Origin of the sequence: Mesorhizobium salmacidum (SeqCode) (genome assembly GCF_037179605.1) — a bacterium.
Lineage (GTDB): Bacteria > Pseudomonadota > Alphaproteobacteria > Rhizobiales > Rhizobiaceae > Mesorhizobium > Mesorhizobium salmacidum.
In genome coordinates this window covers 334,467-389,181 of the sequence record NZ_JAPYKS010000001.1, presented here as the reverse complement: position 1 = coordinate 389,181, position 54,715 = coordinate 334,467, and the positions used below count along the sequence as shown (strand labels likewise).

The window sequence follows — 54,715 nt, the reverse complement described above, 5'->3', positions numbered from 1 at the left end:
GAGAATGACGGCATCGTCTTCCTCGACGAAATCGACAAGATCGCCGCCCGGTCGGATATTTCCGGCGGGCCTTCGCGAGAAGGCGTGCAGCGCGACCTGCTGCCGCTGGTCGAAGGCACGACGGTGGCGACCAAATACGGTCCGGTGAAGACGGACCACATCCTGTTCATCGCTTCCGGCGCCTTCCATGTCTCCAAGCCGTCCGACCTGCTGCCGGAACTGCAGGGTCGCCTGCCGATCCGCGTCGAACTGCGTGCGCTGGAGAAGGAGGACTTCGTCCGCATCCTGACCGAGACCGAGGCGAGCCTGATCAAGCAGTATATCGCGCTGATGAAGACCGAAGGCGTTGAGCTCACCTTCACCGACGACGCCATCGATTCGCTCGCCGGCGTCGCCGTCGATCTCAACGCCAGCATCGAGAACATCGGCGCGAGGCGGCTGCAGACTGTGATGGAGCGGGTGCTGGACGACATCTCCTATGATGCGCCGGACCGCAACGGCACGGCGGTCACCATCGACGCCGCCTATGTCCAGAAGCATGTCGGCGACCTCTCCAGAAACACGGATTTGTCGCGGTTCATCCTTTGAACGAGGGCGCCGGAGCAGCCCGGCGCGGTCATGCAACAACGTCCGGCTGGAGCCATGTGTGGCCAGATGGTACCATCTGGCCACCTTTCGTCTCGCCGGATGATGGGGCGCTCTCGACTCGACCAAGTGCTTTACCTAGTTTGCGCCGCAATTCTCTAGGCGGCGGCACATGAAAAAACTCATCTTGGTCATTCTCGGCTTGACGCTGGCGGCGACGCTGTTCGCCGCCGACGCGGCGACATTGGTGCCGGCGGGAAACCGCAATACCGAGCAGCCAGACATTCCCGGCGCCTCGAGCCGCCGCACGCAGGCGACCAACACCACCTTCCAGGCGAAGTACCGCAAGGTCTACGCGCTGCTGCAGAACGACGCCGATCTGCGCGCCAAGATCAAGAAGGCAGCGAGCGCCTATGGCATCGACCCCATGCACATCGTCGGCGCCATCGTCGGCGAGCATACCTACAATGTCGACGCCTACGACCGGCTGCAGACCTATTACGTCAAAGCGATCTCCTACCTTTCGAGCAAGCTCTCCTTCGCCTATGACGGCGAGGACATCACCGATTTCGTGCAGCGGCCGGAATTCAAGAAATGCGCCGCGATTTCGGACAGCTACGATCTGTGGGAATGCCGCGAACAGGTCTGGAACCGCTCGTTTCGCGGCAAGACTGTCGGCGGCGAGGATTTCCCCGACAACCGTTTCGGCGCCACCTTCTTCCAGCCCTACTATGCCGGCCAGACCTTCGGCCTCGGCCAGCTCAATCCCCTGACCGCCCTGCAGATGAGCGACCTCGTGCACAAGGTGTCGGGCCTGCCGAAGCTCGACGTCTCCGATCCCAATTCGGTCTACAAGACCATCATGGATCCGGACCTGACGCTGCCCTATGTCGCGGCGACGATCAAAAAGTCGATCGACGCCTATAAGAGCATCGCCGGCTTCGACATTTCGGGCAATCCGGGCATCACGGCCACACTCTACAATGTCGGCAATCCGGAGCAGCGTGCCTATGCGCTGAAGGCGGAAAACGACAAACGCCGCGCCACCGGCGAGCCGGAGAAGCTGCCGGAAGAGAATTATTACGGCTGGCTGGTCAACGACAAGCTGGCGGAGCTCAAGGCGCTGTTCTAAGGACCTCTACCTCCCCTTCGTGGCGAGATCGGACCGAAAGATCCGGGTAAGGGGCCGGTGCCGCACTCCCGGCAAAGGGGCGGGGCCGCAATCGCATATGGCGCTCCCCACTCCGTCTCGGCTTCGCCGAGCCACCTCTCCCCCACGTTGTGCGGGATGAGGAAACCCTGGCCTTCCAAGGTCGCGACGCCGAGGATTAGCGTTTCCTCTCCGTCATGAAATGGGGGAGAGGTGGCCGCGCAGCGGCCGGAGTGGGGTCGGCGCAGTCATGCGCAATTGCCCTGCAACAAGGGAGAGGGCGGCCAACTTCACTCAGGCCGCCAGCAACGCCTTCAGCTTGACTTCAGGCGATCCCAGCGCCTCCGGCGCCGGCTTGGCACGCTTGCCGATCAGCATTTCGGCCAGCCTTATGTCGCGGGCGACCGCATTGCCCGGGCCGATGCCGCTCGCCGCCACCAGCCTGCCGTCCTCGGCGAGATGGAAGAGGATGAAGGCGCCGTCACCGAGATCGCGGCGCACGGTGCGGCGGCCTTCGTCGGACAACCCCGCGATCTGCAGGGACAGGTCATACTGATCCGACCAGAACCACGGAACAGCCGCATGCGCCTCGCCGGCGCCAAGCATGTTCTTTGCCGCAAGAGCGCCCTGTTCCTGTGCATTGCGCCAGGCCTCCAGCCGCACGCGGCGGCCCCCATAGACGGCGAGCGGAAACGAGCAGCAATCGCCGGCGGCGAAGATGTCGGGATCAGCGGTTTGCAGGTAGGCATCGACTGATATGCCGTTTTCAATGGTCAGGCCGGCTTCGGCCGCGAGCCCGGTCACCGGCACGGCGCCGATGCCGATGACGGCGAGGTCGGCCGATATTTCGCGCCCGCCGGCAAGCGTCACCCGCACCTCCTTTCCGTCGTCGGCGATGGAGGCGATGCCTTCCCCGCAGACGACATCGACACCCTCGGCGACATGCGCTTCATGGATGATTTCGGCGATCTCGGCCGGAACGCCGCGCATCAGGATACGTGGCTGCGCCTCGATGACGGTGACCGAGGCGCCGAGCTTGCGCGCGGCTGCCGCAAGTTCAAGGCCGATGAACCCGCCGCCAATGATGGCGATGCGATTGCCGGCACGAAGATGGGCGCGAATGGCCAGCGCGTCGGCGAAGGTTCTGAGATAGACGCAGCGCACGCCAAGCCCAGGCATCCGCAGCTTGCGCGGCGTCGAACCGGTGGCCAGCAGCAGCTTGTCGTAGGCCAGCACCGAACCGTCCGACAGGCGCACCGTGTGCGACGCGCGCTCGATCGCCACGGCCTGGACGGAATGGACGTGCCGGATCGATTTTTCGGTCAGCATCTCGTCGCTGGCGATCGCCTTGATTGCGGGCGCATCGCTGGCCATCGCCTCCTTGGACAGAGGCGGACGTTCGTAGGGCAGATGCGGCTCGTCGCCGACCACCGTCACCGGGCCGCCATAGCCGAGATCGCGCAAGGCGAGCGCCGCCCGTCCGCCGCATTCGCCGGCTCCGATGATCAGCATTCCCCGCGCCATGCCGGTCACCCGATCTGAACCAGGACTTTGCCGGCGTCCACCTTGACCGGATAGGTCCTGAGGTTGACGCAGACCGGCGCGCCTCTGGCTGCGCCGGTCTTGTAGTTGAAGCGGCCATTGTGCTTGGGGCATTCGATGATGTCGTCCATCACCAGCCCGTCGGCGAGATGCACCTTCTCATGCGTGCAAAGTCCGTCGGTGGCGAAATATTCGTCGTCCGGGCTGCGATAGATGGCGAAGGTGCGCCCGCCATGATCGAAGCGCATCACGTCTTCTTCGTCGATGTCACCGGCGGCGCAGGCCTCGACCCAATCGTTCATTCAGTCCTCCCTGGGATCGCACGGCGGCGCGTGATTATTCAGCCGCGACCGCGACGGCGTCGTTGTGGAATTCCTCGCGGTACGGCCTGGCGGTCGGCGGCAGCTCGCGCTTGAGGAAATAATCCTCGTTGCGCAACTGGCGGCGGAAGACCGGGATCATCTCGCGGTAGCCGGCCAGGATCGATGGCGTCGGCGCCGGCAAATCGTGCTTGATCAGCACGTGCAGCTTCGGCAGCGCATGATAGGGCACCATCGGGAACATGTGATGCTCGACGTGGTAATTCATGTTCCAGTAGATGAAGCGGCTGATCGGGTTCATGTAGACGGTGCGGCTGTTCAGCCGGTGGTCGGTGACATTGTCGGCAAGGCCGCCATGCTGCAGCAGGCCGACCATCACGTGATGCCAGGCGCCATAAAGCCTGGGCAGGCCGACCAGCATCAAGGGCAGGAAAGATCCGGTGTAGAGCGCCAGCGCGATGGTCGCGGCATAGATCGCCGTCCAGATGCGGGCAACACGGATCGCTTTGGGCTGCTCCTGTTCGGGAATGAAGGTCTTCTCCGCCGCGCTGATGTTGCCGGCGGCATTGCGCAGCATGTCTGATATCGCATGCCAGGCGTCGAGCACGCCGACAAAACCGAGAACGAGGCGCACCAGGTCCGGCGGCCGCATGACCGAAATCTCAGGATCGCGGCCGACGATGATGGTGTCGGTGTGATGGCGCGTGTGGCTCCAGCGCCAGGTCACCGGATTGCGCATGATCATGAAGCAGGCGATCTGATAGACTGCGTCGTTCATCCACTGCGTGCGGAACGCCGTGCCGTGGCCGCATTCGTGCCAGCGGGAATCGGTGGATGAGCCGTAGAGCACGCCATAGGCGAAGAAGAACGGCACGCACCACCAGCTGCCCCAGAACCAGGCAGCGCCGGCACCGCTGATGATGAGCGCGGCCAGCCAGATCGCCGTGTCGCGGATCGCCGGGCCATCGGAGCGCTGCATCAGCTCCTTCATCTGTTTGCGGGGAATGTCGGTGTGATACCACTCGGCCGCCGACAGTCCGTGTTCGACCGCAAGCCGGGCGTCGCGGCCGATCAGGCTGTAATCACGCCGGGACGGCGCTGCGGTCATGATTGCCTCCCGAGGCAGGGCATTCGCCATGCGAATGCCGATCACCAACTAACTCCTTGCTCAGAAATAACGCCGAGCCATGATAGACTCAACATCATAAAGATAGTTTCTATCATTTCCTATCAAAGTCAGGTATCGATATCAGGCAATCGAACGAGGGCGATCATGGCGAAACGGCCGACCATCACTGATCTGGCGCGCGTCTCCGGCGTCAGCGTTGCCACGGTGGACCGCGTGCTCAATAATCGCCTCCCGGTGCGGGAGGAAACCGCGCGCCGCGTCTACGAAACCGCGACCGAGATCGGCTATCACGCCGCCGGCCTGATCAAGCAACGGATGCGCCAGGAACTGCCCGAGTATCGTCTGGGCTTTCTGCTGCTTCGGGGCAATGACGTTTTCTATGGTGATTTCGCTCGGGAACTCGAGCTGGCGGTCGCGCAATCGCAGCGCTTCCGCGGCGTCGCAACCGTCGATTTCGCCAGCTCTCTGGCCCCGGACGACATCGCCGCCCAGATGCGCAGGCTGGCGGCGAGATCGCGGGCCATTGCCGTGGTCGGCCCGGACCATCCGACGCTGACCGCCGTCGTGGAGGCGCTCAAGGCCAGGGGACTGCCGGTCTTCTCCCTTCTGTCCGACTTCGCCGCCGGCGTCCGTGAGGGCTATGTCGGCCTCGACAACCGCAAGGTCGGCCGCACCGCGGCCTGGATGATCGCGAGGGCGGCGAGGGCGCCTGGCAAAGTCGCCCTTTTCGTCGGCAGCCATCGCTTCCATGGCCATGAGTTGCGGGAGATCGGCTTCCGCTCCTTCTTCCGCGAGCATGCGCCGGATTTCAGCGTGCTGGAGACGTTGGTCAATCTCGAGGCCAATCAGGTCACCCATGACGCGATGATCGATCTTCTGGCGCGGTATCCGGATCTCGTCGGCTGCTACGTCGCCGGCGGCGGCATGGAGGGCGCCGTCTCGGCGCTGCGGGCAGCGAAGCCTGGCAACATGCCGGTGGTCGTCTGCAACGAGATCAACGCCGAATCGCGCGCCGCGCTCGCCGACAACATCCTTACCATGGTGATCTCGACGCCGCTTGCCGCGCTCTGTCGTGAGCTCGTCGATCGGATGGCGCATGCCATCGAAGCCGGCGCGGCCAATGCGCCGGGTCAGATCTTCCTGCCCTTCGACATCTATTTGCCGGAAAACATCTGAAGCAATTTCGGGAAAATGCGCAGCGGCTTTCCGTCCGGGACGCGCCAGGACGAGAGATAGGGCGTTTCGATGAAGCGACAGAGCGCTCCTGCAGTCCGCCGCCACGAACCGCCCGGCAGAAATGATAGAATCTATCAGAGCAGGCAGAAAATCGCGCGCCCGAATTTGGAATCGCCCTTGACGCCCCAACGTCAAATGGAATAAATATTTCACTAGATGTGGGTTTTGGTTCTTTCGTTCCGGAACATCCGTTCAAGGCAGTTCGGCGTCCAGCCGTTGGCGGCACGCTGCGGAACGAAATGGATATCAGGGAGAGATTCCCCAGGCAGATCGGGGATTCCGGAGAGATCGGTGCAACCGGACACCAAAAGTGGAGGAGAGATACAATGAAGAAACTGCTTTTGGGCGTCGCCTTCGCGGCGCTGATGAGTTCATCGGCCATGGCCGCCAAGATCGGCGTCTCGATGGCCAAGTTCGACGACAACTTTCTCACCGTGCTGCGCAACGGCATGATCGAGCAGGCCAAGGGCATGAGCGGCGTCGAGCTGCAGGTCGAGGACGCACAGAACGACGTTGCCAAGCAGCTCGACCAGATCAAGAACTTCGCCGCTTCGGGCGTCGATGCCATCATCGTCAACCCGGTCGACACCTCGGCCACTCAGGCGATGTCGGATGCGGCCGCCGCGGCCAAGATTCCGCTGGTCTATGTCAACCGCCAGCCGGTCAACGTCGATAAGCTGCCCGACAACCAGGCCTTTGTCGCGTCCAACGAAGCTGATTCCGGCACGCTCGAAACCAAGGAAGTCTGCCGCCTGTTCAAGGAAGCCGGCAAGAAAGAAGCCAATGTCTATGTGATCATGGGCGAGCTTTCCAACCAGGCCGCCGTGCAGCGCACCAAGGATATCGATGATGTCATCGCCACGCCGGAGTGCAGCTTCATCAAGATCATCGACAAGCAGACGTCGAACTGGGATCGCGACCAGGCCCAGAACCTGATGACCAACTGGCTGTCGACCGGCAAGAAGTTCGACGGCGTCATCGCCAACAATGACGAAAGCGCCATCGGCGCCATCCAGGCGATGAAGGCCGCCAACATCGACATGAAGGCAGTCGTCGTCGGCGGCGTCGACGCCACTCAGGACGCGCTTGCCGCCATGCAGGCCGGCGACCTCGACGTAACCGTGTTCCAGGATGCGGCCGGCCAGGGCGCCGGCGCGCTGGATGCAGCGCTCAAGCTGGCCAAGGGCGAGAAGGTCGAGCACAAGGTCTATGTGCCCTTCCAGCTCGTCACCCCGGCAAACATCGACAAGTTCCTGAAGAAGAACTGAGCCGCGGACATACGGAGCGGCGCTCTCGCGCAAAGACAGCGCCGCTCCTATTTCCCTCGGCGCCTGACAGCTGCTCGAGGAACGGCCGCGGCTGACGGAGGATAGAAGATTGGCACAGACATCTCACGGCGTCGGCGGGGTCAGCTATGACGCCAAGAAGCGCACATGGCCGGCCGAATTCAACGTCTTCCTGGCGCTCGTCATCCTTGTCGTCATCTTCGAACTGATCGGCCGCATCTTTCTCGGCGACAGCTTCCTGTTCAACACCCGCAGCGACGTCTCCGGCATCTTCAACGAGGCCCGCCTGCAGATCATCATCCTGCAGGTGTCGATCGTCGGCATCATCGCCATCGGCGTCACGCAGGTGATCATTACAGGCGGCATCGACCTGTCCTCGGGCTCGATCGTCGGCGCGACCGCCATGATCGCCATGAGCTTCGCCCAGGTCGCGACCGTCAACGGCAACCCGAATCCCAAGGCGATGTTCCTGGCGCAGGGCTGGACCGACCTGCCGGTGATCGTCCCGGTGCTGGTGGCGATCGGCTGCGGCCTGCTCGCCGGCTTCGTCAACGGCGCGCTGATCGCCTATACGCGCATTCCGCCCTTCATCGCCACGCTCGGCATGATGGTCACCGCGCGCGGCATCGCCAAATGGTGGTCCAAGGGCCAGCCGATCTCGTTCCCGACAGACAGTTTCGCCGCGATCGGCAAGGGCCTGATGCCCGTCATCATCTTCCTGTCGCTGGCCGTGCTGTTCCAGCTGATCATGACCTACACCAGATACGGGAAGCATTGCTATGCGATCGGCTCCAACGAGGATGCCGCGCGCATGTCGGGCATCAAGATCGCCAACCATAAGATCCTGGTCTACGTCATCGCCGGCATTCTTGCCGCGCTCGCCGCCGTGGTGCTTTCCTCCAAGAACCTTACCGCCCAGGCCGGCATGGGCGTGATGTACGAACTCGACGCCATCGCCATGGCGGTCATCGGCGGCGTCTCGCTGTCGGGCGGCCGTGGCTCCATCATCGGCACCGTGATCGGCGCGCTGATCTTCGGCGTCATTATCTCCGGCTTCACCTTCCTGCGCCTCGACGCCTACTACCAGGAGATGGTCAAAGGCGTGATCATCGTCGGCGCGGTCGTTCTCGATCAGTGGCGCCAGCGCATGCGGGCATTGAGGGCTTGACCATGTCAGATATCGTCCTGAAGACCGAAAACCTGACCAAGCGCTATGGCGGCGTGCATGCGCTCGAAGGCGCCAACTTCGAGCTGCGCAGGGGCGAGCATGTCGCCATCATGGGCGACAACGGCGCCGGCAAGTCGACCTTCGTGCGCCAGATCACCGCCGTCGAGCAGCGGACCAGCGGCCAGGTCTGGTTCGACGGCAAGGAAGTGAATTTCGCCGGCCCGATCGAGGCGCGCGAGGCGGGCATCGAGACGGTGTTCCAGAATCTGGCGCTGGCCGACGATCTCGACGTGCCGTCGAACCTGTTTCTCGGCCGCGAAAAAGTACTGTTCAATCTCGGGCCGTTCTCGATCCTCGACCGCAAATACATGCGCAAGGCGACCGAGGCGGCGCTGGTCCGCACGGCGGTGAAGATCCCCAATCTGTCCAACACCATCCGCCATATGTCGGGCGGCCAGCGCCAGTGCGTGGCGATCGCCAGGACGGCCACCTTCGCCTCCAAGCTGATCATCATGGACGAGCCGACGGCAGCGCTTGGCGTGCAGGAGACCGCGCAGGTCGAAAACATCATCCGCACGCTGAAGGACAATGGCGAGCCGCTGATCCTGATCAGCCACAACATGCGTCAGGTGTTCGACCTTTGCGACCGCATCGTGGTGTTCCGGCGCGGCCGCATCGTCGCCAATCTGCGCAAGGAGAATACCGATGGGCAGGACATCGTATCCTATATCACCGGCGCCAAGACCGGCGAGGCGGAACTCGCGGCCTGAGGCCGGGCGCGGAGGCGACGGTCATCGCCTTCGCGTCGATTTGACTTGACCGGAAAATCATCTAACGCCCATGACCGGCGCCCCGCTTCGAACCATCCCCAGAGGAAATTTCCATGACTGTTCGCTTCGCCCTCCTTGGTGCCGGCCGCATCGGCAAGGTCCACGCCCGCGCCGTCGGTTCCAACCCCCAGGCAAAACTGGTCGCCGTTGCCGACGCCTTCGAGAAGGCGGCGAGCGAATTGGCTGTTGCCTATGGCGCCGAGGTGCGGACCATCGACGCCATCGAAAAAACGAAAGATATTGACGCGGTCGTCATCTGCACGCCGACCGACACGCATGCCGATCTGATCGAGCGTTTCGCCAAGGCCGGCAAGGCGATCTTCTGCGAGAAGCCGATCGACCTCGACGTCAAGCGGGTCGAGCAGTGCCTGGCCGTGGTCGACAAGGCCAAGGCGACGCTGATGGTCGGCTTCAACAGGCGCTTCGACCCGCATTTCGCCGCCGTGCGCAAGGCGATCGACGACGGCGCCATCGGCACGGTCGAGATGGTCACCATCACGTCGCGCGATCCCGGCGCCCCGCCGCTCGACTACATCGCCCGCTCTGGCGGCATTTTCCGCGACATGACCATCCATGATTTCGACATGGCGCGCTTCCTGCTCGGCGAGGAGCCGGTCGCGGTCAGCGCGCATGCCTCGGTGCTGGTCGACAAGAAAATCGGCGAAGCCGGCGATTTCGACTCGGTCAGCGTCATCCTTGAAACCGCATCGGGCAAGCAGGCCGTCATCTCCAATTCGCGCCGCGCCACCTACGGCTACGACCAGCGCATCGAGGTGCATGGCTCCAAGGGCATGGTGGCGGCCGAGAACCAGCGGCCGGTATCGATCGAGCTCGCCAACGAGAAGGGCTATACGCGCCCGCCGCTGCACGATTTCTTCATGACCCGCTACCTCGACGCCTACGCCAACGAGATCGCCGCCTTCATCACCGCGGCGACTTCAGGCAAGAAGGCGGCGCCGAGCGGCGCGGACGGCCTCGTGGCGCTTAGGCTGGCCGATGCGGCGCTGAAGTCTGCGACCACGGGCAAGACCGTCCGCTTGGACAAGTAAGAACGCATCCGGACCCAACGCACAGGAGCAGAGCGATGAGTGCATCCGCCGATCGCAATTCGAACACACGCGCCATCGTCACCGGCGGTGCGCAAGGCATCGGCTTTGCCGTTGCCGAAGCCCTGGCCGACGAGGGCTGCCGGGCGCTGGCGCTCATCGGCCGCTCGCAGGAGAAGGGTGACAAGGCAGTCGCCCATTTCAAGAAATCAGGCGTTGACGCCATCTTCATCAGCGCCGACGTTTCGAAGGTTGCCGACTGCAAGCGCGCGGTCGCCACCGCGCTCTCGCATTTCGGCGGCATCAACGCGCTGGTCAACGCCGCGGCCACCTCCGCGCGCGGCTCACTGGTCGAGACATCGGAAGAGCTCTTCGACCAGATCTTCGCGACCAATGTGCGCGGCCCCTTCTTCCTGATGCAGGGCGTGGTGGCGCATCTCCTGGAGAAAAAGGCGCCCGGCTCGATCGTCAATGTGCTGTCGATGTCGGCGCATACCGGCCAGTCCTTCCTCACGCCCTATTCGACCAGCAAGGGCGCGCTGATGACGCTGACCAAGAACGTCGCCAACGCCTATCGCTTCAACCGCATCCGCTGCAACGCCGTGCTGCCCGGATGGATGGATACCGAGGGCGAGGACATCGTGCAGAAGAAATGGCACGATGCGCCCGACGACTGGCTGGCGAAGGCCGAGGCCGCGCAGCCGATGGGCCAGTTGGTCAAGCCGGACCAGCTCGCGCGGCTGATCAGCTACATGGTCAGCCCGCAATCGGGCGTTATGACCGGATCGCTGGTCGACTACGACCAGAGCGTCGCGGGATCGTCGCCGGAATAGGTTCATGCGGGCAGTCCGCGTGGCGCACCTTGAACCTATCGTATGTCTGTCTTTGTGAAATCCTGACCGGTGTAGAGCAAAGCCAAATCATATGCCTTGCAACAGGCATAGGAAAAGCAATCGCCCATGTTGAGCTGCGCCGGCGAATTGACACCCTTGCCGTAGCTGCGTGCCGCTTCGACAGCGAGCCGCCCGACTTCGGCCGAAATGAGGACCTCGCCGATCCCCAAATCCAGCACGAAACGGTCCACGGCGGCATTCGCCTTTGCGATTGCCGCCGGTTCCACGGGTGAAGGCAGGGGGGTCTTTGAACGCGCCAAGGCCATTGCGGTCTCGAAACGAACGACCGCCGAAATGAAGAAAGGCCCGCCGTGGGCATCCATCCGGGCGGCGAGTTCTCCTGCCGTGGGTTCTGGGCGTAACAGAGCGACAACCGCCGACGCGTCGATGAACAAGCTCATAGCCCGCCTGAAAGCTCGTCCGAATAGGCTTTCATATCGAAGTCCGGATTATCCGCTCCGATTTCGCCAGCCATTCTGACCGCCTCCGCCAGGCGTTCCGACACAGATTGGACACTGCGCGCGCGCTCGATTTCATGCGTCAGAGCGCGGCGAACCGCCTCGGCCTTACTCGGCGCTTTTGTGAGGCGCTGCACCTCAAGAACCAGCCGGTCGACTTCCCGGTCCTTTACGTAAAGCGGCATTGAAGCATATCCTTTTTGGCATATCCAACATATGCATTCTTACATATCTATGCAAGTCCGTCATCAGATGCGTGACATCCAACGCGACTTCAGCTATACGCCAACCCATGATCAACCTGACCGCCACGTATTGGTACTTTAGGAGCTCGCTGGCGGCGGGAGGATTGCGCTCGATCTGAAGATTGCAGCAACAAGATCCGAACAGCCGCCAGACCTGGCGGCTTTTTTGTTTCAGCCGGCAGGTTCCCAAACATAGTTTTACGCAATTCCGGACAGAAAACCGCTACGCACTTTTCCTGGAATTGCTCTAACAGGAGCAGAAAGCCGTGTTGACCACCACAGACGACCTTAGAGTCAAGGAACTTAGACTGCTGAGCACGCCGGAAGAGGTGATGCGCGAGATACCGCGCTCACTGACGGCGACACGCACCGTTGCCGCCTCGCGCAACGCCATCCATTCCATCCTTACAGGGGCCGACGATCGACTTGTTGTCATCGTCGGCCCTTGTTCCATCCACGATCCGGTCGCGGCCGTTGACTATGCCAGCCGTCTGGCGGCGCTGCGCGAGACCCTGGCCGACCGGCTCGAGATCGTGATGCGGGTCTATTTCGAAAAGCCGCGCACGACGGTCGGCTGGAAAGGCCTGATCAACGATCCCGACCTCGACGGCAGCTTCAACATCGACAAGGGGCTGCGGATGGCGCGCAACGTGCTTTCCGCCGTCAACAATCTCGGCCTGCCGGCGGCGACCGAATTCCTCGACATGACGACGCCGCAATACATTGCCGACCTCGTCGCCTGGGGCGCCATCGGCGCACGCACGACCGAGAGCCAGATCCATCGCGAGCTGGCCTCGGGCCTCTCCTGCCCGGTCGGCTTCAAGAACGGCACCGACGGCAATCTCAGGATCGCCGGCGAGGCGGTGAAGTCGGCCGCCCAGCCGCATCATTTCATGGCGGTGACCAAGGGCGGACGCAGCGCCATCGCGGCGACGACGGGCAACGAGGATTGCCATGTCATCCTGCGCGGCGGTGTTCAGCCCAACTATGACGCGGCAAGCGTCGAGGCCGCATCCGTGGAACTCGCCCGCATCGGCATCGCGCCGCGCCTGATGATCGACGTCAGCCACGCCAACTCGAGCAAGAAGCCTGAGAATCAGCCGAAAGTGGCGGCCGATGTCGCGGGCCAGGTGACGGCGGGCGACGAGCGCATCATCGGCGTCATGATCGAGAGCAATCTCGTCGCCGGCCGGCAGGACGTCGTGGCCGGCAAGCCGCTGGTCTACGGCCAGAGCATCACCGATGGCTGCATCGACTGGGCGACCACCGAGACCGTGCTGCACGGCCTTGCCGGCGCCGTCGAGTGGCGCCGCTCGGCCCGCCGCGCCATGCTGGACAGCCGGCAAGGGGCAGCCTGATACGATGGTGATACGGGCGGCGCCAACCGGAATTACGCCGCCCTCAAGCCTTCCCATGCAGTGAACACGGAGACCGCAAACAGCAGCAGCCCGGCCGCCCGGCCGGCGAATGCTGTCGCTCGCGGGTTGGCGATCAAAAGGCTGCGGCTGCGGCCGGCTGATATGGCGAGCCCGCCATAGATCGCGGCCTGCGTCAGCACGGTCAGCAGGCCCATGATTGTCGCCTGCATCCAGATCGGGCCGTAGTGCGGTTTCAGGAACTGCGGGTAGACGGCCAGGACGAAGAGATAGGCCTTCGGATTGATCAGGCAGGTCACGAACCCCTGGCGAAACGCCTTCCATGCGGAGCGGCTGCCGGCTGGCCCGTCATGGCCGACGGTGATGGAGCTGCGCATCAGCGTGAGGCCGATGAATGCCATGTAGGCGGCGCCGGCAAGCAGCAGTGGCTTGAACAGGATCGGCACGAAATGCATGAGCAGGCCGACGCCGACAGCGCCGTTCAGCGTGTGCACCATGCCACCGACCATGATGCCGCCTGTCGCCGCCAGGCCCCTGTCGCGCCCACCGGTCAGCGCATTGGCAAGCACGAACAGCATGTCCATGCCCGGAACGGCGATGATGCCGAACAGGAGAAGAAAGAAAAGCCACAGATTTTCCGCGTAGCTCATGTCAGTTGCCTGTCGCCTCCTGCCGGCGTGCCGCCAAGGAATTTGTTGATTTTCAGGCCGATGGGCGATCCTATAGATCGAGTCAACTGACGATGGTGTGTCAGTTGTGATCGCAGCCGGTGAGAAAAATGCGCAAGGCATCGCGCCTGTTCGAGATCATTCAGATCCTGCGGTTGGCCAGCAGGCCAGTGACGGCGGCAATGATTGCCGGGCAGCTGGAAGTGACGATACGCTCGATCTACCGCGACATCGCGGCACTGCAGGCCATGCGTGTCCCGATCGAGGGCGGCCGTGGCATCGGCTACATACTGCGCCCCGGCTTCGACCTGCCGCCGCTGATGTTCTCGATCGAGGAGATGGAGGCGATCGTGCTGTCGCTGGCGCTGCTGGAGCGCACCGGAGACGACGAACTCAAGCAGGCGGCCAAGCGCGTCAGCGCCAAGATCGCCGGCGCGGTGCCGCCGCCCTTGCGCCAGACGCTCGAGGCCAATGCGTTGCACGCCTGGGGCTTCGCCGCACCCTCCGCCGGCACGATCGACCTTGCGCTGGTGCGCCGCGCCATCCGCGACGAGGAGAAGCTCGATCTTTCCTACCGCGACGAACTCGGCCGTGCCTCCGAGCGCCTGATCCGCCCGATCGCGCTGATCTATTACGCCGAGACCGCCAACATCGTCGCCTGGTGCGAGCTGCGCCAGGCAATCCGCAATTTCCGCAGCGACCGCATCGGGGATTGCCAGCCGACCGGGTTAAGCTTCAAGGGCGAAGGCGATAGGTTGCGGAAGGTGTGGGTCGATGGGTGGGAAACGCCGGCGGTGATTACCGCCCAAGGATGACGAAATCGAGAAAGCTTCGGCCGACGCGAATGGACCGTCGGCAACCTCCCATGTCGACGAACTACATGCCTCTACCTAACATCCACCCAGCGCTTTTCCTCATAAGAACGCGCCATCGCATGCACGGTGCGCTCGATCTCCAGCCCTTCGGCGAACTCAATGAGCCGGGCCGGCTTGCCGGCAAGCCGCACCAGCAATTCATGGCATTCGATGATCTTGAGGTCGTTGAAGCCGAGGCTGTGGCCGGGCGCCGGTACGAAAAGGTCGTAGGGCCTGTGCTGCGGCGCCACCAATATGGTGCGATAGCCCTGTTCGGTCGGCCGGTCCGACGTCAGGTAGAGCTGGAATTCGTTCATCCGTTCCTGGTCGAACAGGATCGACCCCTTGGAGCCGAAGATCTGGATGGCGATGCGGCCCTTGCGGCCCCAGGCCGAGCGGTTGACCTGCAGCGTGCCGGCAACGCCGTTTTCCAGATGCATCAGCACGCTGGCTATATCGTAGGTCTCGACCGCGCGGCGCCCGCCGGCCGCCAGCTTGCGGTCGGCATAGGGCTTGGCCATGTCGCAGATGACGCTGGCGACGCGGCCGAACAGCGTCGTGACCAGCGACAGCGGATGCACGGCGAAATCGTCGAGCGCACCGTAACCGGAAGACGCCTCGTGCTTCCAGAAGAACAGCGCCTCGGGATCGGCCATGAAATCCTCATCCATCTCGATGCGCAGATGGTTGACTTCGCCGATGATCTTCTCGTCGAGCAGCGCGCCGATGTGACGGATGGCCGGGCTCTGGATGTAGTTGTAGCCAAGCGCCGCGACCTTGCCTGATTTCTTGGCCGCGGCTGCCATCGCCTCGGCTTCGGCAAAACTCGGGGCCATCGGCTTTTCGCACCACAGATGCTTGCCGGCTTCGAGGACGGCGATGGCCATCTCCGGATGAAACTGGTTGGGCGTGGTGAGCGAGACGATATCGACTTCGGGATCATTGACCACGGCGCGCCAGTTGCCGGAGGCCTTGGCGAAGCCGAACTCGCCGGCCTTGCGCCTGGCGAGATCCTCGTTGATCTCGCCGAGATGGACGAGCCTTGGCTTGGTCGCGTCGGGAAAGACCGCACCGACCGCGCTCCACGCGATGGCGTGGCATTTGCCCATGAAGCCCGTGCCGATAAGACCTACGCCGACCATTTTTCGTTCCTCCGCTGCCATGAATGCTGCGTGGATGAATTAGTCCATTTTCTCCAGGAATGGAATGTCTGCCTCATTTTTTATGGCGTTCTTGCGCAGGCCCGCTATGATGGGGCAGAGAGAGCTTCCAGACAGCCTGAACAGAGCGACGATGGACGAACAGGTACCTCGCGACTTCGAGACGCTGCGCGCCACCATTCTGGATCGGCGCGAGAGCTTGCCCAAGCGCATCGCCCAGATCGCCGCCTATGCGCTCGACAATCCCGACGATATCGCCTTCGGCACCGCCGCCAGCATCGCCGCTTCGGCCGGCGTGCAGCCCTCGACCCTGATCCGCTTTGCCCAGCAACTCGGTTTCGACGGTTTTACCAGCCTGCAGCAGGTGTTCCGCGAGCGGCTGCGCGAGCGCAACTCCTCCTATGACGAGCGGCTGCAAGCGCTGCGCGCCAAGGCCGAGGGCGGCGCTGGACACCGGGCGATCTTCGACGGCTTCATCGCCGCTGCAAGCACCTCGCTCAACGACATTTCCCGCACGCTGGATGACGCGCATCTGGAAGACGCGATTTCGCTGCTGGCAAAGGCGCAGACCATCTATGTCTTGGCCAAGCGGCGCTCCTATCCGGTGGCTTCCTATATCGCCTATGCGCTCGGTAAGCTGAAGATCCGCAACCAGCTGATCGAATCGGCCGCCGGCCTGAATGCCGAGATGGTCGGCTTCGCCACGCCGGCGGACGCGGTCATCGCCATCAGCTTCTCGCCCTACGCGCCGGCCACGATCGAGGAGGCGCGCGCCATTGCCGAGCAAGGGGTGCCGATCGTTGCCATCACCGACAGCTCATTCTCGCCGCTCGCCCAGTTCGCCAGGGTCTGGTTCGAGGTTGCCGAGGCGGATTTCGCCGGCTTCCGCTCGCTGTCGGCGACAATGGCGCTGGCCATGGCGCTGACCGTCGGCGTCGGCGAGAAGCGGCGCGACGCGACTCGCAAGCGCAAGGCTTGATCGAGCATCCCATCAAGGCAATTTTAGCCCAGGGAATGCTCATTCCATATTGACTATGGATTGGAATTATTATTTCATATTGTCGGCGCCACGCTGCCGCTCGCGCGTGTTACCCAAACAATGTTGTCCATGACGACAAGACCGACGGGAGGTTCCAATGAGCGAAGCCGTGGACGCAAGACAGGCGCCGCTCGACGTCATCACCATCGGCCGCGCGTCCGTCGACCTCTATGGCCAGCAGATCGGCTCGCGCCTTGAGGACATCACCTCTTTCGCCAAGTCGGTCGGCGGCTGCCCGGCCAATATCTCGGTCGGCACGGCGCGCCTCGGCCTGCGCTCGGCACTGCTGACGCGTGTCGGCGACGAGCAGATGGGCCGCTTCATCCGCGAACAGCTGAAGCGCGAAGGCGTCAATGTCGACGGGCTGAAGACCGACAAGGAGCGGCTGACCGCGCTGGTGCTGCTTTCGGTCGAGAGCGAAGGCGTTTCGCCGATGATCTTCTACCGTTCGGACTGCGCCGACATGGCGCTGGCCGAAGAGGACATCGACGAGGCGTTTATTTCCTCGGCCCGCGCGATCGTCGTCACCGGAACGCACTTTTCCCGCCCCAACAGTGACGCCGCCCAGCGCAAGGCCATCCGCATCATGAAGGCCAGGGGCGGCAAGGTGGTCTTCGACATCGACTACCGGCCGAACCTGTGGGGTCTCGCCGGTCATGCCGAAGGTTTCGAGCGTTATGTCAAATCGGATCGGGTCTCGGCCCAGTTGAAGACGGTGCTGCCCGATTGCGATCTCATCGTCGGCACCGAGGAAGAGATCATGATCGCGTCCGGCGCCGACGACTGCCTGAGCGCGCTGAAGGCGATCCGTGCCCTGTCCTCGGCCACCATCGTCTTGAAGCGCGGCGCCATGGGCTGCATCGTCTATGACGGGCCGATCAGCGACGATCTCGAGGACGGCATCGTCGGCGAGGGTTTCCCGATCGAGATCTACAACGTGCTGGGCGCCGGTGACGCCTTCATGTCGGGCTTGCTGCGTGGCTGGCTCGGCGGCGAAAGCCTTGCCACGGCGGCGACCTGGGCCAATGCGTGCGGCGCCTTCGCCGTGTCACGGCTGCTCTGCGCGCCGGAATATCCGACCTTCGAGGAGCTGCAGTTCTTCCTCAGGAACGGCAGCAAGCATCGCGCGCTGCGCAAGGACGAGGCAATCAACCACATCCATTGGGCGACGACACGCCGGCGCGACATCCCGTCGCTGATGGCGCTCGCCTGCGATCACCGTGTGCAGCTCGAGGATGTAGCGGCCAAGACCGGCGCCGATCCTGCGCGCATACGCGACTTCAAGGTGCTGGCGGTCAAGGCAGCGGCCAAGGTCGCCGCCGGCCGCGACGGCTATGGCATGCTGATCGACGAGAAGCACGGCCGCGAGGCGATGTTCGAGTTCGCCCGGCATCCCTTCGCCTGGCTTGGACGCCCGGTGGAACTGCCGGGCTCGCGGCCGCTGCGCTTCGAATTCTCCCAGGACATCGGCTCGCAGCTCACCGAATGGCCGGTCGATCACTGCATCAAGTGCCTGTGCTTCTACCATCCGGACGATCCGGCGGCCTTGAAGGAAGAACAGCAGCAGAAGCTGCGCGCGCTGTTCGAGGCCGCGCGCAAAGTCGGCCGGGAACTTCTCATCGAGATCATCGCCGGCAAGCATGGCAAGCTCGACGATACGACGATCCCGCGCGCGCTGGAGGAACTCTATGCGCTCGGCATCAAGCCCGACTGGTGGAAGCTCGAACCGCAGGCGTCGAGCGGCGCCTGGGCCAGGATCGAGGCGGTGATCCTGAAGCACGATCCCTGGTGCCGAGGCATCGTCCTGCTTGGCCTGGAAGCGCCGCAGGACGAACTGGAAGCGGCGTTCGCCGCCACCGCCAAGGCGCCCATCGTGAAAGGCTTTGCCGTCGGCCGCACCATCTTCGTCCACGCCGCCGAACAATGGCTGGCCGGCAAGATGTCGGATGAGGAGGCTGTCGCCGACATGGCGTCGCGCTTCGAACAACTGACCGAAGCGTGGCTTGCCGCGCGCGGCCGCAAGGCGGCATAACAAGGCGCTGCGTAAGGACTGCGGAGGAAAAACCGATATGACCAAGACAATCCGCCTGACGATGGCGCAGGCGCTGACCCGCTTCCTGTCCCGCCAGATGACCGAGATCGACGGCAAAAAGGTGCCGATTTTTGGTGGCGTCTGGGCGATCTTCGGCCATGGCAATGTCGCCGGCATCGGCGAGGCGCTCTATCAGGTGCGCGACCAACTGCCGACCTTCCGCGCCCATAACGAACAGGCGATGGCGCATGCGGCGATCGCCTATGGCAAGGCCAATTTCCGCCGTCGCTTCATGGCCGCGACCTCTTCGATCGGCCCCGGCGCGCTGAACATGGTGACGGCGGCAGCACTTGCCCATGTAAACAGGTTGCCCGTCCTTTTTTTGCCGGGCGATGTCTTCGCCAACCGCATTCCAGACCCCGTGCTGCAGCAGGCCGAGGATTTTTCCGACGGCACGGCGACGGTCAACGACTGCTTCCGGCCGGTGTCGCGCTATTTCGACCGCATCACGCGGCCGGAACAGATTGTCCCGGCGCTCAATCGCGCCATGCAGGTGCTGACCGACCCGGCCGATTGCGGCCCGGTGACGCTGTCGCTCTGCCAGGATGTACAGGCCGAGGCCTATCACTATCCCGAGAGCTTCTTTGCCGAGCGGGTCTGGCGCCAGCGGCGGCCGCGTCCGGACCGCGGCGAACTGGCGGGCGCCGTCGCGGCACTCAAGGGCGCCAGGAAGCCACTGATCATCGCCGGCGGCGGCGTTCTCTATTCGCAGGCCTCCGATGAACTGGCCAAATTCGCGCAAGGCGCGGGCATTCCGGTCTGCGAGACGCAAGGCGGCAAGTCCTCGCTGCCGGACGATCACAAGCTCAACATGGCGGCGGTTGGCGTCACCGGCACCTCGGCCGCCAACCGGCTGGCGGAAGAGGCCGATGTGGTGCTCGCCATCGGCACGCGGCTGCAGGATTTCACCACCGGCTCGTGGGCGCTGTTCAAGAATTCGGGCAAGACCATCATCGGGCTCAACGTGCAGCCTTTCGATGCCGGCAAACACCGGGCGCTCCCGCTGGTCGCCGACGCGGCCGAAGGGCTCGCCGAACTCGCCGCCGCGCTGCAAGGCTGGAAGGCGCCTGAGGCCTGGACCGACAATGCTGCCACCGGCAAGAAAGCCTGGCAGGCCGATGCGGCCAAGGTGACGGCCTCGACCAATGCCGCTTTCCCCTCCGATGCGCAGGTGATCGGCGCCGTGCAGCGCGCCATGGGCTCCGGCGTGACGCTGCTGCACGCGGCAGGCGGCCTTCCCGGCGAATTGCACAAGCTCTGGCAAGCGGGCGCGCCCGGGTCCTACCATGCCGAATACGGCTTCTCGACCATGGGCTACGAAATCGCCGGCGGGCTCGGCACCAAGATGGCCAAGCCCGATGATGAGGTCGTGGTCATGATCGGCGACGGCTCCTATCTGATGCTGAATTCCGAGATCGCCACCTCGGTGATGCTTGGCCTCAAGCTCACCATCGTGCTGCTCGACAACAGGGGTTTTGGCTGCATCAACCGGCTGCAGATGGCGACCGGTGGCGCCAACTTCAACAATCTCCTGAAGGACTCGCGCCATGATATTTTGCCCGACATCGACTTCGCCGCGCACGCGGCGAGCATGGGGGCGATCGCCGAGAAGGTGCCGTCCATCGCCGAGCTGGAAAACGCGCTGCAGAAGGCCAAGAAGAACGACCGCACCACCGTGCTGGTCATCGACACCGATCCGCTGGTTTCCACCGATGCCGGCGGCCATTGGTGGGACGTGGCGGTGCCGGAAGTGTCCGCCCGCAGCCAGGTCAACGCGGCGCGCAAGGTCTATGATGAGAAACGGCAGATGCAGACCATCGGCGATTGATGTCGGCGCCGAGGCTCCTCCCTTCTCCCGTTTACCGGGAGAAGGTGCCGGCAGGCGGATGAGGGCGGCTCCAACGAACAAGAAACTGTTTTAGCACCGGAGTGACGACTTGAAAGCCAAACTGGGCATGTCCCCCATTGCATGGTGGAACGACGATCTTGCCGAACTCAGCGATGACGTGTCGCTGGAGGAATGCTTGCGCCAATCGCGCTCGGCCGGCTTTACAGGCATGGAGATGGGCCGCCGCTTCCCCAACGATCCCGCCGTCATGCTGCCGATCCTGAAGGCCGCCGACGTGACGCTCTGCGGCGGCTGGTTCTCGGGCACGCTGGTCGACGAGGAGATGGCTGCCAACAAGGACCGCATCCAGCCGATGATCGACCTGTTCAAGGCGGTCGATGCGCCTTGCATCGTCTATGGCGAGGTCGGCCGCTCGATCCAGGGCGACCGATCCAAGCCGCTCGCCACCAAGCCGAAGCTCACCAGTGATGAGATGAAAGCCTACGCGCGGCGCCTGACGGAATTCGGAGAATGGTGTGCCGAGCAAGGCATGCCGCTTTCCTATCACCATCACATGGCGGCTGTGGTCGAGACGGAGCCGGAGCTCGATGCCTTCATGCGCCATTCCGGCGAAGGCATCCCGCTGCTGCTCGATGCCGGACACCTCGCGTTTGCCGGCGGCGACGTGCTGCGCGCCATCGACAACCATCACAAGCGCATCAGCCATGTCCATGTGAAGGACGTGCGCATGGATGTGATCGACAAGCTCGACCGTACGAAGCAATCCTTCCTCGACGCCGTGGCGCTCGGCGCCTTCACCGTGCCGGGCGATGGTTCGCTCGATTTTGGCGCCATCGTGCAGCGCTTCGCGGATCATGGCTATGAAGGCTGGTTCGTGGTCGAGGCCGAGCAGGATCCCAGGAAGAACCCGCCGCTCAAGATGGCTGAGGTCGGCTACAAGGAGCTGATGCGGGTGATGACGGATGCCGGCTACACCGTCGAGACACAAGGCTTTCCGAGTGCCTGAAGGCTGGATTCACGGTGCCGCGCGGTCTATCTGAGGCAGATTGCTGAGTTACGGATGGCGCGATGAAAGATTATGAACACCCGTTCTTCCGCCCGCTTTGGCGGCGCGTCGCCGTCGTCGCGGTCTGCCTGATCTGGTCGGTGATCGAATTCGCTTCCGGCACGCCGTTCTGGGGTGTGATCGCGCTCGGTTTCGCCGGCTACGGCGCCTGGCAGTTTTTTTATCTCTACAAGCCGGCTGAAGAAAAAGAGGCCGAGCCCGAACCGAAGGAGTGACTGGTCGCGTAGGCGATTAGCTTGCAGCGCCTCGGCCAATCTGAGGCGTCTGCGATGATCCTTTTGGACAACCGGTGAAATCGTCGGCCTGGACAAGCTGCAACCCATCAAGCCACTGGAACAGGAGAGACAAAATGTCCAAACTGCTCGTCAAAGCCGACAAGGGCCATGGCCGCGTCGCGCATGTGACGCCGAAAAGCGCCGGCTGGACTTATGTCGGTTTCGACCTGCATCGGCTGAAACCAGGCGAAAGCGCCTCGGGAAAGACGGACGACCGTGAAGTCTGCCTGGTGTTCGTGACCGGCAAGGGTACCGCGACAGCCGCCGGCAAGGATCTCGGCCTGCTCGGCGAGCGCATGTCGCCTTTCGAGGGCAAGCCGTGGTCCGTCTACGTGCCGCAGGGATCGGACTGGTCGGTGACGGCCGATACCGAGCTGGAACTTGGCGTGTGCTCGGCACCCGGCCTTGGCGGCGGCCTGCCGGTCCGGGTGATCGGACCGGACGATCTCGGCCAGGAGGTGCGGGGCAAGGGCACCAACACGCGCTACGTCACCAACATCCTGCCGGAAGGCCAGCCCGCCGACTCATTGCTGGTGGTCGAGGTCATCACGCCCGGCGGCCACACGTCGAGCTACCCGCCGCACAAGCACGACCAGGACAACCTGCCCGCTGAATCCTATCTCGAGGAGACCTACTACCACCGCCTCAACCCGCCGCAGGGCTTTGCCTTCCAGCGCGTCTATACCGACGCCGACAAGGATGGCCGGCGCGCGCTGGACGAAGCCATGGCGATCGAGGACGGCGACGTGGTGCTGGTGCCCAGGGGCTATCATCCCTGTGCCGCCTGCCACGGCTATGACCTCTATTATCTCAATGTGATGGCCGGGCCGAAGCGGACGTGGAAATTCCACAATGCGCCCGAGCACGAATGGTTGATGAAGGCCTGACCGTTCTGCGTTTCCGGCTGAACCTATTGGTCCAGCTTTGACAAATCGTCGGCTAACGACCCTGAGGGTCGATTTGCCTTCGAAAACCCTTCAAAGCTTCGTCAATCCGTCATGGAAATCACCTATGGCAACGGTTCCAGTGCATGTCGCCCAAAAGTGCGTAGCGGTTTTGGGACGACGACATGCACCAAATGAAGACTTAAAGCGCGTCGCACCCTCACTTCAAACGCGGCGCGCTTTAACGAGGACTTCCCATGCGTTATGCCATTTATTTCACTCCCCGGCAGGACGAGCCGCTGGCGCGAATCGCCGCCAACTGGCTGGGCCGCGACCCGTTCGGTGCCGCGACCAGGCCTGTTGAGGCCGTTACCGAGTTGTCTGCGGCGGAAGTGGCCTTCCACACCGCTTCGGCCCGCCGCTATGGTTTCCACGCCACGCTGAAAGCGCCCTTCCACCTGGCTGCCACCGAGACCGAGGCTTCGCTGCGCGCGGCGCTCGACCGTTTTGCCGAAGCAACGCCTGTCGTGACGATCCCGCGCCTTGTCGTCAGCCAGATCGACGGCTTCTTCGCGCTTGTGCCGGATGGTCCGCTGCCTCCGCTCAACCGCTTCGCCGACGACGTCGTGCGCGATTTCGACCGGTTTCGGGCGCCGTTGAGCGAGGCCGAGATCGAGCGGCGCAGTCCGGATTCGCTGAAGCCGGCCGAGTTTCGCAATCTCTGCCAATGGGGATATCCCTATGTCTTCGAGACCTTCCGCTTCCACATGACCCTGTCCGGCCGGGCCGGACCGCAGGAAAGCCCTCGCCTGCGCGCGGCGATCGACAGCCTTTTCGCCGATGTGTTGCGCCAGCCCGTGCTGGTGGATGCGCTGACATTGTTTGTCGAACCCGAACCCGGTGCGCCGTTCATGGCGCTTTCCCAGCACGGGCTTGGACGCCGCCCGGCCCGGAAAATCGCCTGAACGAACCCGACTGCAAGAACCAAGGACTACCCGCAATGACCGTCGAAACTGTTCTTTCCAACGCCCGCATCGTTCTTGCCGACGAGATCGTCGAGGGTTCACTGGTGCTGCGCGACGGCTTTATCGCCGGCATCGATGCTGGCACTGGCCGCATCGGCGAGGACATGGGCGGCGACTATATCATTCCCGGGCTGGTCGAACTCCACACTGATCATCTCGAAGGCCATTACGCGCCGCGGCCGAAAGTGCGCTGGAACCCGATCGCCGCGGTGCTTGCCCATGACGCGCAGGTGGCGACCGCCGGCATCACCACCGTGCTCGACGCGGTCCGCGTCGGCATGGACGAAGACGCCGACCTGACATTGGACGACATCCGCAAGCTGGCGGATGCGATCGAGGACAGCGTCGCGCAGGATCGTCTGCGGGCCGATCACTTCCTGCATCTTCGCTGCGAGGTTTCAGCGCCGGATTGCCTCAAGGCATTCGCCGATTTCGACGGCGACGAGCGGGTCAGGCTGGCATCGCTGATGGACCATGCGCCAGGCCAGCGCCAGTTCGTCAATCTGGAAACCTATGCCTACTACTACCAGCGCAAGCTGAAACTCTCGGATCGCGACTTCCAGAAATTCTGCGAGAAGCGGATGACCGAATCGGCGCAGAATTCGGGGCCGAACCGTGTTTACATCGCCGCCGCCTGCCAGGAGCGCGGCATCGTGCTCGCCAGCCACGACGACGCCACGTCGGCCCATGTCGACGAGGCCATCGAGCAGGGCGTGCGGGTGGCCGAGTTCCCGACCACCGAGGAAGCGGCGCGGGCCTCGAAGGCCGCCGGGCTCGGCGTGCTGATGGGCGCGCCCAATGTCATGCGCGGCGCCTCGCATTCGGGCAATGTCTCGGCCCGCACCTTGGCCAGCGACGGTCTGCTCGACATCCTATCCTCCGATTACATCCCCTTCAGCCTGATCCAGTCGGCCTTCTTCCTCGGTGACATGGTCGAAGGCATTTCGCTGCCGCAGGCCGTCGCCATGGTTTCGAAGAACCCGGCGCGGGCCGTCGGCCTTGACGACCGCGGCGTCATCGAGCAGGGACGTCGCGCCGATCTGGTGCGCGTGCGCGTCGACGATCATGTTCCGGTCGTACGCACCGTCTGGCGGCAGGGACGCCGGGTGGCATGATGGTGTCGGCCTTGATCGAGCGCGAACTGTCCGCCGAAACCTTTCCGATCCGTCACGGCGTCTTTGTCGCTGTCGTGGGCCCGAGCGGTGCCGGCAAGGACACGGTGATCGGTTATGCCAAGGCGCTTTTCGCCGACGAGACGCAGCTGGAGTTCGTGCGCCGCGTCATCACCAGGCCGAGCGATGCGGCGAGCGAGGATCACGATACGCTGGCCGACGCCGCCTTCGCCGAGGCCGATGCCGACGGCGCCTTCGCCATCTCCTGGGAAGCGCATGGCCTGCGCTATGGCCTGCCTGCCGATGTCGACTGGTCCGTCTCCAATGGCCACGTCGCCGTGGCCAACGTGTCGCGCGCGATCATCCCCACCTTGCGCGAACGCTATGCCAATCTGGCAATCGTCGAGATCACCGCTTCGCCCGAGGTGCTGGCGGAACGGCTGGCGATGCGCGGCCGCGAGTCGCGCGGCGAAGTGCTGGCGCGGCTGGCGCGCAGCGCCAATGTGACCTTGTCCGGTCCGGGCGTCACGTCGATCGACAATAGCGGCCCGCGCGAGGTGGCCGGCGAGCGCTTCGCCGAGCTGCTGCGCAAGGCGATGGCCTTTTCCGACATGTCGGGCCTGATCTAGAGCCGGGCCCGCTTCACCCGTTTGCTTGCGCTGCCGCCGGAACGCTTTGGGCTGCTGGCCGCCTAGGGTGATTCTGGATTACGATCTGGAATTCGCCCTGGGAATCAGGATCGAGCCAGACAGGAAGCCTTGATGCAGACACTGACACCCATCCTCTCGACGATCACGGCGGCATTTCTCGCCTCCCTGGTCGAGGTCGTCGAAGCCTTCACCATCGTGCTGGCCGTCGGGGTCACACGCAGCTGGCGTCCGGCACTGACGGGCGCCGCGCTGGCGCTGGCGCTGCTGGCGGCCCTGGTGCTGGCGTTCGGGCCGCTGCTGGCGCTGGTGCCGATCACGACGCTGCAGTTCGCTGTCGGGGTGCTGCTGATCCTGTTCGGCATGCGCTGGCTGCGAAAGGCCATTCTGCGCAGCGTCGGCGTTATCGCCCTGCATGACGAGGAGGCGGCCTTCGCCAAGGAAACAGCGGCGCTGCACCGGCAGGCCGCCGACCGGCGCGCCGACTACCTCGCCGGACTGGCCTCCTTCAAGGCGGTGCTGCTCGAGGGCGTCGAGGTGGTGTTCATCGTCATCGCCGTCGGCGCCGCGCATGGACAGACATTTTACGCCAGCATGGGCGCGCTGGCCGCTTTCATCCTGGTGATGCTTGTCGGTCTGGCGGTTCACCGGCCGCTGGCGCGCGTGCCCGAGAATGCGCTGAAATTCGTGGTCGGGCTGATGCTGACCAGCTTCGGCATCTTCTGGACCGGCGAGGGGATCGGCGCCGACTGGCCGGGTGCCGATCTTGCCCTGCTCGCCATCTTCGCCATCGTCGCGATGGCGTCATTCGCCATGGTGCGCTGGCTGCGCGGCACCCGTCCGACAGCAGCCGGAGGGCTCGCCCGATGAACGTCCTTCGTCTTGTCGCCAGGGAATTCTTCGGCATGTTCGTCGATGACGGCAATCTGGCGCTGCTGGCGCTGGTCCTGGTGGCCGCCGTTACCGCGGGGGTAAAGCTGCTCGCACTGCCACCGCTGCTTGGCGGTGGGCTGCTGCTGGTCGGCTGCCTTGCCATCCTTTTGCAAAGCGTTCGCCGCGCCGCGCGCGAGGGCAGCAGGTAGTTAAGTCAAGGCCGCATGGACGGGATGACCCGACGGTGGCCATGAAGGCACGCCAGCCCCTCGGCTCCCCGCAGCGCGGGTATGCTACTTCTTTCCACAGGGACAAGCACCACGCTGGCTGGCGTTATTCCGCCGCCGCGCCGACCGCGCCCTTGCGGGCGGCATCGACCATCCGCCGCCGCGCCCGGAACACGCCCCATTGCTGGTCGACCAGCACGCCGATGAGGATGACGCCACCCATCACCGCGAAGTTGAGCGAGGAGGGAATGCCGAGCAGGTTGACCAGGTTCTGCAATTCCTGCAGCAGCACCGTGCCGAGGATGACGCCGATCAGCGAGCCCTCGCCGCCGCGCAGCGAGAAGCCGCCGAGCACGGCGGCCGCAATGGCGTAGAGCTCGTAGAACTGGCCATGGCTGGCCGGCGAGATCGAGCGCGTATACATGGCGAAATAGATCGCCGACAGCGCCGTCAGCACACCGCAGATGACGTAAGCCGCCATGACGACGCGCCCGGTGCGAATGCCGGAATATTTCGCCGCCTCCTCGTTCTTGCCAATGGCGTAGAGATAGCGCCCGAATACCGAGCGGTGCAGCACCACCCACATCACGATGGCGATGACGATCAGCGCGAAGAAGGAGTTCGGCACGCCATACGAGCGGCCGGCGGTCAGGAATTCGAGCGTTGGGAAATTCTGGCCGAAGGCGAAGCCCGCCGTGCCGTCGGCGGTGTAGAAGCGCGCGACGCCACGATAGATCAACAGGCCGCACAAGGTGACGACGAAGGGCTGCAGCTTGAGCCGTGTGATCAGCCAGCCATGCGCCAGCCCGATGATGGCGCCGAGCACCAGGATCAGCACGAAGGCGATCGGCCATCCCATGCCGCGTACGGCGATGAAGTCGATGAACAGCGTCCCGAGCAACGCGACAACGGAGCCGACGGACAGCTCGATGCCGCCGGTGATGATGACGAAGGCCTGCCCTATCGACAGGATACCAAACAGACCGATGAGGTTCGAGGTGTTGGCGAGATTGATCGGCAGGAGGAAGCGCGGATTGATGATGGCAACGATCGCTCCGACCACCAGGATCAGGATCAGCAGGCCGAGATCTTTCTTTGTCATCGTCGTCTCCGCTTAGCTAAAGCGCGTCGCGCGCTTCAGCTCTTTGTTTATGCATGCCGTTGCCGCAAAACCGAGGGTCACTTTTGCGCGGCATGCATTAGTTTGCCGGCTTGCCCACCGCCAGCAAAAGCACGTTTTCCTGGCTGAACTGATCCTTGTCGAGAATGCCCGAGATCTGGCCCTCATGCATGACGGCAATGCGATCGGAGACGCCGATCACCTCTTCCATGTCGCTGGAGATCATCAGCACGGCGACGCCGGCGTCCGCCAGCGCCCGCATCAGCCCGTAAATCTCCGCCTTGGCGCCGATGTCGATGCCGCGCGTCGGCTCGTCGAGGATCATCACCTTCGGGTTCATGGCGAGCCATTTGCCGAGCACGACTTTTTGCTGGTTGCCGCCCGACAGCGTGCCGGTGCGCGTCTGCACCGAAGGCGCCTTGATGCCGAGATTCTTCTTTTGCTTCTCGGCGGTAGCGACTTCCGCGCTGTTGGAGACCAGCGAGCGCCTGGCATGCGCCGGCAAATTGGGGAGCGAGATATTCTGGGCGATCGACAGGTCGAGCAGGATGCCGGTCAGCTTGCGGTCCTCCGGCACGAGGAAAATGCCTTGCGCGACGGCATCGGCGGCACTCGCCAGCGCCAGCGGCTTGCCGTTGAGCTCCAGCGTGCCGCCAAGGCTGGCTTCGATGCCGAAGAACACCCGCGCCAGTTCGGTGCGGCCGGAGCCGACGAGGCCGGCAAGGCCGAGGATTTCGCCGCGCCTGACGTCGAGATCGACCGGCCGGCTGGGATAGGTGGGGGTGCGGACGGCCTTGGCCGACAGCGCCACGGCGCCCGGCGCCCGCCCCGCCTCGGAGGCCTTTTCACGTTCCTTCAGCATGCGGCCGATCATCAGCTTGACCATCTGGTCGTGGTTGATGTCGCGCTTGCCTAGCGTGCCGGCCAGCATGCCGTCGCGCAGCACGACGACCCGGTCGGCGACGCGCTCGATCTCGTGCAGGCGGTGCGAAATGAAGATGACGCTGATGCCGTCGGCCTTCAGCGCCTTGATGACGTCGAGCAGCTTGTCGGTTTCGGCGAGCGGCAGGCTCGATGTCGGCTCGTCGAGGATGACCAGCCTGGCCTTGATCGACAGCGCCTTGGCGATCTCGACCATCTGCTGCTGCGCGAGCGACAGGTCCGCGACCTGTGTGTCGGCTGAGAAATTGGCGCCGACGCGCTTCAGCAGCGGCGCCACCATTTCGCGCAGTTTCGCGCGGTCGACCAGCCTCAGCGGCCCGGCGCGCAGCGGTTCGCGGCCGAAGAAGATGTTGGCGGCGACATCGAGGTTCTCGAACAGGTTGAGTTCCTGGTGAACGAAGGCGATGCCTGAACCAAGGCTGCCTTCGACCGTCAGGTCCTTATGGGCGGTGCCGTCGACGGTGATGGTGCCGGTATCCGGCGTGGTGACGCCGCCGAGGATCTTCATCAGCGTCGACTTGCCCGCGCCGTTCTCGCCGACCAGGCCGATGACCTCGCCCGGCCTGACCTCCATGGAAAACCCGTCGAGCGCCACGACGCCCGGATAGGTCTTGCGCACGTTCTCCAGGCTGAGGAACGGAGTGGTCGCCGCGATGGATGTGTCGGAATAATTCATCATGCCTGACAGCAGCCGGTGGGCCAAAACGGCCCGATCTGCAGACTGACGATCCCGGCAGGGTTCGTCAATGCGAACAGCCGGCTCAAGCGAGTTGAGCCGGCTGAACCGGGTGTAGTCTTAGTTTCCAGACATCGCCTTGAGATTGGCGGCATAGGCGTCGACATCATCCTTGCCGATGATCTTGGTCGGGATGATGATCAGGCCGTTGGCCGGGATGCCCGATTTGTCGCCCTTGAGATAGGCGGCCATCAGCTTCATGCCCTGATAGGCCCATTCGAAGGGCTGCTGCACGACGGTGGCGGCAATGGTGCCTTCCTTGACGCCGCCCAGCGTGATCGGATCGTCATCGAAGCCGACGACGGTGATCGAGCCGAGCTTGCCGGCGTCGCGCAGCGCCTCATAGATGCGCGGCGTGTTGTAGGAGTAGAAGCCGACCATGCAGGTGACGTCGGGGCTGGCGACCAGCGCGTCCTCGACATTCTTCTTGGCGCGCGCCTGGTCGATGTCGTCGCCGCGCACGTCGACGAGCTCGATCTTGGTGCCGGCGAGGCCGTCCTTCATGCCCTGGATACGTTCCTTGGCATTGTCGGCGCCGAGCAGGCCGACGAAGCCCAGGCACTTGCCGCCGTCCGGCATCGCCTTCTTGGCGATTTCGGCCGCCTGCTTGCCGGCGTCGACATTGGACGAGCCGATATAGGCGACGCGCTTGGTCTGCGGGGCGTCGCTGTCGGTGGTGAACAGCGCCGTTTGCGAGGCGATCTTGTTCAGGCCATCGGTCGAGGTCTTGGGATCCACGGCCGAGACCATGATGCCCTTGACGCCGGCGGTCACCAGATCGTCCATCAGCCGCTGCTGGATGGCGACCGAGGATTGTTCGGGATATTTGAGTTCGAGCGTGTAGTCGGGCAGTTCGCCCTGCGCCTTCTTGACGCCGGCTTCGGCCGCTTTCCAGAAATCGGAAGCGCCGTTGACGACGAAGGCCAGCGTCGGCTTGTCGTCGGCGCGCGCGATAGCCGTCGCCGTCAGGCCGACAACCAGGGCCGCGGCGGCCACGGATGCATTGCGTATCAAGGATTTCATATTCAACCTCCCGTTTTGGTCAGTCGTAGGACTGACCGGACTAGCTCACTGGAATGTCTTGCACACTGGAATTGCCGTTTGCGGCTTGGACGCCCCTCCTCCCCAAGGTTCCCGGCACTGAAAAGACTGGCCTCGGTCCCAGCCACGGCCACGGACTTTAGACAACCATTCTTCATTCGTAAATAGTCCGATTTGTCTGACATATCACATATGCGAGACAAAGTTGGCGGAGGCAAATACCGCTCGCCATCGGGCCATTCACAGACACTCCCACCACATCTGGACCCGACCGGGCCGGATGCGATGGATTGACGGTACAGCGCATCCTTGTATTAGTAAACACTATTAGCAAGGACCGATTTGCCGACGCGTCGATTCCTTGGCCGCACGGAGCCGAAGCCGCACGATCTTCGGATTTGCTAGGCTTGAGCTTGCAGACGGGATGGGCCGCGAGGATGATAATAGTTATTAGTTCGGTCGATGTCCCCTTGGACTGGAAGCATCACGTCATCTTGTCGGCTCGGCGGGCCGCGGCTGGACAGGCCGGGGATTTGGGGGCGGCATGAGCGAGACGATGGACCGGGCCATTGGGAAGCGCCGCAAGGCGGCGGCAAAGCCCAAGGGCCGCGTCACCATGACCGACATTGCGCGCGCCGCCGGCTGCTCGCAGGCGACGGTCTCCTTCGTGCTCAACAATTCGCCGGGCATTCGCCTGTCGCAGCAGACCCGGGAGCGGGTGATCGAGGCGGCGCGGGCGCTCGGCTACAGCGCCCCCGCCTTTTCGGCGCTGAAGCAGCCGGTTGCAGCTTTCGAGGGCGCCGCCTTTGACGGACCCGCCTTTGATGGGCTCGACGGCGTGATCGGCTTTGCCGTCGACCAGCTCGCCACCAGCCCGGAGGCGGTCGTGGCCATCGAGGGCGCGCGGCAGGCCTCGTGGAATGCCGGCAACGTGCTTTTGGTGGCGCAGACCATGGGCGACGCCGTGATGGAGCCGCGCGCCATTTCGGCGCTGACCAGGCGGGGCATTTCGGCGCTGATCTACATGACCATCTTCACCCGCGAGATCACGGCGCCGGACTTCCTCTACGGCCTCGACATCCCGGTCATCCTGCTCAACTGCTACACGTCGGACTATGCCTTCCCGGCCGTGGTGCCCTCCGAGATCGCCGGCGGCCAGAGCTCGACGCGGTACCTGATCGGCCACGGCCACCGCCGCATCGCCACCATCACGGGCGAACCCTGGATGCAGGCTGCGCAGGACCGCCTGAAAGGCTACCGCCGCGCGCTCGCCACCGCCGACATCCCCTTCGACCCCGAACTTGTGGTCGAGGGCGACTGGTCGGCCAGCGCCGGCTACGCCGCGACCGTGAAGCTGCTGACCCTGAAGGACCGCCCGACCGCCATCTTCTGTCAGAACGACCGCACCGCGATCGGCTGCTACGAAGCGCTGAAGGAAGCTGGCCTGCACATTCCCGCCGACATTTCGGTCGTCGGCTACGACGACGAGGAAATCGCCCGGCATTTGTTTCCGCCGCTGACCACCTCGATCCTGCCGCATATGGCGATGGGGCAATGGGCGATCGAGCAGCTGGAAGCGCCGGCGCAGGTGGGCAGGGGGCGCTATCCCATCACCAAGCTGGAATGCCCGCTGGTGGAGCGGGAGAGCGTGGCGACGTTCAAGGGCGCCCCATAAACGCCGGCCTTTTCTCCGTCCCACCGTGCTCCCGCGTCTTGGCTTCAACCTGATTGCAGTCTAGCCTGCGCCCACAGCCAGGAGAGGGGCATATGACATCGAGTTTCACCGTTCATGACGCATCCGGCTATGAGCAGCTCATGGGCCGCTGGAGCCGAAAGCTCGCACCCGGCTTCATCGGCTTCGCCGGGCTTGCCCCCGGCGAACAGATCCTCGACGTCGGCTGCGGCACCGGCAGCCTGACCTTCGAGCTGGCGAAATCCGCCGAGCTGGCGGCGATCACGGCGATCGACTTTTCGCCTGTTTTCGTCGAGGCGGCAAGGCGGCGCAACACCGATCCGCGCATCGAAATCAAGCAGGCGGACGCCACCGCCTTGCCGTTCGCCGACAATGCGTTCGACCGCGCGCTGGCGCTGCTGGTGCTTCACTTCGTGCCGGAAGCCGGCAAGGCGGTGGCCGAAATGCACCGGGTAACGCGGCCGGGCGGCGTGGTCGCGGCCGTGGTGTGGGACCATCTCGGCGGCATGGCGGGCATGCGCATGATGATCGACACGGTGGCCGCGCTCAGCGAAGGCGGCCGCCAGCTGCGCAGCCGCTATTGCTTCCAGCCGATGATGCAGCCCGGTGAAATGAAACGGACCTTCATCGAGCAGGGACTGGCCGACGTGACCGAAACCGAGCTGATGATCCGCATGGATTACCAGGACTTCGCCGACTATTGGGCGCCGATATCGGCCGGCGAGGGCCCGCTCGGCAAATACATGACCACGCTGGAGGCGGCCGAGCGCGAGCGCACCGAGGCTGCCGTTCGCGATGCCTATCAGGCCGGGCGACCGGACGGGCCGAGGTCGTTCGCCAATGTCGCCTGGGCGTGCAGGGGCGTGGTGCCCTGACCGCCCCTGCGGCGAAGCGCCTATAAAAGCCGCGGTCAGGCCTGCCGAGCGACCAGCTCGGCATAGCGCTGCAGGTAGAGCGGCCAGCCCTGATCGCCGGCGACGCCGTCGCGGACGCCTTCCCAGCCCTGGCCATGGCGCTCCAGGTTGCGGTGCTCGATTTCGACGCGGGTGCGCTCAGCCGTTTCGGCGGTGAACCGCACCTCCCATTCGCTGGTTTTGGCCGGATCGGTCTCGATGCGCCATTGCGGGCTGATGTCCCAGCTCAGGAGCACGCGGTTGGGCGGCTCGTAGGCCAGCACGCGTGCCCAGCGGCACTCGCTGCCATCGACGCCGCGGTCATAGACGTGGCCGCCGACGCGGGGCTCGAACACCGTCTCGGCGATTTGGGCTGCAAGCAGATTGTGCTCGGGTGGTTTGAAACTGCCGAAATCCTCGGTGAAGACCTTGAAGGCGCGCTCGATCGGCGCCTCGACCATCACGGACTGTTTTACCGACGCGATGGGGATCTGGGTGTTCATGGTCACTCCTCTGGTGGGGTCTCGACGGCCAGCTTGTAGGCCGCGAGCGTCTTGCTCCAGAACCGGTCGAGCCAGGCGCGCATCTGGCCAAGCCCGTGCGGATCGATGTGGTAGACGTTGCTGGCGCCCTTCGGCTCCGCGCGCACCAGCCGCGAATCCCGAAGCACCTTGAGATGCTGCGACACCGCGGACTGCGACACGCTGACCTGCCGCGTGACCTCCGCCACCGAGCGCGGCCGCTCCGCGATCAGCTCGAAAATCTGCCGTCGGGTCGGATCGCCCAGGGCGGCAAGCTGTGCGCTGTCAACAGTCATGACTTATGATTAGTGCGGACTGATGATTGAGTCAAGCGAGGGGTGCCAGCTGGGTCCAGTCTGGCGGCGAGGAACTTTCTCCCGAGAGAGATCACGGGTCAGTCCGGGTGGAAGGAATTACGAAGGTCGAAATCCACCCGGGCATAAGGCTGGCCGCGCGGCTATCCCTTGCGTTCTTCAAGGCTGTTGCCGCCGTCGACCACCAGCAAGGCGCCGTTGATGTAGCTGGCGCTTTCGGAGGCCAGGAACACGACCGCCGCCGCGACCTCATCGGGCCGGCCGGCGCGGCCCGGCGGCGCATGCAGGGCCGCTACCCGCTCCGCGTCGCTCGACGCGCCTGTCTCGATCCAGCCAGGCGCCACGGCATTGGCGGTGACGCCTTGGCGCGCCACTTCCAGCGCCAATGTACGGGTCAGGCCGACCATGCCGGCCTTCGCCGCGGAATAGGCGGCGGTGCCCTGGTAGGAGACCAGCGGCCCGGTCACCGATGCGACATTGACGATGCGCCCATAGCCCGCTTCGACCATCGCCGGCAGAAACGCCCTGGTGACGAGAAACGCGGTCTTCAGGCTGGTCTCGATGCCCTGGTCCCAATCTGGACCGGCGGGAAGAGGAAGTCGCGAGCGCGACCATGCCCAAGAAAGCGCCTTCTGTGGCAAAGTCCGCTTGGCTGAATCGTTGAACGATTATTTTGGTTTCTTATTGTTGTTTTCTTCTGGTTGCGGCGGAAGCAGATTACCATTCCGGTCAATCGGAAGATCGATAAGGCTGCCCTCGGAACGCATTCCGCTAAACGTCATGCCAAACTTTGGGTTATATTTACGCGCTTCTTCGAGAGAGACGCGCTGCAACGACACAACCTTGCTGTGCCTTTGGCCGAACGAGTCCACAACACGTATCTTGATCTTAGCATAACCATTTTTTGCGAGGGGAAAACAAGCCCCGAAGCTATCATTTTGCTCGAAATAAACGACGCCGTTCGTTGATTGACCGACATTCAAATACGTGTCGGCCGTTTCCCCAGTGAGAACGCTTCTTTGAGTTAGAAATGGGTATCCTTTGTAATTATCGTCGTCTATTCTATGATAAAAATCGCTTACCGATACGGTTTGGTATGTAATCCAATGACGAAGGAATCGATTATTGAACCACAATGTTGGGTTCCTGAAAAATGAAATTGGCCAATGATAGCCGATCTCTACATTATCAATCGAGGCAGGCGACTTGCCGACATTTGCTATACTTAGGTATATAGCAAAAATTGACCGATGAACATCATAGCCTTCATGTTTTGCCTCTGTGCCGCCTACGCTGTAAAATGTAGGTCCCGGTAAGGTTTTAATTCTTAGTTTGGGCCTTCCTCGGATGGCGGAAAATATGCCAGTTATCCAGCCGAAGAATATCGTTACGACAAAAAGAAATAATGATAGTGTTCCCTGATTATCATTGAGCGCATTGTTGAACTGCTGGAAACTCTCCATTTCTGAATCTTCTTCTATGTTCTTGTTCTGACCAAATATGCAAAGTGGGAAATGTTCTCCAATATCTTGTCGTCGGAGTAGCTGTCTCGGTCGGCGCTTCCCACGGCCATGAGAGCGAATGTCGTGAGTCCGGTCAGCTTCTCTTGGATGTAGTCGGAGATTCCAGATTGCCCGGCATCGTCCAGCGCCTCGAATATGTTCCCGACGATCGTGCGAATTTCGTTTTCTGCTTCCGCTTGTTCGGACACTGAAAGCGGTTGGCCTAGACATTCTTCGCAAATTTCGTTGATCTGGTGTAGACCCGCTTCGACTTGCTTCATTTGCCCGACTCCCCCTCAACCCACAGTAACGCGGTTCACAGGCCGTTCCAATCCGCGCCGAGCGTCGTCGTCTTGATCCACTCGCCAGAGAACGGCGGCCGCTCGCGTTTGTGCTTCTTGCCGTCCTTGAACGACAGATTGCCCAAGGGCAGCACCAGCCCCAGCCGCTTCATCTTGTTGACGGTCTTCAGAGTGTCGGCGACGTGGATCAGGTCTTTGTTCGCGCTGTTCGGTGCGAGCCCTTCGGACGCCAGCCGGTCAACCCACCAGTCGCGGAAGTCGAGCATGTCGTCGGGCGTGATCGCGGCGATGTCCTTGCTGCCGACGATATCAACGAAATTGCGAATGGCCTTGATGCGTGGATTCTTCCATCGGCGAAGCTGGTCTTCGCTTTTGCCAAGCGTTCGGTCCCTCGCCAGCGTCCAGAAAAGTTCAAGCGCTCGTTCGACGGTGATTCCCGGTTCGACCGCGCCGCCAAGGATGGCCGCCGCCTCGATCCGATCCGGCTCGCCGTCGGGCTTCACGACCGCGCGGACTCGTTCAAGGAACTCTTCGCGGGGCAGCTTGGCGACACGATCCGCCGCGATGTAGCGATAGCCCCGGACGCGGGCGAGTTCCCGCGCCGCTTCAAAGCGGCTTTCCGCGTCGGCGCTGTCGCCCGCAAGGCGGGCTTCCCAAGCTTCGACCATGTGAGCCCAAGCCGTCGGCGTCTTCTGCCGGGCGACCGTTTCGGAATCAGTGTGCAGGCTGATCCAAACCGTCTTACGAGGCTCGATTGCCTCATAGCGTTTCGGAACGCGCTTGATCAGGTGGAAGGTCTTGTTCCGGCGCTGGATGTTCATGGCGTGGTCCCCCTCGCGACGTGCATGCCCGATGCGCCAATGTATAGCAATATGTGCAGCATGATGTGCAGCAAATCAGGGATTTTGAGCGTTGAGATTGAGCGGCAAACGCCGATTAATCGTTTAATTTCAGTTGCTTATGTGAATAGCGAAGGGGAAGAAACTGGCGCACCCGACAGGATTCGAACCTGTGACCTCTGCCTTCGGAGGGCAGCGCTCTATCCAGCTGAGCTACGGGTGCTTTCAGGACGAAGGTCCGGAAAACGAACCAGCCGGTGAACCGGCAAGTCACGGCTTCTTAGCGGAAGCGGAGGCGGGCTTCAACGGGCAATTGAGGATTGGAGATTTCCCCTCGTAAGCCGAGGCACTGTCGCGTATGGCGCTCGCCTCTCCGTGTCCGCTTCGCCGAGCCACCTGCCGGCGAGCCACGGGTCGCGCCCGTCCTTCGGAACCCCCACTCCGCGGGCGCGAGGAACCCGAGCCTTTCCGGCGGCGCCGTAGCCCGCTTCTTGCGGTCAATCCGCGCTGTCCCTCGCTGCCCCGCCTCGCTCTTCACCATCCGCCGCGCGTGCGTCGCTCCGGCAAAGTATGACGTTCCTCCCGCCAGTCACCTCCCCTAGTATTTCCGAAGTAAGTCGCGCATAATGGGCGCGGCCTTCCTGCGGGACAGAGTCCCTCGGAACGCCGGGAGGAACCGAGGATGGCCGTTGTGCTCGTGCTCGTTCTGATTGTCGTCGGCTCGGTGCTGTTCCATGTGCTGAGCCCTTGGTGGTGGACGCCGATAGCCTCCAACTGGGGCTATATCGACAGCACTCTTGTCATCACGTTCTGGATCACCGGGACGGTCTTCTCCGCTGTCGTGCTGTTCATGGCCTATTGCGTGTACCGCTTCCGGCACAAGGAAGGGCAGAAGGCGCACTACGAGCCCGAAAGCAGGAGGCTCGAATCCTGGCTGACCGTGGTCACCGCTGTCGGCGTCGCGGCATTGCTGGCGCCTGGGCTGTTCGTGTGGAGCCAGTTCGTCACCGTTCCCAAGGACGCGACCGAGATCGAGGTCGTTGCGCAGCAATGGCAATGGAGCTTCCGCCTGCCTGGCGCGGACGGCAAGCTTGGCACCTCGAACGCCCGGCTCATCGGTTCCGAGAACCCGCTTGGCATCAACCCACAGGACCCGAACGGTCAGGACGATGTCGTCGTCGTGGCGACCGATCTGCATCTGCCGATCGGCAAGCCGGTCAAGGTGTTGCTGCGCTCGATCGACGTGCTGCACGATTTTTACGTGCCGGAGTTCCGCGCCAAGATGGACATGGTTCCGGGCACCGTCACCTATTTCTGGTTCACCCCCACCAAGACAGGGAGTTTCGAGGTTCTTTGCGCCGAGCTTTGCGGCGTCGGTCACGCCTTCATGCGTGGCGTCGTGAAGGTCGACACCCCGGAGGATTATCTGGCCTGGCTGCAGCAGCAGTCGACCTTTGCCCAGATGTCGGCACCCGCCAAGGTGGGCGTGCTTGCCGCACCGGCAATGGCACAGGCGAAGGCGGAGTAAGGCATTGATGAAACCGGCCCCGAGGAGGACCGGAAAGAGCGGAGAGGTTCAGGGATGGTTGACGTCACGCCTCATGGAGCAGACTTCATTCCGGCCGCGGAAGTGGCGGAGGTGGAACTCTATCACCCGCACAGCTGGTGGACGAGATACGTCTTTTCACAAGATGCCAAGGTCATCGCCATCCAATATGCCGGCACCGCGCTGTCCATCGGGCTCGTCGCGCTGGTGCTGTCCTGGCTGATGCGCCTGAAGCTTGGTTTTCCCGACACTTTCGCCTCCATCTCGCCGGACATGTATTATCAATTCATGACCATGCACGGCATGATCATGGTGATCTACCTCTTGACCGCGCTGTTCCTTGGCGGCTTCGGCAATTACCTCATTCCGTTAATGGTCGGCGCACGCGACATGGTGTTCCCCTATGTCAACATGCTGAGCTACTGGATCTACCTGCTTGCCGTTCTGGTGCTCGTCGGCAGCTTCTTCGCGCCGGGGGGGCCGACAGGCGCTGGTTGGACGCTCTATCCGCCGCAGGCCATTACCTCGGGCACGCCCGGCGGACAGGATTGGGGCATCATCCTGATGCTCGTGTCGCTGATCCTGTTCATCATCGGTTTCACCATGGGCGGCCTCAACTATGTGGTGACCGTGCTTCAGGGTCGCACGCGCGGCATGACGCTGATGCGACTGCCGCTGACCGTCTGGGGTATTTTCACCGCCACGGTCATGGCGCTGCTGGCCTTCCCGGCGCTCTTCGTCGCCTGCGTCATGATGCTGTTCGACCGCGCGATCGGCTCGAGTTTCTTCATGCCGGCGATCGTGGAAATGGGCGCCAATCCACTGCCGCACGATGGCGGCAGCCCGATCATGTTCCAGCACCTGTTCTGGTTCTTCGGCCATCCTGAAGTCTACATCGTGGCGCTGCCCGCCTTCGGCATCGTCTCCGACCTCATCAGCACGCATGCGCGCAAGAACATCTTCGGCTATCGCATGATGGTGTGGGCGATCGTCAGCATCGGCGCGCTCTCCTTCGTCGTCTGGGCGCACCACATGTATGTCTCGGGCATGCATCCCTATTTCGGCTTCTTCTTCGCCACCACCACGCTGATCATCGCCATCCCCACCGCCATCAAGGTCTACAATTGGGTGCTGACATTGTGGCGCGGCGACATCCACCTGACCATCCCGATGCTGTTTGCGCTCTCCTTCATCGTCACCTTCGTCAATGGCGGGCTGACCGGGCTGTTCCTCGGCAATGTGGTGGTCGACGTGCCGCTGTCGGATACGATGTTCGTCGTCGCGCATTTTCACATGGTGATGGGCGTGGCGCCCATCATGGTGGTATTCGGTGCGATCTATCATTGGTACCCCAAGATCACCGGCCGGATGCTCAACGAGGCGATGGGCCGCTTCCACTTCTGGGTGACCTTCATCGGCACCTACCTGATCTTCTTCCCGATGCACTATGTCGGGCTGGTCGGCGTGCCGCGCCGCTATCCCGAACTCGGCGATACGGCCTTCGTCCCGCCTTCGGTGCATACGCTGAACGCGTTCATCACCGTGGCCGCGCTGGTCGTCGGCTTCGCCCAGATGGTGTTCCTGTTCAATCTGCTGTGGAGCATTCGTCGTGGGCGGCCGGCCGGCGACAATCCATGGCGGGCGACGACGCTCGAGTGGCAGACGGCCGGCACGCCGCCGCCGCACGGCAATTTCGGCAAGGAGCTGCCGGTGGTCTACCGCTGGGCCTATGACTATAGCGTGCCCGGCGCGCCCGAAGACTTCATTGCACAGAACGATCCGCGCCCATTGACGCAAGGCGGCCCCGCATGATCGTGATCTTGATCTTGCTGGCCGCCGTAACCGGCGTTGTCGGCTGGTGGCTGTCGCGCCAGCGGCTGATGTCCAAGCCGTGGCTCGAGACCGGGCCGGTCACGGCGTTTCCGCAGACGGAAGCGTCGCTCATGCATCCGGCCAAGATCGGGCTCGGCGTGTTCCTTGCCGTGGTCGGCGCGCTGTTCGCGCTCATGATCAGCGCCTATGTCATGCGCATGGACTATGCCGACTGGCAGGCCGCTCCGGCCCCGAGGCTGCTGTGGCTCAACACCGCCATGCTGGTGCTGGCGAGCTTGGCGCTGCAAGGCGCGGTGTCTGCCGCGCACAAAGCCCGACTGGACAATCTCCGGCTCGCCCTTCTCGCCGGCGCCCTGGCATCGGTGGCTTTCCTGGCTGGGCAATTGCTCGCCTGGCGCGATTTCGCCGCCGAAGGCTATTTCGCGACAGAGAACCCGGCCGCCAGCTTCTTCTATCTGCTGACCGCTATGCACGGCCTTCACATCATCGGCGGATTGGTGGCGCTCGGCCGGGTCAATGTGCGCGCATGGCAAGGCGCCCGGTCCGGAAGCCTCGTTCTGTCGACCGAGCTCTGCGCGATATACTGGCACATCCTGCTTGCCGTCTGGCTGGTGCTTTTCTGCGTGCTCATGGGCTGGGCGGATAACGTGATCGACATCTGCCGGGGGCTCTTGACCTAGAACGCCGCGCGGCGGGCGGTACCGAAGGAGGAAATGCTCATGGCCGAGACCACGCTGGAACACGCCGCACCGGTCGCTCCGCGGCCGCCAGGCCTGCGCGGCATCGCGGCCGACTGGTCGTCCGACCAGAGGGCGTTCAAGAACGTCTCCTGGGGCAAGGCCATGATGTGGATCTTCCTGCTCAGCGACACTTTCATCTTTGGCTGCTTCCTGTTGTCCTACATGACCGCGCGCATGTCGACGACGGTGCCCTGGCCCAACCCGAGCGAGGTTTTCGCGCTGCATCTGTTCGGCAGCGACATTCCGCTGATCCTGATCGCGATCATGACCTTCGTACTGATCTCGTCGAGCGGCACGATGGCCATGGCGGTCAATTTCGGCTACCGGCACGACCGCAGGAAGACGGCGGTGCTGATGCTCGTCACCGCCGCGCTCGGCGCGACGTTCGTCGGCATGCAGGCGTTCGAATGGACGAAGCTCATCACCGAGGGCGTGCGGCCCTGGGGAAATCCCTGGGGTGCCGTGCAATTCGGTTCATCCTTCTTCATGATCACCGGGTTCCACGGCACCCATGTCACCATCGGCGTGATCTTCCTTTTGATCACCGCGCGCAAGGTGTGGCGCGGCGACTTCGAAGCCGGCGCGCGTGGGTTCTTCACCAGCCGGCGCGGCCAGTACGAGAGCGTCGAGATCATGGGGCTCTACTGGCACTTCGTGGACCTGGTATGGGTGTTCATCTTCGCATTCTTCTATCTTTGGTGAGGTGGAGCGATGGCACAGGCAGAAGCGCGCGAACATGGGCTGCATGGACACGCCGCTCCCGCCCAGGCGGTGGGGCACGCGGAAGGCCAGCAGCACCCGATCAGGCTTTATCTCGTCGTCTGGGGCTGGCTGTTCGTCCTCAGCGCCGGCTCCTACAGCATCGACTATTTCGGCCTCCAGGGCTATCTCAGATGGGGGCTGATCCTCACCTTCATGATGCTCAAGGCAGGGCTGATCGTCGCCGTGTTCATGCACATGGCCTGGGAGCGGCTGGCGCTTGCCTATGCGATCCTGGTGCCGCCGCTGCTGATCCTGGTGTTCGTGTGGATCATGGTGCTCGAGTCCGACTACACCGAGCTGACCCGTGTCCTGTCATTCGGCATGGGGCCATAGACGGCTCGCCGGATCGCGTTTCTTCGTTGACAGGAAAAATGACGGGAGGACAATGGTTGCCACGTTCTCTGACGCGTCCCCACCTCCAACAGAAAGGCGCCTACGATGACGATCGCAAGGAAACTCCAGGACTATATGGCCGGCAAGGGCATCGCCTACGATACCGTTGCCCACCACCGAACCTCGACCAGCAGCCAGACGGCGCAGGCAGCGCATGTTCCGGGCCGACGACTCGCCAAATCGGTGCTGGTCCATCACGAGATGGGCTATGCGCTGGCGGTGGTTCCGAGCAGCCACCGGGTCGAGTTCAATACGTTGCAGGACGTGGTCGACAGGCGGCTTGGCCTCGCTTCCGAAGATGAAATCGGCGAGGTGTTCAGCGACTGCGACATTGGCGCCGTGCCGCCCTTGGGCGCCGCCTATGGCGTGCCGGTCATTCTCGACGAAAGCTTTAGCGCGGAAGACGACGTCTATTTCGAAGCCGGCGATCACAAGACGCTGGTGCATGTCACGGGCGGCGACTTCCGCAATCTGCTGAGGGATGCGCGGGTCGCTCGCTTCAGCCATCCGGCGTGAACCAGAAGCGCCCGCCTCTTTACAGGGTGGGCGCCCTCCTTCGTCGAGCAATCGGCGGCAAGGCGACGCCGCCTCTATTTTGTGCATGTCGTTGCCGCGTCACCCTTGCGCGCATGCATTGGGCAAGTCGGATCAGCTCCCTTTGCGTGTTTTTGTCTTGGCTGAGGCAGGAGCAGGAGCAGGGGCTGGCGCCGGTTCGATCAGCTTGCGGTAAAGGTGCCAGGTCGAATGGCCGAGCACGGGCAGGACCACGGCCAGCCCGACGAGCAGCGGCAGCGAGCCGAGACCCAGCGCAACCGCGACGATGAGACCCCACAGCAGCAGCGGCACGGGGTTCGTCATGACCGCTCGCGCCGAAGTCTCGACAGCCGCGTAGGCGCCGATGTCGCGGTCGAGCAGCAGCGGGAAGGCGACGACCGTGGTGCTGAGCACGACAAGGGCAAACAGAAAGCCGATGAGGTTGCCCAGAATGATCAGCGTCCAGCCGCGCTGCGTGGTCAGCACATCTGCGATAAAGCCGAAGAACGATGCCGGCGCGGCGTCGCCATAGAGGTACCCATAGAGCGCGCGCGCGGTTACCAGCCAGGCGATGAACAGCACCACCAGCATGACCCCGAGTGCGGCGATAGCCGGCATGGCGGGCGATTTTCGGACGTCGAAGGCATGTCGCCACGACGCGTCGAGTTGCTGTTCGCGCCGGCGGCTGATCTCGTAGAGGCCAAGCGCGGCGAAGGGGCCCAGAAGCGCGAAGCCGGTCATCAGTGGGTAGACGAGCTGAAGCGCGTTGCCGCCGGAGCTCCAGGTGATCAGCACGATACCGGCAACCGGATAGATCAGGCATAAAAAGACGTAGTGCGAGGGTTTTTCCCAAAAATCGTCAAATCCCCGGCGAAGCGCGTCAAAAACATCCGCAACCCCTATCCGGCGGATAGCGGGATGTTCGAGCTTGCTGCCGGTGCCTGCTGCGTAGACATGGAAATTTGCCATGACCATTCCTCCAGGATCGGGCCCGGTTCGGTCGCGGCTTTCGGTGCTGCCGTCTGCGTGACCGGCCACGCGAAACCGCGACCTGCACCGCCGGGATCATAGCATTGTTCCCAGGCCTTGTCGCGTTCGGCGGCCCCGTCTGCAACCTAAATACCGCGTGATGCGTTACCGTGCGCGGCATTGAAGCGCGTGGCGTCGAAAAGGAGCCATGCAACCCGCTGATTTTAGCCTTATGCATGTCGCTGTCCCAAAACCGAGGTTACACTCGGGCGACATGCGATAGCATCCACGACGCCGACAGCGCCGATTTGAGGGAGGAGAATGCCATGAGACTGACCGCGGCCCTTCTTGCAATTTCATTTATCGCGACCATTCCGGCCTTTGCAGCGGGCGATGCCGATGCCGGCAAGAAGATCTTCACCAAATGCATGGTCTGCCATGAAGCGGCGACCGACAAGGACAAGATCGGTCCCTCCTTGCACGGCGTCATCGGCCGGAAGGCAGGTTCGCTGCCGAGCTTCCAGGCCAAATATTCCGACGCGATGAAGAAGGCGGGTGCAGGCGGCCTGGTCTGGGACGAGGCCAATATCGCTGAATACATCAAGTCGCCGAAGACAAAGGTGCCCGGCAACAAGATGCCCTTCGCCGGGCTCCCGAACGATGCCGACATCGCCAATGTGATCGCCTACCTGGAAGCCGCCGCCAAGCAGTAGGGGGCGGCGCCGGCGGAACTGGGATGCCTGAGCCTTTGCTGGACTCGGAGGCGGGTGATGCTTGCCGAGCCGGGGCGAATTCATGCCAGAGTCATGCGAAAGTTGCCGCACCCGAGGCGATCAGGGCGGATCCGTTCGCAACTCCCCTATGCCCCCCAATGTACCGTTTTTACGCGGGACGAAGCGCGCGCGGCCTCAGACACAATTCAGAAATAAACCAGAAAAATTCCAGAAATCGTTCGGGCGTAGAATTAGCCGGAGAGGGTTTCATCGACCGCCGCACCGCGGCACTTGTTCGGATTGGCGACAAGCGATGCAAAGGTTCTCGATCAGCTTGATGAGTGCGTTGCTCGGCATTTCGCTCGCCACCGGTCCGGTCGAAGCTGGCGAGGCAAAGGTTGCGGCGACCCGAACCGAGCGCTGCACCAATCTCAGCCGCCAAGTTGACGAAGCTCTCGAAACCCATGCCGCGTCAAGGCAGGTCACCGCGGCGAAGGCACTGCAAAGAAAGGGAAACCGGTTCTGCGCCAACAAGAAGCAGGCACAGGGAATCCGAATGCTCGCAAACGCTGTGAAGCTGCTTGGCGTGACGCCGATCGATCCCGATGCAGTGAAAACCGACCTGCATAGCAAGGAGAAAAAACCATGAAGAAGTCCCTTCTCTCCGCCCTCGGTCTCGCTGTTGCTCTGGCCTTGTCGATGCCGGTTCCCGGCACCGCCGCCGCCACCAAGACGACCGCTCCAGCTGCGACCGCAACGACCACGATGACCAAGACGGCAACGGCTGCGAAGCCGCACCAGAACAGCGCTGTGGCCAGGAAGGCTTGCAAGCCGACCAAGAAGCACAAGTGCCCGGTGAAGCACAAGAAGCACACCGCGAAGACCGCGGCGTCCAAAAAAGCCTATTAACACCGCCATGCCATGAGAAGGCTGTTCCATTTGCATTCGGTTGGGGCGGCCTTTTCCATGGTGGCCGACGCGGAGCGGCCCATTGGCTCTCCGGCTGCTCCGGTGGACGCCCTTTGCGAGTTGCTCACGGCGCTTCCTGGGCCGATTTGACTGGCTCTAGGGCATTGGATCGTCATAGGCCAAGAAACAACTGCATCCGGTTCCGTTGAACCTCCCGATTTTGCACTTAGACCTGGATCGTAGCGAACCGTCCGGCGTTGAGAGGCGCGGCCTAGCCCACGGAAAGTCCAAATGACTCGCATCGCAACCTTCAACGTGAACGGCGTCAACGGCCGCCTGCCCGTGCTGCTCAAGTGGCTGGGTGAAACCGAGTACGACATCGTTTGCCTTCAGGAGCTCAAGACATCCGACGACAAGTTTCCTGCCGACGCGATCAGGGGCGTCGGTTACGGCGCAATCTGGCACGGCCAGAAGTCTTACAACGGGGTCGCTATCCTCGCTCGAGGGACAGAACCACTAGAACGTCGGCGCGGGCTGCCCGGGGATCCGGACGACACGCACAGCCGCTACATCGAGGCCGAGGTGAATGGGCTTGTTGTGGGTTGTCTCTATTTGCCCAACGGCAACCCGGCGCCAGGTCCAAAATTCGACTACAAGCTCCGGTGGTTCGATCGCCTGATCAGCTACGGCCAGCTGTTGCTTGGAGACGGCGCCATGAGCATTCTCTGCGGCGACTATAACGTCGTTCCAACCGCAATCGACGCCGTCGTGCCCCAACGATGGCTAGGGGACGCGGTGTACTTCCCGGAGAGCCGGCAAGCCTACGCCCAAATGCTCGGGAATGGTTGGATCGATGCCGTCCGCCGCATCCATCCCGAGAAGGGCATCTACACCTACTGGAACTTCTCATACCGGGGCGGCTACGATCGAAGCTCCGGTCTCCGAATGGACCATCTGCTCGTGAGCCCTTCCCTTTCGGACAAACTCCGCAATGCCGGCGTGGACGTCGAGTTGCGCGGCTGGGAGAAGCCAAGCGACCATGCGCCAGCTTGGATCGAGCTCGATTGAGTACTAAGGCAATTCCAGGAAAAGTGCGCTGCGCCACCACCCTCACGCTCCCGCCGGGCTCTTCACCGGCCGCCGTGCGCGCGTCGCCCGCTTCGCCTTCTTCGCACTCGCCAGCTCATGCATCGCATCGAGCTGCATCTGCTGCATCTCGGCCAGCCGCGTCCATTGGCGCGAGATGAGGTAGTCGAGCTTTTCGTGCAGGTGGCGCACTTCGAGCTCGGCCTTGAGGTTGACGCGGTAGTCGTTGAAGGAGCGCAGGCGGTCCTTCACCTCCTGGCGCTTCTGGCTCATCATGATGATCGGCGCCTGGATGGCGGCGATGCAGGAGAGCAGCAGGTTGAGCAGGATGAAGGGGTAGGGATCGAAGGCGCCGGTCGTGCCCTCGAACAGGTTGATGCCGATCCACACCAGAAGCACGCTGCCGAACGAGATCAAGAACCACCAGCTGCCGCCAAAGGCGGCCATGCCGTCGGACACGCGGTCGGCGAACGTCCGGTGCTCCTCGAATTCTTCTTCACTGTTTTCCGAAATCGTGTCTTGCCGGGCGATCGATTCCACCACCTGGCGGTCGAGCTCGGAGAATTCGCCGTGCTCCTGCTGCAGCAGCTCCTCCATGTAGCGCATGCGATAGCGGCCGAGCTCCTCGCGGCTGATGCGCGCGCCCTTGGGCAGGTCCGGGTGGTCTGCATGGATGCGGTCGGCGAGACTCGGGCGCAGCGTGTCGATGCGCACAAGGTCGCGCTTGCGGAACTTGCGGCCTGAGATCGCCGATGGCTTTTTCTTCGGCTTCAGCCGCGATGCGCCGGGGCCTGATGGTTCGGAGTCCGGCACTTCTGGCGTGTCGAAATGCTCGTCGGAAACCTCGTGCAAATCCTCCTGCGTGGTCGGCGCCTCGAAATACTCGCCGCCGCTGTCGTTCTCATTGTCGGCCGACTTCTGCTCGGATGCCTTGGGAACGGTGCTCATGATGGGCTCCTGCTGTCGTGCTTGGTTTAGAATACGCCATGGCGTCGGGGCATATCCACTGTCGGATTTCTCAGCCTATGCCACGTCTTCCGCACGATTGCGTGACAGTCGCAAGACGATAGCCGGCTCCGGGTCTTTTGGATGAGGAAGAGATGGGGAGGCCCCTCACCTCACTGCTGTTCGGCGAACATCAGCCTGGTCTTGGTGTCGGCCATGGTAGGCGACAGGCTGCGCTGGATCAGCGCTTCGACATGGTCGTTGCGCTGGCGGGCGCTGTCGGCGCCCATCACCACCACGATCAGCTGGCGGCCGTCGGCATCGTAGGAGGTGACGATGTTGAAGCCGGAAGCCCTGATGTAGCCGGTCTTGATGCCGTTGACGCCGCGCACGCGGCCGAGCATGTCGTTGTGGCCGCGCACCAGCCTGCCGCGGAACATGAAGTCGCTTTCGGAGAAATAGTGGAAATGCTGCGGGAAGCGCCGCTGCAACGACATGCCGAGCACCGCCATGTCGTGCGCGGTCGTCATCTGGCCGTCGTCGGGCAGGCCGGATGCGTTGCGGAAGGTGGTGCTGCTCATGCCGAGTTGGCGCGCCTTGGATGTCATCATGGCGGCGAACTGGTCTTCCGAGCCGCCAAGATATTCGCCCACCGCCACCGCCACGTCATTGGCGGATTTGACGACGATGGCGCGGATGGCGGAATCGACGTCGATCGTCTCGCCGCGCCGGAAACGCATCTTGGTCGGCGGCTGCGAGGCTGCGTGGTCGGAAACCGGGATCTGCGTCTCCTTGGTGACGCGGCCGGTCTCCATCGCCTCGAACAGCAGATAGAGCGTCATCATCTTGGTCAGCGAGGCCGGATAGCGCTGCGCCGTCGAGTTAACCTCGAACAGCTGCTTGCCGGTCCGTCCATCGACGACGATGGCCGCGTATTTCTGCGGCGGCGCCGGCACGGCCAGCACGGAGTCCGGCGGGGTTATGGTCGAGCAGCCGGCAGCCATGGCCGCCAGGGTGAGGACAGCCAGGATTTTCTGGAGGAGCGGAAAGAGACGCGGGAAGGACAAGGGCTGAACTGTTCTGGCGATGCTGTTGCTGAGATAAGGCGAAGCTAACGTAACGCGGCGGATGCGTCCATTTGGTTAATGGCGGTTAGCCCTGGTAATGTCGAGTGCCGGCGGGGCCTGATTTCCTCGCCCCTGCCGAAGGCGAGGAACTCGAGCTCTTCTTTCGCCGCCCCGAAATCGCCCCGTTTTCTGTCTTTCCTTGCCAAAGCCGCGTTTCCCGTGGGAAGGAGCGTGGCATCTGGGGCTTGGGGGCTTGCAAAATGGCTGACATTGGGGTTGGCGCCGCGCCGTCATTGATCAGGGCATCGCTCAGCCGCACCGGCAAATGGGCCGGCAGTATCGCCTTCATCGGCGGCGCCGTTTCCGACATCCTCAATCCGCTGGCGCCGTTCGCCGCCTATATCGCGCTGGTTGCCTCGATCGCGGCGATAATCATCGCCATTGCCATCGTGCTCAGGCTCGTGCTGGCGGCCAAGGCTCTGCCGGCGCTGGTGTTCGCCACAAGTGCGGCGGCGGTTGCCGGCGGCGTCTACGCCGTGCAGAAGGAGACCAAATCGCAGAACGGCATCATCGCCGGCCTGGTGCCGGCGATCGCGCAACTGCAGCAGTCGATGGGCATCGTCGCCGAAAAGGTGGCCAAGATCGAGCAGACGGTCACGCAAACGCAGAAGACCGTGGAAGAGGTCAAGAAATCGACCGACACGGTTGCCCGGAAAACCGATCAGATCGCGTCCGCCGAGCAGCAGCAAGCGGCACAAGGGGTCGAGACGCAACAGACCGTTGAAGCGGTCAAGCAGACCACGGAAACGATCGCAGCCGGCCAAAAACAGCAAGTGGCCCAGTCCGAAAAGCTGCAGGCGACGACCGAGCAGATCGCCGCCTCGATCGACACGATAGCCAAGGGGTTTGCGACCTTGGCCGCGCAAGGCGGCGCCATCGCCGAGCCGAAGCGGCCGGACGAGTTCTACCACAATGCCCGCGTCTACGAGTTGTCGGGCGACATGCTCAACGCGCGGCGCTCCTACCTCGCTTTTGCCGGCTTCAATGTCGATGCCATCGATCCCTACACGCGCTTTGCCACGCTGCTCAGGGTCCAGGACGGCAAGGCCGGGGCCCGCGAAGTGTTCGGTCAATTGGCCGACAAGGGCAAGGCGCTGTCGATCAAGCTGGTGCATGTCATGCAGTTCGACGATGCGCAGCGGCTCGACAAGCTCAGCGCCTTCATATCGGCCAATCCGGACTTCGCGCCGGCCTATTACCTCCAGGCGCAGGAGTTTTCGGAAGATCGTCTCGGCAGCCAGACGCTGGCCGACAAGCGCAGCGAAGCCCAGGCGCTGACCAAATTCGTCTCCTACGAAAAAGAAGGCGGGCTGCTCAAATATTTCGTCGACCAGACCCAGCTTGCTGACTGGCTGGACCGCAGCCGCAGCCGGTTGGCGGCCCTTGGCGACGTGCTCAACCCTGCCCGCTTCGCGCCTTCGCTGACGCCGATGCGCTCCAACCAGGGCTGGTCGATGACCATTTCGCTGCCCGAGCCGGCGACCGCGATATCCTGGCGTCTTGGCGGCACCGGCCCGTTCACCGACACCGGCCTGCTGGCGCTCAACGACCAGCGCACCGGCAAGCCGATGCCCAATCCGAGTTTTGAATTGCCCGACAGCACGGCGGCGACCACGATCGGGATCAAATATCTCGACATCAGGGGACGCGAGACCGGCCCGTTCGACATCCGCTTCGATCCGGATGCCGCCCTGCAACAGGGCAACAAGCAGATCCTCGACCAGTTCTGGACGTCGTGGATCGCCTTCGACGCCAGCGGCAATCATGGGCTGGTCTATTTCACGCAGATGCTGTCCTACCGCTGCGCCATCAAGGAGGTCCGCTACAGCCTGAACGGCGCCGCGCTCGACAAGGCGCTTCCCATGCCGCCTTGCAATGCCAGGGATCCCTACGCTATCCCCGGTGATTTCCAGCCCTATTTCAAGGTCGCCGACAGCGTGAAGTCGATGTCGGTGCAGGTGACCTATACCGACGGGACAAAATCGCCGGTACGGGACTACAAGCGGCAATAGGGCCGGCACCTTCGGCATGTAGGAAGGGGACATAAATCTGATGCAAAATGCGAGCCCGTGCGCTTGCGCGGTGCGCCGAACGGGTTCTTCTTGGCACCCGTCAGATTAGGGTGAGAGCGCCATGGATACAGTCACGATCAACGCCAGGGGCATTTCGGTTTCGCTCGACCTCATGGTCGGCCACATCGCCGGCATGACAATCGAGAGCGGCGGGCGCCAATTGCGGCCACTGCACCGCGCACCCTGGGTCGACGCAAACGAGACGCTGCCTCCAGACCTGCCGCAGGGCACCGTCCGGCTCTCTGGCGACTTTCTCTGCGCGCCGTTTTCGCGCAGCGATGTCGAGGAGGCGCCGCTGCATGGCTGGCCGGCCAACAGCGCCTGGGATGTGGTGGACAGCGGCGCCACGGCTGGCGGCTGGCGCGCCATCTTCCGCCTGCGGCACAAGGTGATGGGCGCCAGCGTCGACAAGATTCTCACGCTGCGCGACGACCATCCTTTCCTCTATCAGGAACATGTATTTTCCGGCGGATCCGGCGCGATCTCGGTCGCCCATCACCCGATGACGGCGATGAAAGGCGGCGGCAGGCTGGCTTTCTCGCCGAAGCGGTTTGCCGCCACGCCAGCCGATCCGCTGGAGCCGGACCCCGCGCGCGGCCGCTTTATGCTCGCGTATCCGGCGCGGTCGTCCGATCTCGACCATTTTCCTGCTGCCGGCGGCGGTACGCTCGATCTCACGGACTACCGCATGGAGGATCGGCGCGAGGACTTCCTCACCCTGGTCGAGGCCGACCATGGCGGCCCGGGCTGGACAGCACTTGCGCGCCACGCCGAAGACGATCTGGTGCTGGTGCTCAAGAACCCGGCCGAACTGCCGGTCACCATGCTGTGGTTCAGCAATGGCGGGCGCGACTACGCGCCGTGGAGCGGCCGCCATCTCGGCGTGCTCGGCATCGAGGATGGGCGCACCGCGATTGGCCACGCCGCCTCGCTCGGCGACAACTGGCTGAAGCGCGAGGGCGCGGCGACGGCATTCGCGCTCGGCGAGCGCCGCGGCGTCTCGTTCCGCCATGTCATCGGTGCGTTGCCGCTGTCGGGCGGCGAGCCCCCGCGGGAGATCACCACGGCGGATGGCCGCCTGCGGCTGGCTGGCGCCGCGGCATCGGAGGTCCCGTTCGACAGCGAATTCCTGCGTATCGGCCTGCCACCGGCAAGCTGAAGGGCAAAGCCGTAAGGGATTAATCGCACTCGCCAGCGCTGACTTCCACAATTGTTCGCTCTACATCGTGCAAATCGCGATTTGAAATCTCCTGCGACTGCCGACAAGATGCGTCCAAATCCTGCGGAAGGAGCCAAAAAAATGTCCGAAATCGCCCACCTCGCCGCCACCATCTTCAAGCGCGCCGGCAAGGCGAAGCGCTTCATCGTCGCCATTGCCGGACCGCCGGGCGCCGGCAAGTCGACACTATCGGCAAGCCTGCATGACCTTTTGCCGGAAGGCGCGGTGGAAGTCGTGCCCATGGACGGCTTCCACTATGACGACATCGTGCTCAACGCGCGCGGCCTGCGCGCGCGAAAGGGCGCGCCCGAGACGTTCGACTTCGACGGCTTCGAGGCGCTTTTGAAGCGCATCCGCGCCGGCGAGGCCGAGATCGCCATTCCCGTCTTCGACCGCGGCATGGAATTGTCGCGCGCCGCCGCGGCGATCGTCGGTGCCGAGACCAAGTTCATCCTGGTCGAAGGCAATTACCTGCTGCTCGACGAGGAGCCGTGGTCGCGCCTGGCACCGCTGTTCGATTTCTCGATCTTCGTCGACGTGCCGCGCAATGAGCTCGAACGCCGCCTGATGGAACGCTGGCACGAGCATGGCCATTCCGAGGCGGATGCGCGCGCCTGGATCGCTTCCAACGACATGCCTAACATCGAACGTGTGCTGGCACGGCGCCGCGCGGCCGACCTGGTCATTGGTTAACCCGGGTTAATCTCGATTAACCTGTTTAATTTTCAGTATTTTTCGGCGGGAACCTTAAGACTTACAAGACTCCCGATCAGGCAATCATGCCAGAAGAGGGATTCGGTCCGATGGCAACCAAGGCAAAAAAGCCCAGGGGCAAGTCAGCCCAACCGAAGGCGCCGCAATCCACGGCCGGGGCCGGCCCGGCGGTCGCCCAGCGCTCCAAGGATACAAAGGCCTTCGGCAAGGCGCCGCCGAAAAAAGTCGTGCCAGGTAGCGCGTCGAAAGCGGCCGCCAAGTCCGCCCACCCCAAGAAGCCGGCCGCCAGCGGCGGCTCGAAGGTTCGCGCCGCAGCCGATGTCGCAGCCGGAGCGGTGGTGGCCACGGCGCGGGGTGTGGCGTCTCTTGCCGCCTCCGTGGTCGGCAGGGGCGGACCCAAGGCGAAAGCCAAGTAGGGACGCGCTTCCCCAAGGGCCGGAGGTTCAGCTCCGCGCCGGAATGGTCAGGCCCTTCTGTACCGCTGGCCGCGCCAGGCCGCGCTCGAGCCACGCTGCCAGATTGGCGAAATCATCGAACCCGACCAGATCGCGCGCCTCGTAAAAGCCGATCAGGTTGCGCACCCAGCCGAGCAGCGAGATGTCGGCGATGGTGTAGTCATTGCCCATGATCCACTTGCGGCCCTTCAGCCTGACGTCGAGAACGCCGAGCAGGCGGCGCGATTCGTCGCGGTAACGCTCCAGCGGCCGCTTGTCGGAGATTTCTCGGCCGGCGAATTTGTGGAAGAAACCGACCTGGCCGAACATCGGCCCGATGGCCGCCATCTGGAAGAAGACCCATTGGATCGTCTCGTAGCGCCGCGCTGCATCCACTGGGATGAGCAGGCCGGTCTTTTCAGCGAGGTAGAGCAGGATCGCACCGGATTCGAATAGGCCGATCGGCTTGCCGTCCGGGCCATTGGGATCGATGATCGCCGGAATCTTGCCATTGGGATTGAGCGACAGGAATTCAGGCGTCCAGCTCTCGTTCTTGCCGATGTTGATCAGATGCGGCTCATAGGGCAGGCCGAGTTCCTCCAGCGCGATCGATATCTTCACTCCGTTCGGCGTCGTTGCCGAATAGAGCTGGATCTGGTCCGGATGCTTGGCCGGCCAACGGGTTGCGATCGGAAAGGCGGACAAGTCGGCCATCGAGAACTCCTGAGGGGGATTTGCGCGAAGCGGCGCGGTGTCGGCGGGGTCGGCCAAGAATTAGGGCTGCGGCGCGCCGGATCAATATGCGGCGACGCTTCACCATGCACGGACAGTCAATCGATCCGAACCGCCCTGGGCAGGTAGTTACCGCCCGGGCAGGTAGTGACCGCCCTGGGCAGGTAGTGAACCGCCCCGGGGCACGTAGTAACGGCCCGGATTAGATGGCCTTGAAGGCCAGCACCGCATTGGTGCCGCCGAAGGCAAAGCCGTTGCTGATGGCGGCGCGCACCTTGCGCTCGCGCGCGACATTCGGCGTCACGTCGAGATCGCAGTCGGGATCGGCCTCGCGGTAATTCGCCGTCGGCGGCACGACGCCTTCGCGGATCGCCATGACGCAGGCGATCATCTCCAGCCCGCCCGAGGCGCCGAGGCAATGCGCGTGCATCGACTTGGTCGAGGACACGGAGAGCGCCCGCGCATGATCGCCGAAGACGCGCTTGATCGCGAGGGTTTCGATCTGGTCGTTGGCCTTGGTGCCGGTGCCGTGCGCGTTGAGGTAATCGACATCCTCGGGATTGAGTCCGGCATCGGCCAGGCAGAAACGCATCGCGGCTTCCGGGCCCTCGACGGTCGGCGCGACGATATCGGAGGCATCGGCCGAAAGGCCCGCGCCGGCGATCTCGGCCAAAATGGTGGCGCCGCGCGCCATCGCGTGTTCGTAGCTTTCCAGAACCGCCATGCCGGCGCCTTCGCCCAGCACCAGCCCCTGGCGGTCGGCCGAGAACGGCCTGCACGTGTCGGGCGAAAGCACGCGCAGCGCCTCCCAGCCCTTCAGCACGCCCCACACCAGCGGCGCATCGGTGCCGCCGGCCACCATGACGTCGGCGCGGCCGAGCCTGATCTGGTCGACCGCCGAGGCGATGGCATGATTGGCCGACGAGCAGGCCGAAGTGACGCCGAACACCGGTCCGCGCAAACCCAGATGCATGCTGACCTGGCCGGCGGCTGCGCCCGGCATGACCCTGGGAACGGTGAAGATGCCGGCGCGATTCTTGCCCTCGATC

58 protein-coding genes and 1 tRNA gene (2 of these 59 only partly in view) are annotated in these 54,715 nt (G+C 63.3%); 37 read left to right on the top strand and 22 right to left on the bottom strand.

Going from position 1 to position 54,715, the window contains the following annotated elements; genetic code table 11:
- Together hslU and O7A60_RS01960 are read left to right on the top strand one after the other, a co-directional pair.
- Positions 1-588, top strand: partial view of an ATP-dependent protease ATPase subunit HslU gene (hslU, locus tag O7A60_RS01965; protein ID WP_140758809.1) — the final stretch only. It extends 723 nt beyond the left edge of the window; only the last 588 of its 1,311 coding nucleotides appear in the window; the start codon falls outside the window, past its left edge; it ends in the stop codon at positions 586-588.
- A 169-nt stretch (positions 589-757) separates the two neighbouring features.
- Positions 758-1,717, top strand: a complete 960-nt coding sequence (locus O7A60_RS01960) for a DUF1402 family protein (RefSeq protein ID WP_337104776.1) — start codon at positions 758-760, stop codon at positions 1,715-1,717.
- A 312-nt stretch (positions 1,718-2,029) separates the two neighbouring features.
- On the opposite strand, the gene O7A60_RS01955 is transcribed toward O7A60_RS01960, so the two are convergent.
- Genes O7A60_RS01955 through O7A60_RS01945 form a run of 3 tightly spaced genes read right to left on the bottom strand, consistent with a single transcriptional unit; the run spans position 2,030 to position 4,705 of the window.
- Positions 2,030-3,247: an NAD(P)/FAD-dependent oxidoreductase gene (locus O7A60_RS01955; RefSeq protein ID WP_337104775.1), complete on the bottom strand. Its 1,218-nt coding sequence runs from the start codon at positions 3,245-3,247 to the stop codon at positions 2,030-2,032.
- A gap of 17 nt (positions 3,248-3,264) precedes the next feature.
- On the bottom strand, positions 3,265-3,579 hold the full coding sequence (locus tag O7A60_RS01950) for a MocE family 2Fe-2S type ferredoxin (RefSeq protein WP_140509611.1): 315 nt from the start codon (positions 3,577-3,579) through the stop codon (positions 3,265-3,267).
- 34 nt (positions 3,580-3,613) lie between these two features.
- Positions 3,614-4,705: a fatty acid desaturase family protein gene (locus O7A60_RS01945; RefSeq protein WP_337104774.1), complete on the bottom strand. Its 1,092-nt coding sequence runs from the start codon at positions 4,703-4,705 to the stop codon at positions 3,614-3,616.
- Positions 4,706-4,870: 165 nt separating this feature from the next.
- Between O7A60_RS01945 and O7A60_RS01940 the strand changes: the two genes are divergently transcribed.
- The 6 genes from O7A60_RS01940 (at position 4,871) to O7A60_RS01915 (ending at position 11,125) form a co-directional block, all read left to right on the top strand.
- Positions 4,871-5,902: a LacI family DNA-binding transcriptional regulator gene (locus O7A60_RS01940; RefSeq protein WP_027142422.1), complete on the top strand. Its 1,032-nt coding sequence runs from the start codon at positions 4,871-4,873 to the stop codon at positions 5,900-5,902.
- A gap of 386 nt (positions 5,903-6,288) precedes the next feature.
- Positions 6,289-7,230: a sugar ABC transporter substrate-binding protein gene (locus O7A60_RS01935; protein WP_337104773.1), complete on the top strand. Its 942-nt coding sequence runs from the start codon at positions 6,289-6,291 to the stop codon at positions 7,228-7,230.
- 109 nt (positions 7,231-7,339) lie between these two features.
- Positions 7,340-8,416 (top strand): ABC transporter permease, encoded by a 1,077-nt coding sequence (locus O7A60_RS01930; RefSeq protein ID WP_027142420.1) that lies wholly within the window; start codon positions 7,340-7,342, stop codon positions 8,414-8,416.
- A 2-nt stretch (positions 8,417-8,418) separates the two neighbouring features.
- Positions 8,419-9,186, top strand: coding sequence for an ATP-binding cassette domain-containing protein (locus O7A60_RS01925; RefSeq protein WP_337104772.1), 768 nt, complete (start codon positions 8,419-8,421; stop codon positions 9,184-9,186).
- A 113-nt stretch (positions 9,187-9,299) separates the two neighbouring features.
- The gene (gene iolG / locus O7A60_RS01920) at positions 9,300-10,295 is read left to right on the top strand and encodes an inositol 2-dehydrogenase (protein WP_337104771.1); all 996 of its coding nucleotides are present in this window, start codon (positions 9,300-9,302) and stop codon (positions 10,293-10,295) included.
- A 35-nt stretch (positions 10,296-10,330) separates the two neighbouring features.
- On the top strand, positions 10,331-11,125 hold the full coding sequence (locus tag O7A60_RS01915) for an SDR family oxidoreductase (RefSeq protein ID WP_337104770.1): 795 nt from the start codon (positions 10,331-10,333) through the stop codon (positions 11,123-11,125).
- A gap of 35 nt (positions 11,126-11,160) precedes the next feature.
- Here O7A60_RS01915 and O7A60_RS01910 read toward each other — a convergent pair whose 3' ends face one another.
- On the bottom strand, positions 11,161-11,580 hold the full coding sequence (locus O7A60_RS01910; RefSeq protein WP_337104769.1) for a type II toxin-antitoxin system VapC family toxin: 420 nt from the start codon (positions 11,578-11,580) through the stop codon (positions 11,161-11,163).
- A 2-nt stretch (positions 11,581-11,582) separates the two neighbouring features.
- On the bottom strand, positions 11,583-11,828 hold the full coding sequence (locus tag O7A60_RS01905; RefSeq protein ID WP_027142415.1) for a type II toxin-antitoxin system VapB family antitoxin: 246 nt from the start codon (positions 11,826-11,828) through the stop codon (positions 11,583-11,585).
- A gap of 326 nt (positions 11,829-12,154) precedes the next feature.
- On the opposite strand from O7A60_RS01905, the gene O7A60_RS01900 reads away from it, so the two are divergent.
- A complete protein-coding gene (locus tag O7A60_RS01900; protein ID WP_337104768.1) occupies positions 12,155-13,246 on the top strand; it encodes a 3-deoxy-7-phosphoheptulonate synthase in 1,092 nt (363 codons plus the stop codon).
- Positions 13,247-13,278: 32 nt separating this feature from the next.
- On the opposite strand, the gene O7A60_RS01895 is transcribed toward O7A60_RS01900, so the two are convergent.
- The gene (locus tag O7A60_RS01895; protein WP_337104767.1) at positions 13,279-13,914 is read right to left on the bottom strand and encodes a LysE family translocator; all 636 of its coding nucleotides are present in this window, start codon (positions 13,912-13,914) and stop codon (positions 13,279-13,281) included.
- 128 nt (positions 13,915-14,042) lie between these two features.
- Between O7A60_RS01895 and O7A60_RS01890 the strand changes: the two genes are divergently transcribed.
- Complete coding sequence (locus O7A60_RS01890; protein WP_337104766.1) at positions 14,043-14,747, top strand: helix-turn-helix transcriptional regulator; 705 nt, start codon at positions 14,043-14,045, stop codon at positions 14,745-14,747.
- Between the two features lie 71 nt (positions 14,748-14,818).
- Here the strand turns inward: O7A60_RS01890 and O7A60_RS01885 are convergent, their stop codons facing one another.
- The gene (locus O7A60_RS01885; RefSeq protein ID WP_337104765.1) at positions 14,819-15,928 is read right to left on the bottom strand and encodes a Gfo/Idh/MocA family protein; all 1,110 of its coding nucleotides are present in this window, start codon (positions 15,926-15,928) and stop codon (positions 14,819-14,821) included.
- A 151-nt stretch (positions 15,929-16,079) separates the two neighbouring features.
- Here O7A60_RS01885 and O7A60_RS01880 point away from each other — a divergent pair, with 151 nt between their 5' ends.
- The 11 genes from O7A60_RS01880 (at position 16,080) to O7A60_RS01830 (ending at position 27,017) form a co-directional block, all read left to right on the top strand.
- Positions 16,080-16,925 (top strand): MurR/RpiR family transcriptional regulator, encoded by an 846-nt coding sequence (locus tag O7A60_RS01880; RefSeq protein WP_140812270.1) that lies wholly within the window; start codon positions 16,080-16,082, stop codon positions 16,923-16,925.
- Positions 16,926-17,082: 157 nt separating this feature from the next.
- Positions 17,083-19,017, top strand: coding sequence for a bifunctional 5-dehydro-2-deoxygluconokinase/5-dehydro-2-deoxyphosphogluconate aldolase (locus O7A60_RS01875; protein WP_337104764.1), 1,935 nt, complete (start codon positions 17,083-17,085; stop codon positions 19,015-19,017).
- Between the two features lie 37 nt (positions 19,018-19,054).
- A complete protein-coding gene (gene iolD, locus O7A60_RS01870; protein ID WP_337104762.1) occupies positions 19,055-20,905 on the top strand; it encodes a 3D-(3,5/4)-trihydroxycyclohexane-1,2-dione acylhydrolase (decyclizing) in 1,851 nt (616 codons plus the stop codon).
- A gap of 109 nt (positions 20,906-21,014) precedes the next feature.
- On the top strand, positions 21,015-21,932 hold the full coding sequence (gene iolE, locus O7A60_RS01865; RefSeq protein WP_140509584.1) for a myo-inosose-2 dehydratase: 918 nt from the start codon (positions 21,015-21,017) through the stop codon (positions 21,930-21,932).
- A 62-nt stretch (positions 21,933-21,994) separates the two neighbouring features.
- Positions 21,995-22,207 (top strand): hypothetical protein, encoded by a 213-nt coding sequence (locus O7A60_RS01860; RefSeq protein ID WP_027142406.1) that lies wholly within the window; start codon positions 21,995-21,997, stop codon positions 22,205-22,207.
- A 134-nt stretch (positions 22,208-22,341) separates the two neighbouring features.
- Complete coding sequence (gene iolB / locus O7A60_RS01855; RefSeq protein ID WP_140509580.1) at positions 22,342-23,154, top strand: 5-deoxy-glucuronate isomerase; 813 nt, start codon at positions 22,342-22,344, stop codon at positions 23,152-23,154.
- Between the two features lie 254 nt (positions 23,155-23,408).
- The gene (locus tag O7A60_RS01850) at positions 23,409-24,116 is read left to right on the top strand and encodes a DUF1045 domain-containing protein (RefSeq protein WP_337104759.1); all 708 of its coding nucleotides are present in this window, start codon (positions 23,409-23,411) and stop codon (positions 24,114-24,116) included.
- A gap of 35 nt (positions 24,117-24,151) precedes the next feature.
- Complete coding sequence (locus tag O7A60_RS01845) at positions 24,152-25,291, top strand: alpha-D-ribose 1-methylphosphonate 5-triphosphate diphosphatase (protein WP_337104758.1); 1,140 nt, start codon at positions 24,152-24,154, stop codon at positions 25,289-25,291.
- Entirely contained in the window at positions 25,288-25,917 is a 630-nt protein-coding gene (phnN, locus tag O7A60_RS01840) for a phosphonate metabolism protein/1,5-bisphosphokinase (PRPP-forming) PhnN (RefSeq protein ID WP_181166159.1), read from the top strand. Before O7A60_RS01845 ends, phnN begins: the two co-directional genes overlap by 4 nt.
- Positions 25,918-26,049: 132 nt before the next feature.
- Positions 26,050-26,805: a COG4280 domain-containing protein gene (locus O7A60_RS01835; protein WP_337104756.1), complete on the top strand. Its 756-nt coding sequence runs from the start codon at positions 26,050-26,052 to the stop codon at positions 26,803-26,805.
- The gene (locus tag O7A60_RS01830; protein WP_140509573.1) at positions 26,802-27,017 is read left to right on the top strand and encodes a hypothetical protein; all 216 of its coding nucleotides are present in this window, start codon (positions 26,802-26,804) and stop codon (positions 27,015-27,017) included. The genes O7A60_RS01835 and O7A60_RS01830 overlap by 4 nt, the downstream gene beginning before the upstream one ends.
- 124 nt (positions 27,018-27,141) lie before the next feature.
- On the opposite strand, the gene O7A60_RS01825 is transcribed toward O7A60_RS01830, so the two are convergent.
- The 3 genes from O7A60_RS01825 to O7A60_RS01815 all read right to left on the bottom strand — a co-directional run bounded on the left by O7A60_RS01825 (position 27,142) and on the right by O7A60_RS01815 (position 30,856).
- A complete protein-coding gene (locus O7A60_RS01825) occupies positions 27,142-28,137 on the bottom strand; it encodes an ABC transporter permease (RefSeq protein ID WP_140509571.1) in 996 nt (331 codons plus the stop codon).
- A 97-nt stretch (positions 28,138-28,234) separates the two neighbouring features.
- Positions 28,235-29,773, bottom strand: coding sequence for a sugar ABC transporter ATP-binding protein (locus tag O7A60_RS01820; RefSeq protein WP_027142398.1), 1,539 nt, complete (start codon positions 29,771-29,773; stop codon positions 28,235-28,237).
- Positions 29,774-29,893: 120 nt separating this feature from the next.
- Positions 29,894-30,856, bottom strand: coding sequence for a sugar-binding protein (locus O7A60_RS01815; protein ID WP_337104752.1), 963 nt, complete (start codon positions 30,854-30,856; stop codon positions 29,894-29,896).
- A 562-nt stretch (positions 30,857-31,418) separates the two neighbouring features.
- Here O7A60_RS01815 and O7A60_RS01810 point away from each other — a divergent pair.
- The gene (locus tag O7A60_RS01810) at positions 31,419-32,549 is read left to right on the top strand and encodes a LacI family DNA-binding transcriptional regulator (RefSeq protein ID WP_337104751.1); all 1,131 of its coding nucleotides are present in this window, start codon (positions 31,419-31,421) and stop codon (positions 32,547-32,549) included.
- A 92-nt stretch (positions 32,550-32,641) separates the two neighbouring features.
- Positions 32,642-33,442 (top strand): class I SAM-dependent methyltransferase, encoded by an 801-nt coding sequence (locus O7A60_RS01805; RefSeq protein WP_337104750.1) that lies wholly within the window; start codon positions 32,642-32,644, stop codon positions 33,440-33,442.
- 35 nt (positions 33,443-33,477) lie between these two features.
- Here O7A60_RS01805 and O7A60_RS01800 read toward each other — a convergent pair whose 3' ends face one another.
- The 7 genes from O7A60_RS01800 to O7A60_RS01770 form a co-directional block, all read right to left on the bottom strand.
- Positions 33,478-33,963 carry an SRPBCC family protein gene (locus O7A60_RS01800; RefSeq protein WP_337104749.1) on the bottom strand — a complete coding sequence of 162 codons (486 nt, stop codon included), beginning with the start codon at positions 33,961-33,963 and terminating at the stop codon, positions 33,478-33,480.
- Positions 33,964-33,965: 2 nt separating this feature from the next.
- Complete coding sequence (locus O7A60_RS01795) at positions 33,966-34,277, bottom strand: ArsR/SmtB family transcription factor (protein WP_015314540.1); 312 nt, start codon at positions 34,275-34,277, stop codon at positions 33,966-33,968.
- A 161-nt stretch (positions 34,278-34,438) separates the two neighbouring features.
- Positions 34,439-34,936, bottom strand: coding sequence for an SDR family oxidoreductase (locus O7A60_RS01790; protein ID WP_337104748.1), 498 nt, complete (start codon positions 34,934-34,936; stop codon positions 34,439-34,441).
- A gap of 27 nt (positions 34,937-34,963) precedes the next feature.
- The gene (locus O7A60_RS01785) at positions 34,964-35,758 is read right to left on the bottom strand and encodes a hypothetical protein (protein ID WP_337104747.1); all 795 of its coding nucleotides are present in this window, start codon (positions 35,756-35,758) and stop codon (positions 34,964-34,966) included.
- A gap of 14 nt (positions 35,759-35,772) precedes the next feature.
- Positions 35,773-36,078 carry a hypothetical protein gene (locus O7A60_RS01780; protein ID WP_337104746.1) on the bottom strand — a complete coding sequence of 102 codons (306 nt, stop codon included), beginning with the start codon at positions 36,076-36,078 and terminating at the stop codon, positions 35,773-35,775.
- 35 nt (positions 36,079-36,113) lie between these two features.
- Positions 36,114-36,920, bottom strand: coding sequence for a DUF6538 domain-containing protein (locus O7A60_RS01775; RefSeq protein WP_337104745.1), 807 nt, complete (start codon positions 36,918-36,920; stop codon positions 36,114-36,116).
- 164 nt (positions 36,921-37,084) lie between these two features.
- Positions 37,085-37,161: transfer RNA gene (locus O7A60_RS01770), tRNA-Arg, on the bottom strand.
- 459 nt (positions 37,162-37,620) lie between these two features.
- On the opposite strand from O7A60_RS01770, the gene O7A60_RS01765 reads away from it, so the two are divergent.
- The 6 genes from O7A60_RS01765 to O7A60_RS01740 all read left to right on the top strand — a co-directional run bounded on the left by O7A60_RS01765 (position 37,621) and on the right by O7A60_RS01740 (position 42,728).
- Positions 37,621-38,466 carry a cytochrome c oxidase subunit II gene (locus O7A60_RS01765; RefSeq protein WP_337104744.1) on the top strand — a complete coding sequence of 282 codons (846 nt, stop codon included), beginning with the start codon at positions 37,621-37,623 and terminating at the stop codon, positions 38,464-38,466.
- A gap of 54 nt (positions 38,467-38,520) precedes the next feature.
- A complete protein-coding gene (locus tag O7A60_RS01760) occupies positions 38,521-40,296 on the top strand; it encodes a cbb3-type cytochrome c oxidase subunit I (protein ID WP_337104743.1) in 1,776 nt (591 codons plus the stop codon).
- A complete protein-coding gene (locus tag O7A60_RS01755; protein WP_337104742.1) occupies positions 40,293-40,997 on the top strand; it encodes a cytochrome c oxidase subunit 3 in 705 nt (234 codons plus the stop codon). Before O7A60_RS01760 ends, O7A60_RS01755 begins: the two co-directional genes overlap by 4 nt.
- A 39-nt stretch (positions 40,998-41,036) precedes the next feature.
- Positions 41,037-41,759 carry a heme-copper oxidase subunit III family protein gene (locus O7A60_RS01750; protein ID WP_027145445.1) on the top strand — a complete coding sequence of 241 codons (723 nt, stop codon included), beginning with the start codon at positions 41,037-41,039 and terminating at the stop codon, positions 41,757-41,759.
- Positions 41,760-41,768: 9 nt separating this feature from the next.
- Positions 41,769-42,152, top strand: a complete 384-nt coding sequence (locus O7A60_RS01745; protein WP_337104741.1) for a cytochrome C oxidase subunit IV family protein — start codon at positions 41,769-41,771, stop codon at positions 42,150-42,152.
- Between the two features lie 105 nt (positions 42,153-42,257).
- The gene (locus O7A60_RS01740) at positions 42,258-42,728 is read left to right on the top strand and encodes an aminoacyl-tRNA deacylase (RefSeq protein ID WP_337104740.1); all 471 of its coding nucleotides are present in this window, start codon (positions 42,258-42,260) and stop codon (positions 42,726-42,728) included.
- A gap of 132 nt (positions 42,729-42,860) precedes the next feature.
- Here the strand turns inward: O7A60_RS01740 and O7A60_RS01735 are convergent, their stop codons facing one another.
- Complete coding sequence (locus tag O7A60_RS01735) at positions 42,861-43,715, bottom strand: DUF2189 domain-containing protein (RefSeq protein WP_337104739.1); 855 nt, start codon at positions 43,713-43,715, stop codon at positions 42,861-42,863.
- A 326-nt stretch (positions 43,716-44,041) separates the two neighbouring features.
- Here O7A60_RS01735 and O7A60_RS01730 point away from each other — a divergent pair, with 326 nt between their 5' ends.
- The 4 genes from O7A60_RS01730 (at position 44,042) to xth (ending at position 46,405) form a co-directional block, all read left to right on the top strand.
- Positions 44,042-44,428 carry a c-type cytochrome gene (locus O7A60_RS01730; protein WP_337104738.1) on the top strand — a complete coding sequence of 129 codons (387 nt, stop codon included), beginning with the start codon at positions 44,042-44,044 and terminating at the stop codon, positions 44,426-44,428.
- A 313-nt stretch (positions 44,429-44,741) separates the two neighbouring features.
- Positions 44,742-45,077, top strand: coding sequence for a hypothetical protein (locus O7A60_RS01725; protein ID WP_051442776.1), 336 nt, complete (start codon positions 44,742-44,744; stop codon positions 45,075-45,077).
- Positions 45,074-45,337, top strand: a complete 264-nt coding sequence (locus O7A60_RS01720; RefSeq protein ID WP_140508224.1) for a hypothetical protein — start codon at positions 45,074-45,076, stop codon at positions 45,335-45,337. The genes O7A60_RS01725 and O7A60_RS01720 overlap by 4 nt, the downstream gene beginning before the upstream one ends.
- A 291-nt stretch (positions 45,338-45,628) precedes the next feature.
- Positions 45,629-46,405: an exodeoxyribonuclease III gene (gene xth, locus O7A60_RS01715; RefSeq protein ID WP_337104737.1), complete on the top strand. Its 777-nt coding sequence runs from the start codon at positions 45,629-45,631 to the stop codon at positions 46,403-46,405.
- A gap of 42 nt (positions 46,406-46,447) precedes the next feature.
- Here the strand turns inward: xth and O7A60_RS01710 are convergent, their stop codons facing one another.
- Positions 46,448-47,371 (bottom strand): DUF1003 domain-containing protein, encoded by a 924-nt coding sequence (locus tag O7A60_RS01710; protein WP_140508227.1) that lies wholly within the window; start codon positions 47,369-47,371, stop codon positions 46,448-46,450.
- A gap of 170 nt (positions 47,372-47,541) precedes the next feature.
- Positions 47,542-48,435, bottom strand: coding sequence for a D-alanyl-D-alanine carboxypeptidase family protein (locus O7A60_RS01705; protein ID WP_337104736.1), 894 nt, complete (start codon positions 48,433-48,435; stop codon positions 47,542-47,544).
- Positions 48,436-48,695: 260 nt separating this feature from the next.
- Here O7A60_RS01705 and O7A60_RS01700 point away from each other — a divergent pair, with 260 nt between their 5' ends.
- The 4 genes from O7A60_RS01700 (at position 48,696) to O7A60_RS01685 (ending at position 52,916) form a co-directional block, all read left to right on the top strand.
- The gene (locus O7A60_RS01700) at positions 48,696-50,507 is read left to right on the top strand and encodes a methyl-accepting chemotaxis protein (RefSeq protein WP_337104735.1); all 1,812 of its coding nucleotides are present in this window, start codon (positions 48,696-48,698) and stop codon (positions 50,505-50,507) included.
- Positions 50,508-50,628: 121 nt separating this feature from the next.
- The gene (locus O7A60_RS01695) at positions 50,629-51,726 is read left to right on the top strand and encodes a hypothetical protein (protein WP_337104734.1); all 1,098 of its coding nucleotides are present in this window, start codon (positions 50,629-50,631) and stop codon (positions 51,724-51,726) included.
- 141 nt (positions 51,727-51,867) lie between these two features.
- Positions 51,868-52,479 carry a nucleoside triphosphate hydrolase gene (locus O7A60_RS01690; RefSeq protein WP_337104733.1) on the top strand — a complete coding sequence of 204 codons (612 nt, stop codon included), beginning with the start codon at positions 51,868-51,870 and terminating at the stop codon, positions 52,477-52,479.
- Positions 52,480-52,589: 110 nt separating this feature from the next.
- The gene (locus O7A60_RS01685; protein ID WP_337104732.1) at positions 52,590-52,916 is read left to right on the top strand and encodes a hypothetical protein; all 327 of its coding nucleotides are present in this window, start codon (positions 52,590-52,592) and stop codon (positions 52,914-52,916) included.
- 27 nt (positions 52,917-52,943) lie between these two features.
- Here the strand turns inward: O7A60_RS01685 and O7A60_RS01680 are convergent, their stop codons facing one another.
- Together O7A60_RS01680 and O7A60_RS01675 are read right to left on the bottom strand one after the other, a co-directional pair.
- Positions 52,944-53,648 (bottom strand): glutathione S-transferase family protein, encoded by a 705-nt coding sequence (locus O7A60_RS01680; protein WP_337104731.1) that lies wholly within the window; start codon positions 53,646-53,648, stop codon positions 52,944-52,946.
- Positions 53,649-53,868: 220 nt separating this feature from the next.
- Positions 53,869-54,715: the 3' portion of a beta-ketoacyl-[acyl-carrier-protein] synthase family protein gene (locus O7A60_RS01675; RefSeq protein ID WP_140715392.1), read on the bottom strand. It continues 362 nt past the right edge of the window; only the last 847 of its 1,209 coding nucleotides appear in the window; its start codon lies beyond the right edge, outside the window; the stop codon is at positions 53,869-53,871.

Excerpts from the sequence above, each read along its gene's own strand:
- O7A60_RS01960 (WP_337104776.1), top strand. The coding sequence starts at position 758 with ATGAAAAAACTCATCTTGGTCATTCTCGGCTTGACGCTGGCGGCGACG.
- O7A60_RS01955 (WP_337104775.1), bottom strand. The coding sequence starts at position 3,247 with ATGCTGATCATCGGAGCCGGCGAATGCGGCGGACGGGCGGCGCTCGCC.
- O7A60_RS01950 (WP_140509611.1), bottom strand. The coding sequence starts at position 3,579 with ATGAACGATTGGGTCGAGGCCTGCGCCGCCGGTGACATCGACGAAGAA.
- O7A60_RS01945 (WP_337104774.1), bottom strand. The coding sequence starts at position 4,705 with ATGACCGCAGCGCCGTCCCGGCGTGATTACAGCCTGATCGGCCGCGAC.
- O7A60_RS01940 (WP_027142422.1), top strand. The coding sequence starts at position 4,871 with ATGGCGAAACGGCCGACCATCACTGATCTGGCGCGCGTCTCCGGCGTC.
- O7A60_RS01935 (WP_337104773.1), top strand. The coding sequence starts at position 6,289 with ATGAAGAAACTGCTTTTGGGCGTCGCCTTCGCGGCGCTGATGAGTTCA.
- O7A60_RS01925 (WP_337104772.1), top strand. The coding sequence starts at position 8,419 with ATGTCAGATATCGTCCTGAAGACCGAAAACCTGACCAAGCGCTATGGC.
- iolG (WP_337104771.1), top strand. The coding sequence starts at position 9,300 with ATGACTGTTCGCTTCGCCCTCCTTGGTGCCGGCCGCATCGGCAAGGTC.
- O7A60_RS01915 (WP_337104770.1), top strand. The coding sequence starts at position 10,331 with ATGAGTGCATCCGCCGATCGCAATTCGAACACACGCGCCATCGTCACC.
- O7A60_RS01905 (WP_027142415.1), bottom strand. The coding sequence starts at position 11,828 with ATGCCGCTTTACGTAAAGGACCGGGAAGTCGACCGGCTGGTTCTTGAG.
- O7A60_RS01895 (WP_337104767.1), bottom strand. The coding sequence starts at position 13,914 with ATGAGCTACGCGGAAAATCTGTGGCTTTTCTTTCTTCTCCTGTTCGGC.
- O7A60_RS01890 (WP_337104766.1), top strand. The coding sequence starts at position 14,043 with ATGCGCAAGGCATCGCGCCTGTTCGAGATCATTCAGATCCTGCGGTTG.
- O7A60_RS01885 (WP_337104765.1), bottom strand. The coding sequence starts at position 15,928 with ATGGTCGGCGTAGGTCTTATCGGCACGGGCTTCATGGGCAAATGCCAC.
- O7A60_RS01880 (WP_140812270.1), top strand. The coding sequence starts at position 16,080 with ATGGACGAACAGGTACCTCGCGACTTCGAGACGCTGCGCGCCACCATT.
- O7A60_RS01875 (WP_337104764.1), top strand. The coding sequence starts at position 17,083 with ATGAGCGAAGCCGTGGACGCAAGACAGGCGCCGCTCGACGTCATCACC.
- iolD (WP_337104762.1), top strand. The coding sequence starts at position 19,055 with ATGACCAAGACAATCCGCCTGACGATGGCGCAGGCGCTGACCCGCTTC.
- O7A60_RS01860 (WP_027142406.1), top strand. The coding sequence starts at position 21,995 with ATGAAAGATTATGAACACCCGTTCTTCCGCCCGCTTTGGCGGCGCGTC.
- iolB (WP_140509580.1), top strand. The coding sequence starts at position 22,342 with ATGTCCAAACTGCTCGTCAAAGCCGACAAGGGCCATGGCCGCGTCGCG.
- O7A60_RS01850 (WP_337104759.1), top strand. The coding sequence starts at position 23,409 with ATGCGTTATGCCATTTATTTCACTCCCCGGCAGGACGAGCCGCTGGCG.
- O7A60_RS01845 (WP_337104758.1), top strand. The coding sequence starts at position 24,152 with ATGACCGTCGAAACTGTTCTTTCCAACGCCCGCATCGTTCTTGCCGAC.
- phnN (WP_181166159.1), top strand. The coding sequence starts at position 25,288 with ATGATGGTGTCGGCCTTGATCGAGCGCGAACTGTCCGCCGAAACCTTT.
- O7A60_RS01835 (WP_337104756.1), top strand. The coding sequence starts at position 26,050 with ATGCAGACACTGACACCCATCCTCTCGACGATCACGGCGGCATTTCTC.
- O7A60_RS01830 (WP_140509573.1), top strand. The coding sequence starts at position 26,802 with ATGAACGTCCTTCGTCTTGTCGCCAGGGAATTCTTCGGCATGTTCGTC.
- O7A60_RS01825 (WP_140509571.1), bottom strand. The coding sequence starts at position 28,137 with ATGACAAAGAAAGATCTCGGCCTGCTGATCCTGATCCTGGTGGTCGGA.
- O7A60_RS01820 (WP_027142398.1), bottom strand. The coding sequence starts at position 29,773 with ATGAATTATTCCGACACATCCATCGCGGCGACCACTCCGTTCCTCAGC.
- O7A60_RS01815 (WP_337104752.1), bottom strand. The coding sequence starts at position 30,856 with ATGAAATCCTTGATACGCAATGCATCCGTGGCCGCCGCGGCCCTGGTT.
- O7A60_RS01810 (WP_337104751.1), top strand. The coding sequence starts at position 31,419 with ATGAGCGAGACGATGGACCGGGCCATTGGGAAGCGCCGCAAGGCGGCG.
- O7A60_RS01805 (WP_337104750.1), top strand. The coding sequence starts at position 32,642 with ATGACATCGAGTTTCACCGTTCATGACGCATCCGGCTATGAGCAGCTC.
- O7A60_RS01800 (WP_337104749.1), bottom strand. The coding sequence starts at position 33,963 with ATGAACACCCAGATCCCCATCGCGTCGGTAAAACAGTCCGTGATGGTC.
- O7A60_RS01795 (WP_015314540.1), bottom strand. The coding sequence starts at position 34,277 with ATGACTGTTGACAGCGCACAGCTTGCCGCCCTGGGCGATCCGACCCGA.
- O7A60_RS01785 (WP_337104747.1), bottom strand. The coding sequence starts at position 35,758 with ATGGAGAGTTTCCAGCAGTTCAACAATGCGCTCAATGATAATCAGGGA.
- O7A60_RS01780 (WP_337104746.1), bottom strand. The coding sequence starts at position 36,078 with ATGAAGCAAGTCGAAGCGGGTCTACACCAGATCAACGAAATTTGCGAA.
- O7A60_RS01775 (WP_337104745.1), bottom strand. The coding sequence starts at position 36,920 with ATGAACATCCAGCGCCGGAACAAGACCTTCCACCTGATCAAGCGCGTT.
- O7A60_RS01765 (WP_337104744.1), top strand. The coding sequence starts at position 37,621 with ATGGCCGTTGTGCTCGTGCTCGTTCTGATTGTCGTCGGCTCGGTGCTG.
- O7A60_RS01760 (WP_337104743.1), top strand. The coding sequence starts at position 38,521 with ATGGTTGACGTCACGCCTCATGGAGCAGACTTCATTCCGGCCGCGGAA.
- O7A60_RS01755 (WP_337104742.1), top strand. The coding sequence starts at position 40,293 with ATGATCGTGATCTTGATCTTGCTGGCCGCCGTAACCGGCGTTGTCGGC.
- O7A60_RS01750 (WP_027145445.1), top strand. The coding sequence starts at position 41,037 with ATGGCCGAGACCACGCTGGAACACGCCGCACCGGTCGCTCCGCGGCCG.
- O7A60_RS01745 (WP_337104741.1), top strand. The coding sequence starts at position 41,769 with ATGGCACAGGCAGAAGCGCGCGAACATGGGCTGCATGGACACGCCGCT.
- O7A60_RS01740 (WP_337104740.1), top strand. The coding sequence starts at position 42,258 with ATGACGATCGCAAGGAAACTCCAGGACTATATGGCCGGCAAGGGCATC.
- O7A60_RS01735 (WP_337104739.1), bottom strand. The coding sequence starts at position 43,715 with ATGGCAAATTTCCATGTCTACGCAGCAGGCACCGGCAGCAAGCTCGAA.
- O7A60_RS01730 (WP_337104738.1), top strand. The coding sequence starts at position 44,042 with ATGAGACTGACCGCGGCCCTTCTTGCAATTTCATTTATCGCGACCATT.
- O7A60_RS01725 (WP_051442776.1), top strand. The coding sequence starts at position 44,742 with ATGCAAAGGTTCTCGATCAGCTTGATGAGTGCGTTGCTCGGCATTTCG.
- O7A60_RS01720 (WP_140508224.1), top strand. The coding sequence starts at position 45,074 with ATGAAGAAGTCCCTTCTCTCCGCCCTCGGTCTCGCTGTTGCTCTGGCC.
- xth (WP_337104737.1), top strand. The coding sequence starts at position 45,629 with ATGACTCGCATCGCAACCTTCAACGTGAACGGCGTCAACGGCCGCCTG.
- O7A60_RS01710 (WP_140508227.1), bottom strand. The coding sequence starts at position 47,371 with ATGAGCACCGTTCCCAAGGCATCCGAGCAGAAGTCGGCCGACAATGAG.
- O7A60_RS01700 (WP_337104735.1), top strand. The coding sequence starts at position 48,696 with ATGGCTGACATTGGGGTTGGCGCCGCGCCGTCATTGATCAGGGCATCG.
- O7A60_RS01695 (WP_337104734.1), top strand. The coding sequence starts at position 50,629 with ATGGATACAGTCACGATCAACGCCAGGGGCATTTCGGTTTCGCTCGAC.
- O7A60_RS01690 (WP_337104733.1), top strand. The coding sequence starts at position 51,868 with ATGTCCGAAATCGCCCACCTCGCCGCCACCATCTTCAAGCGCGCCGGC.
- O7A60_RS01685 (WP_337104732.1), top strand. The coding sequence starts at position 52,590 with ATGGCAACCAAGGCAAAAAAGCCCAGGGGCAAGTCAGCCCAACCGAAG.
- O7A60_RS01680 (WP_337104731.1), bottom strand. The coding sequence starts at position 53,648 with ATGGCCGACTTGTCCGCCTTTCCGATCGCAACCCGTTGGCCGGCCAAG.